The sequence below is a fragment of the Citrobacter amalonaticus Y19 genome (genome assembly GCF_000981805.1).
Taxonomy (GTDB): domain Bacteria; phylum Pseudomonadota; class Gammaproteobacteria; order Enterobacterales; family Enterobacteriaceae; genus Citrobacter_A; species Citrobacter_A amalonaticus_C.
Window position 1 is genome coordinate 3,107,072 of record NZ_CP011132.1, and the last position, 57,671, is coordinate 3,164,742.

Annotated in this window: 45 protein-coding genes, 1 other RNA gene and 1 pseudogene (1 of these 47 cut by a window edge); 32 read left to right on the plus strand and 15 right to left on the minus strand. The window is 52.7% G+C overall.

Features of this window, described 5'->3' with window-relative positions; genetic code table 11:
* Positions 1–596, plus strand: partial view of an HlyC/CorC family transporter gene (locus F384_RS14320; protein ID WP_155404005.1) — the 3' end only. The gene continues 691 nt to the left of window position 1, outside the view; only the last 596 of its 1,287 coding nucleotides appear in the window; its start codon lies beyond the left edge, outside the window; its stop codon occupies positions 594–596.
* A gap of 81 nt (positions 597–677) precedes the next feature.
* Here the strand turns inward: F384_RS14320 and grpE are convergent, their stop codons facing one another.
* The gene (gene grpE, locus F384_RS14325) at positions 678–1,271 is read right to left on the minus strand and encodes a nucleotide exchange factor GrpE (RefSeq protein WP_046485424.1); all 594 of its coding nucleotides are present in this window, start codon (positions 1,269–1,271) and stop codon (positions 678–680) included.
* Positions 1,272–1,392: 121 nt separating this feature from the next.
* Between grpE and nadK the strand changes: the two genes are divergently transcribed.
* The 3 genes from nadK to bamE all read left to right on the plus strand — a co-directional run bounded on the left by nadK (position 1,393) and on the right by bamE (position 4,512).
* The gene (nadK, locus tag F384_RS14330) at positions 1,393–2,271 is read left to right on the plus strand and encodes an NAD(+) kinase (RefSeq protein ID WP_042325929.1); all 879 of its coding nucleotides are present in this window, start codon (positions 1,393–1,395) and stop codon (positions 2,269–2,271) included.
* A gap of 85 nt (positions 2,272–2,356) precedes the next feature.
* Complete coding sequence (recN, locus tag F384_RS14335) at positions 2,357–4,018, plus strand: DNA repair protein RecN (protein ID WP_046485431.1); 1,662 nt, start codon at positions 2,357–2,359, stop codon at positions 4,016–4,018.
* Positions 4,019–4,167: 149 nt separating this feature from the next.
* On the plus strand, positions 4,168–4,512 hold the full coding sequence (gene bamE, locus F384_RS14340) for an outer membrane protein assembly factor BamE (RefSeq protein ID WP_046485434.1): 345 nt from the start codon (positions 4,168–4,170) through the stop codon (positions 4,510–4,512).
* A gap of 54 nt (positions 4,513–4,566) precedes the next feature.
* Here bamE and F384_RS14345 read toward each other — a convergent pair whose 3' ends face one another.
* A complete protein-coding gene (locus F384_RS14345; RefSeq protein ID WP_080949949.1) occupies positions 4,567–4,857 on the minus strand; it encodes an RnfH family protein in 291 nt (96 codons plus the stop codon).
* Positions 4,847–5,284, minus strand: a complete 438-nt coding sequence (locus tag F384_RS14350) for a type II toxin-antitoxin system RatA family toxin (RefSeq protein WP_046485438.1) — start codon at positions 5,282–5,284, stop codon at positions 4,847–4,849. The genes F384_RS14345 and F384_RS14350 overlap by 11 nt, the downstream gene beginning before the upstream one ends.
* 169 nt (positions 5,285–5,453) lie before the next feature.
* On the opposite strand from F384_RS14350, the gene smpB reads away from it, so the two are divergent.
* The 7 genes from smpB to F384_RS14380 all read left to right on the plus strand — a co-directional run bounded on the left by smpB (position 5,454) and on the right by F384_RS14380 (position 23,938).
* Positions 5,454–5,936, plus strand: a complete 483-nt coding sequence (smpB, locus tag F384_RS14355; RefSeq protein ID WP_046498167.1) for an SsrA-binding protein SmpB — start codon at positions 5,454–5,456, stop codon at positions 5,934–5,936.
* 619 nt (positions 5,937–6,555) lie between these two features.
* On the plus strand, positions 6,556–17,298 hold the full coding sequence (locus F384_RS14360) for a BapA/Bap/LapF family large adhesin (protein WP_046485441.1): 10,743 nt from the start codon (positions 6,556–6,558) through the stop codon (positions 17,296–17,298).
* A gap of 84 nt (positions 17,299–17,382) precedes the next feature.
* Entirely contained in the window at positions 17,383–18,789 is a 1,407-nt protein-coding gene (locus tag F384_RS14365; protein WP_046485444.1) for a TolC family outer membrane protein, read from the plus strand.
* On the plus strand, positions 18,786–20,972 hold the full coding sequence (locus F384_RS14370) for a type I secretion system permease/ATPase (RefSeq protein WP_046485445.1): 2,187 nt from the start codon (positions 18,786–18,788) through the stop codon (positions 20,970–20,972). The genes F384_RS14365 and F384_RS14370 overlap by 4 nt, the downstream gene beginning before the upstream one ends.
* On the plus strand, positions 20,953–22,143 hold the full coding sequence (locus F384_RS14375; RefSeq protein WP_046485447.1) for an HlyD family efflux transporter periplasmic adaptor subunit: 1,191 nt from the start codon (positions 20,953–20,955) through the stop codon (positions 22,141–22,143). Before F384_RS14370 ends, F384_RS14375 begins: the two co-directional genes overlap by 20 nt.
* A 61-nt stretch (positions 22,144–22,204) precedes the next feature.
* Positions 22,205–22,567: a transfer-messenger RNA gene (ssrA, locus tag F384_RS28260) on the plus strand.
* A gap of 183 nt (positions 22,568–22,750) precedes the next feature.
* Positions 22,751–23,938, plus strand: a complete 1,188-nt coding sequence (locus F384_RS14380) for an integrase domain-containing protein (protein WP_046485449.1) — start codon at positions 22,751–22,753, stop codon at positions 23,936–23,938.
* Positions 23,939–23,960: 22 nt separating this feature from the next.
* Here F384_RS14380 and F384_RS14385 read toward each other — a convergent pair whose 3' ends face one another.
* From F384_RS14385 to F384_RS14400, 4 genes and pseudogenes are all read right to left on the minus strand, one after another.
* Complete coding sequence (locus F384_RS14385; RefSeq protein ID WP_046485451.1) at positions 23,961–26,540, minus strand: DEAD/DEAH box helicase; 2,580 nt, start codon at positions 26,538–26,540, stop codon at positions 23,961–23,963.
* Positions 26,541–26,645: 105 nt separating this feature from the next.
* Positions 26,646–27,485, minus strand: a complete 840-nt coding sequence (locus F384_RS14390; RefSeq protein WP_226991594.1) for a DUF1837 domain-containing protein — start codon at positions 27,483–27,485, stop codon at positions 26,646–26,648.
* Positions 27,486–27,757: 272 nt separating this feature from the next.
* Positions 27,758–28,036: pseudogene (locus F384_RS14395) on the minus strand (phage polarity suppression protein); the annotation flags it as partial.
* Between the two features lie 314 nt (positions 28,037–28,350).
* Positions 28,351–28,617: a helix-turn-helix domain-containing protein gene (locus tag F384_RS14400; protein ID WP_071162392.1), complete on the minus strand. Its 267-nt coding sequence runs from the start codon at positions 28,615–28,617 to the stop codon at positions 28,351–28,353.
* Positions 28,618–29,115: 498 nt separating this feature from the next.
* On the opposite strand from F384_RS14400, the gene F384_RS14405 reads away from it, so the two are divergent.
* Together F384_RS14405 and nhaC are read left to right on the plus strand one after the other, a co-directional pair.
* Entirely contained in the window at positions 29,116–30,342 is a 1,227-nt protein-coding gene (locus F384_RS14405) for a trans-sulfuration enzyme family protein (protein ID WP_052746931.1), read from the plus strand.
* Positions 30,339–31,778, plus strand: coding sequence for a Na+/H+ antiporter NhaC (gene nhaC / locus F384_RS14410; RefSeq protein WP_046485455.1), 1,440 nt, complete (start codon positions 30,339–30,341; stop codon positions 31,776–31,778). Before F384_RS14405 ends, nhaC begins: the two co-directional genes overlap by 4 nt.
* A gap of 149 nt (positions 31,779–31,927) precedes the next feature.
* Here the strand turns inward: nhaC and F384_RS28990 are convergent, their stop codons facing one another.
* Both F384_RS28990 and F384_RS14420 read right to left on the minus strand, forming a co-directional pair.
* Positions 31,928–32,680: a helix-turn-helix transcriptional regulator gene (locus tag F384_RS28990; protein ID WP_162200244.1), complete on the minus strand. Its 753-nt coding sequence runs from the start codon at positions 32,678–32,680 to the stop codon at positions 31,928–31,930.
* A gap of 75 nt (positions 32,681–32,755) precedes the next feature.
* Complete coding sequence (locus tag F384_RS14420; protein WP_046498184.1) at positions 32,756–33,181, minus strand: winged helix-turn-helix domain-containing protein; 426 nt, start codon at positions 33,179–33,181, stop codon at positions 32,756–32,758.
* Positions 33,182–33,859: 678 nt separating this feature from the next.
* On the opposite strand from F384_RS14420, the gene F384_RS27990 reads away from it, so the two are divergent.
* The 6 genes from F384_RS27990 to F384_RS29935 all read left to right on the plus strand — a co-directional run bounded on the left by F384_RS27990 (position 33,860) and on the right by F384_RS29935 (position 40,522).
* A complete protein-coding gene (locus F384_RS27990; protein ID WP_052746932.1) occupies positions 33,860–34,657 on the plus strand; it encodes a winged helix-turn-helix domain-containing protein in 798 nt (265 codons plus the stop codon).
* Positions 34,654–35,127, plus strand: coding sequence for a hypothetical protein (locus tag F384_RS14430; protein WP_046485460.1), 474 nt, complete (start codon positions 34,654–34,656; stop codon positions 35,125–35,127). The genes F384_RS27990 and F384_RS14430 overlap by 4 nt, the downstream gene beginning before the upstream one ends.
* A gap of 573 nt (positions 35,128–35,700) precedes the next feature.
* Positions 35,701–36,267, plus strand: coding sequence for a fimbrial protein (locus F384_RS14435; protein WP_046485462.1), 567 nt, complete (start codon positions 35,701–35,703; stop codon positions 36,265–36,267).
* Positions 36,268–36,360: 93 nt separating this feature from the next.
* Complete coding sequence (locus tag F384_RS14440; RefSeq protein WP_052746933.1) at positions 36,361–38,946, plus strand: fimbria/pilus outer membrane usher protein; 2,586 nt, start codon at positions 36,361–36,363, stop codon at positions 38,944–38,946.
* A gap of 53 nt (positions 38,947–38,999) precedes the next feature.
* Positions 39,000–39,737, plus strand: coding sequence for a molecular chaperone (locus F384_RS14445; RefSeq protein WP_052746934.1), 738 nt, complete (start codon positions 39,000–39,002; stop codon positions 39,735–39,737).
* Positions 39,734–40,522: a hypothetical protein gene (locus F384_RS29935; protein ID WP_155404006.1), complete on the plus strand. Its 789-nt coding sequence runs from the start codon at positions 39,734–39,736 to the stop codon at positions 40,520–40,522. Before F384_RS14445 ends, F384_RS29935 begins: the two co-directional genes overlap by 4 nt.
* Here the strand turns inward: F384_RS29935 and F384_RS14450 are convergent.
* A protein-coding gene (locus F384_RS14450; RefSeq protein ID WP_096147877.1) for an IS3-like element ISSen4 family transposase occupies positions 40,515–41,635 on the minus strand; the annotation gives its coding sequence in 2 pieces (ribosomal slippage) (positions 40,515–41,377 and positions 41,377–41,635; 1,122 coding nt in all). The two genes, F384_RS29935 and F384_RS14450, sit on opposite strands and share 8 nt — an antisense overlap.
* A gap of 145 nt (positions 41,636–41,780) precedes the next feature.
* On the opposite strand from F384_RS14450, the gene F384_RS14460 reads away from it, so the two are divergent.
* Both F384_RS14460 and F384_RS14465 read left to right on the plus strand, forming a co-directional pair.
* Complete coding sequence (locus F384_RS14460; protein WP_162200245.1) at positions 41,781–42,281, plus strand: hypothetical protein; 501 nt, start codon at positions 41,781–41,783, stop codon at positions 42,279–42,281.
* Between the two features lie 328 nt (positions 42,282–42,609).
* The gene (locus F384_RS14465) at positions 42,610–42,801 is read left to right on the plus strand and encodes a hypothetical protein (protein WP_046485472.1); all 192 of its coding nucleotides are present in this window, start codon (positions 42,610–42,612) and stop codon (positions 42,799–42,801) included.
* Between the two features lie 10 nt (positions 42,802–42,811).
* Here the strand turns inward: F384_RS14465 and F384_RS14470 are convergent, their stop codons facing one another.
* The gene (locus F384_RS14470) at positions 42,812–44,335 is read right to left on the minus strand and encodes a cyclic diguanylate phosphodiesterase (RefSeq protein WP_046485476.1); all 1,524 of its coding nucleotides are present in this window, start codon (positions 44,333–44,335) and stop codon (positions 42,812–42,814) included.
* 271 nt (positions 44,336–44,606) lie between these two features.
* Between F384_RS14470 and F384_RS14475 the strand changes: the two genes are divergently transcribed.
* Positions 44,607–44,963: a hypothetical protein gene (locus F384_RS14475; protein ID WP_046485479.1), complete on the plus strand. Its 357-nt coding sequence runs from the start codon at positions 44,607–44,609 to the stop codon at positions 44,961–44,963.
* A 57-nt stretch (positions 44,964–45,020) separates the two neighbouring features.
* On the opposite strand, the gene F384_RS14480 is transcribed toward F384_RS14475, so the two are convergent.
* On the minus strand, positions 45,021–46,508 hold the full coding sequence (locus tag F384_RS14480) for an alpha/beta hydrolase (protein WP_226991667.1): 1,488 nt from the start codon (positions 46,506–46,508) through the stop codon (positions 45,021–45,023).
* A gap of 279 nt (positions 46,509–46,787) precedes the next feature.
* Here F384_RS14480 and glaH point away from each other — a divergent pair, with 279 nt between their 5' ends.
* From glaH to csiR, 6 genes are all read left to right on the plus strand, one after another.
* Entirely contained in the window at positions 46,788–47,765 is a 978-nt protein-coding gene (gene glaH, locus F384_RS14485) for a glutarate dioxygenase GlaH (RefSeq protein WP_046485486.1), read from the plus strand.
* 18 nt (positions 47,766–47,783) lie between these two features.
* Positions 47,784–49,052 (plus strand): L-2-hydroxyglutarate oxidase, encoded by a 1,269-nt coding sequence (gene lhgO, locus F384_RS14490; RefSeq protein WP_046485489.1) that lies wholly within the window; start codon positions 47,784–47,786, stop codon positions 49,050–49,052.
* A 23-nt stretch (positions 49,053–49,075) separates the two neighbouring features.
* A complete protein-coding gene (gene gabD / locus F384_RS14495) occupies positions 49,076–50,524 on the plus strand; it encodes an NADP-dependent succinate-semialdehyde dehydrogenase (RefSeq protein WP_046485492.1) in 1,449 nt (482 codons plus the stop codon).
* Positions 50,525–50,549: 25 nt separating this feature from the next.
* Positions 50,550–51,833 (plus strand): 4-aminobutyrate--2-oxoglutarate transaminase, encoded by a 1,284-nt coding sequence (gene gabT / locus F384_RS14500; protein WP_046485495.1) that lies wholly within the window; start codon positions 50,550–50,552, stop codon positions 51,831–51,833.
* Positions 51,834–52,062: 229 nt separating this feature from the next.
* A complete protein-coding gene (gene gabP / locus F384_RS14505) occupies positions 52,063–53,463 on the plus strand; it encodes a GABA permease (protein ID WP_046485498.1) in 1,401 nt (466 codons plus the stop codon).
* A gap of 45 nt (positions 53,464–53,508) precedes the next feature.
* Positions 53,509–54,201, plus strand: a complete 693-nt coding sequence (csiR, locus tag F384_RS14510) for a DNA-binding transcriptional regulator CsiR (protein WP_046485502.1) — start codon at positions 53,509–53,511, stop codon at positions 54,199–54,201.
* A gap of 3 nt (positions 54,202–54,204) precedes the next feature.
* Here csiR and F384_RS14515 read toward each other — a convergent pair whose 3' ends face one another.
* A complete protein-coding gene (locus F384_RS14515) occupies positions 54,205–54,375 on the minus strand; it encodes a YqaE/Pmp3 family membrane protein (RefSeq protein WP_042326004.1) in 171 nt (56 codons plus the stop codon).
* A gap of 181 nt (positions 54,376–54,556) precedes the next feature.
* On the opposite strand from F384_RS14515, the gene F384_RS14520 reads away from it, so the two are divergent.
* Both F384_RS14520 and F384_RS14525 read left to right on the plus strand, forming a co-directional pair.
* Positions 54,557–54,856 carry an ArsR/SmtB family transcription factor gene (locus F384_RS14520; protein ID WP_046485507.1) on the plus strand — a complete coding sequence of 100 codons (300 nt, stop codon included), beginning with the start codon at positions 54,557–54,559 and terminating at the stop codon, positions 54,854–54,856.
* A gap of 9 nt (positions 54,857–54,865) precedes the next feature.
* Positions 54,866–55,393 (plus strand): rhodanese family protein, encoded by a 528-nt coding sequence (locus tag F384_RS14525; protein ID WP_046485512.1) that lies wholly within the window; start codon positions 54,866–54,868, stop codon positions 55,391–55,393.
* A gap of 55 nt (positions 55,394–55,448) precedes the next feature.
* Here the strand turns inward: F384_RS14525 and stpA are convergent, their stop codons facing one another.
* Positions 55,449–55,850 carry a DNA-binding protein StpA gene (stpA, locus tag F384_RS14530; RefSeq protein ID WP_046485517.1) on the minus strand — a complete coding sequence of 134 codons (402 nt, stop codon included), beginning with the start codon at positions 55,848–55,850 and terminating at the stop codon, positions 55,449–55,451.
* Between the two features lie 490 nt (positions 55,851–56,340).
* On the opposite strand from stpA, the gene alaE reads away from it, so the two are divergent.
* On the plus strand, positions 56,341–56,790 hold the full coding sequence (gene alaE, locus F384_RS14535) for an L-alanine exporter AlaE (RefSeq protein ID WP_046485522.1): 450 nt from the start codon (positions 56,341–56,343) through the stop codon (positions 56,788–56,790).
* 34 nt (positions 56,791–56,824) lie between these two features.
* On the opposite strand, the gene F384_RS14540 is transcribed toward alaE, so the two are convergent.
* Entirely contained in the window at positions 56,825–57,169 is a 345-nt protein-coding gene (locus F384_RS14540; protein ID WP_046485527.1) for a DUF2002 family protein, read from the minus strand.
* A gap of 161 nt (positions 57,170–57,330) precedes the next feature.
* Between F384_RS14540 and F384_RS14545 the strand changes: the two genes are divergently transcribed.
* On the plus strand, positions 57,331–57,657 hold the full coding sequence (locus tag F384_RS14545) for a DUF883 domain-containing protein (RefSeq protein ID WP_046485532.1): 327 nt from the start codon (positions 57,331–57,333) through the stop codon (positions 57,655–57,657).
* Positions 57,658–57,671 lie beyond the last annotated feature (14 nt).

Below are 57,671 nucleotides of genomic sequence, written 5' to 3' on the forward strand. Positions count from 1 at the left end.
CGCACTCGCCGCACGGGCGCATTGTGTTGTACCGCGATTCGCTGGATGACGCCATCAGCATGCTGCGCGTTCGCGAAGCCTGGCGGTTGATGTCGGAAAAGAAAGAGTTCACCAAAGAGACCATGCTGCGCGCCGCCGATGAGATTTACTTCATCCCGGAGGGTACGCCGCTCAGCACGCAGCTCATCAAATTTCAGCGCAATAAAAAGAAAGTCGGTCTGGTGGTCAATGAATATGGCGATATTCAGGGGCTGGTCACGGTGGAAGATATTCTCGAAGAGATTGTCGGCGACTTCACCACCTCGATGTCACCTACGCTTGCTGAGGAAGTGACGCCGCAAAATGACGGGTCGGTGATCATCGACGGCAGCGCCAACGTGCGGGAAATTAATAAAGCGTTTAACTGGCATCTGCCGGAAGACGACGCGCGGACGGTAAATGGCGTGATTCTTGAGGCGCTGGAAGAGATCCCGATTGCGGGCACTCGCGTGCGCATCGGTCAATACGATATCGATATTCTCGACGTTCAGGAGAATATGATTAAGCAGGTCAAAGTGTTGCCCGTTAAACCGCTGCGGGAAAGCGTCGCAGAGTAACAGCAACGGCCCGCGGATATTCCAACGGGCCGTAGGCCGGATAAGCGTCAGCGCCATCCGGCAATACAAATAGCCGAAATATTACCCTTTCGCTTTCGCGACGGTGACCATCGCCGCGCGGATCGTACGGCCGTTCAGCGTATAGCCCTTCTGCATGATACCCAGCACATTGCCCGGCGCGATGTCTTCAGACTCGACCATCGCAATCGCCTGATGCACATTCGGATCCAGCGCGACATTCGTCTCAGCGATCACTTCAACGCCAAATTTGCGCACCACATCCAGCATCGATTTCAGGGTCAGTTCGACCCCTTCCATCATCGGCTTCAAATCCGGATTGGCTTTGTCCGCCACTTCCAGCGCACGATCCAGGCTATCAATCACCGGCAGCAGTTCATTGACGAATTTCTCCAGCGCGAACTTGTGTGCCTTCTCAATGTCCAGCTCGGTACGGCGACGCAGGTTTTCCATTTCCGCTTTTATGCGCAGCACCGCATCACGTTCACGATTTTGAGCTTCAGTAAGCTGCGCTTCCAGATTCGCAATTTTTTCATCGCGCGGATCCACCTGCTCAGCAGAAGCGTCTGATTCAACCGCCTCAACTTCTTCGTGCTGATCCATGATAATTTCTTCCGGGGCTTGCCCCTCAGGCGTTTTCTGTTCTTTACTACTCATGAATTTCTCCGCGTTTTTTTCGCATTCATCTCGCTAACTTCGCTTATTATGGGGATCAGATTCAGGGTTTCAAGGGAAGCACTCACATTGTCATCAATCTTCATCACAAGGACCTCGAAAAATGAATAATCATTTCAAGTGTATCGGCATTGTGGGACATCCTCGTCACCCCACGGCACTCACAACACATGAAATGCTCTACCGCTGGTTATGCACCAAAGGGTATGAGGTCATTGTCGAGCAGCAAATCGCTCACGAGCTGCAGTTGAAGAATGTGAAAATCGGCACCCTGGCGGAGATTGGTCAGCAGGCGGACCTCGCGGTTGTCGTCGGCGGCGACGGCAACATGCTCGGCGCAGCACGTACCCTGGCCCGATACGACATCAAGGTGATCGGCATCAACCGTGGCAATCTCGGCTTTCTGACGGACCTTGACCCCGATAACGCGCAGCAACAGCTCGCCGACGTGCTGGAAGGCCATTACGTCGCGGAAAAACGTTTTTTGCTGGAAGCACAGGTATGTCAGAAGGACTGCCAGAAACGCATCAGTACCGCCATTAACGAGGTCGTGCTGCACCCCGGCAAGGTCGCGCACATGATTGAGTTTGAAGTCTATATTGACGAAAGCTTTGCCTTCTCCCAGCGATCCGATGGTCTGATTATCTCAACGCCAACCGGTTCCACCGCCTATTCCCTGTCTGCCGGCGGCCCGATTCTGACCCCGTCGCTTGATGCCATCACGCTGGTGCCGATGTTTCCGCACACCCTGTCGGCGCGTCCGCTGGTCATCAACAGCAGCAGCACCATTCGGCTGCGCTTCTCGCATCGCCGTAACGATCTCGAAATCAGCTGCGACAGCCAGATAGCGCTGCCCATTCAGGAAGGTGAAGATGTGCTGATCCGTCGCTGTGATTACCATCTGAATCTCATCCACCCAAAAGATTACAGCTATTTCAATACATTAAGCACCAAGCTGGGCTGGTCAAAAAAATTATTTTAATTTAACGCCAACCTCTTTACTGTATAAAAAACCCGTTTATACTGTATGTAATTACAGTTATGGTTTTTCATACAGGAAAACAGCTATGTTGGCACAACTGACCATCAGCAATTTTGCTATCGTTCGTGAACTTGAGATCGATTTTCAGAACGGAATGACCGTCATCACCGGTGAAACCGGGGCGGGTAAATCCATTGCAATTGATGCGCTCGGCCTGTGCCTCGGCGGTCGTGCTGAAGCCGACATGGTTCGTGCTGGCGCCAGCCGTGCCGACCTGTGCGCCCGCTTTTCGCTGAAAGACACCCCCGCCGCCCTGCGCTGGCTGGAAGAAAACCAGCTTGAAGAAGGACGTGAGTGTTTACTTCGCCGCGTGATCAGTAGCGACGGGCGCTCCCGTGGCTTTATCAACGGAACGGCGGTCCCTCTCTCTCAGCTTCGCGAACTGGGGCAACGGCTCATTCAAATTCACGGCCAGCATGCGCATCAGCTGCTGACCAAAACCGAACATCAAAAATCCCTGCTCGATGGCTACGCGAATGAATCCATGCTGGTACAGGATATGGCTGCGCGTTACCAACTCTGGCACCAGAGCTGCCGTGATTTAGCACACCACCAGCAGCAGAGCCAGGAACGTGCCGCTCGTGCAGAACTGCTGCAGTATCAGCTTAAAGAGCTGAACGAATTTAGCCCGCAGGCGGGTGAATTTGAGCAGATTGATGAAGAGTACAAGCGCCTGGCCAACAGCGGTCAGCTTCTCTCCACCAGCCAGAATGCGCTATCGCTGATGGCAGACGGCGAGGACGTGAACCTGCAAAGTCAGCTGTATACCGCGAAGCAACTGGTCAGTGAACTGGTCGGCATGGACGGTAAGCTCTCAGGTATCCTCGATATGCTGGAAGAGGCAACTATTCAGCTAACGGAAGCCAGCGATGAACTGCGCCACTATTGCGATCGCCTGGATTTAGACCCTAATCGCCTGTTTGAGCTGGAACAGCGTATCTCGAAACAAATTTCACTGGCCCGTAAACATCACGTCAGTCCGGAAGCGCTGCCGCAGTATTATCAGTCGTTGCTGGAGGAACAGCAGCAACTCGACGATCAGGCCGACTCACTGGAAACCCTGACCCTGTCCGTGAATAAGCATCGCCAACAGGCGCTGGAGGCGGCAAAAGCGCTACATGAGCAACGTCAGCATTATGCACAAGAACTGAGTACCCTGATTACCGAGAGTATGCACTCACTCTCTATGCCGCACGGTCGTTTCACCATCGACATCACGTTTGATGAGCATCATCTGAGTCAGGACGGCGCGGACCGCGTCGAGTTTAAAGTGACCACCAACCCAGGCCAGCCGATGCAGCCGATTGCCAAAGTGGCCTCCGGGGGGGAACTGTCACGTATCGCCCTCGCGATTCAGGTGATTACCGCACGTAAAATGGAAACCCCGGCGCTGATTTTCGATGAAGTCGATGTCGGCATCAGCGGCCCAACTGCGGCGGTCGTTGGAAAATTGCTGCGTCAGCTCGGTGAATCGACCCAGGTGATGTGCGTCACCCACCTTCCGCAGGTTGCGGGATGCGGCCATCAGCACTTTTTTGTCAGCAAAGAGACGGATGGCGAAATGACCGAAACGCATATGCAACCGCTGGATAAACGCGCACGGTTGCAGGAGCTGGCGCGCCTGCTGGGCGGCAGCGAAGTGACGCGAAACACCCTCGCAAATGCGAAAGAACTGCTGGCGGCCTAAACTTTTTTGCACCTTAACGGTCAGAGTAGACAACAAAAACGCCGTCGGACCCGTAAGCAAAAGGTTTTAAAGTGGTGAAAGGTCTATTATCATCGGCATATTACATATGAGCCACATACTGCTCGGGCCCGAAAAGGAATCAAATCACTATGCGCTGTAAAACGCTGACTGCTGCCGCAGCAGTATTATTGATGTTGACCGCAGGCTGTTCCACTCTGGAGCGAGTGGTTTACCGCCCTGATATCAACCAGGGGAACTATCTGACCGCGAACGATGTATCCAAAATTCGTGTGGGCATGACGCAACAGCAGGTTGCCTATGCGCTGGGTACGCCGATGATGTCCGATCCGTTTGGCACCAACACCTGGTTCTATGTGTTCCGTCAACAGCCGGGCCATGAAGGCGTCACGCAGCAAACGCTGACGTTGACCTTCAACAGCAGCGGCGTATTGACCAATATCGATAACAAGCCTGCGTTGACCGACAACCAGTAAGCTTGTCTTCTGATAACAAAAAAGGTGCTCATGGAGCACCTTTTTTGTTATCTGCTACTTTTTAGCTGATTTCTCTGCTCGCTGTCTGCGCAACTCTTTCGGATCGGCAATCAGTGGACGGTAGATTTCAACCCGGTCGCCATCCTGTAACACATCCGCCAGCTTGACCGGACGACTGTAGATACCGACTTTGTTTTTTGTCAGATCGATATCGGTACGCAGTTCCAGTAACCCCGACGCACGGATAGCCTCTTCGACCGTCGCCCCCGGTTGCAACGTCACCCGTTGCAGGTACTGTTTCTCCGGCAGCGCGTAGGCCACCTCAACGACAATCTTAGGCGACACGGTAGACCTCTTTGGCACGAACCGTAAAGGCCTGCACCATATTGGATGCCAGTTCTTTGAAGATACGGCCAAACGCCAGCTCGATCAGCTTATTGGTAAACTCAAAATCGAGATGAAACTCAATGCGGCAGGCATCCGAACTCAACGGCGTAAATTTCCAGCCACCAATCAGTTTTTTGAACGGGCCGTCAACCAGTTGCATCAGGATACTCTGGTTACTGGTTAACTGATTTCGCGTGGTGAACGTCTTACTGATCCCCGCCTTAGAGACATCCACCGCAGCCGTCATCTGTCCTGGCGTGGACTCGAGAACGCGGCTGCCGGTGCAACCCGGTAAAAACTGGGGATAGGACTGAACATCATTCACTAACTGATACATCTGTTCCGCACTGTAAGGGACTAACGCGGTTCGACTAATCTGCGGCATAGCTATTTCCATCAACAAAAATCGAACAAATAATACCATTTATCGCAAGGTAAAAAAAACGCTATCCCACAACAGGGTACAACCTTGTTCATGCTAAGATATCCCCTTGCCCCCTGAAGGATGAAATGGGGTGTTTTTCGATTCCAGATTACCTATACTGAGCGGCACTATGACGAAGAAAAAAGCACACAAACCTGGCTCAGCCACCATCGCGCTAAACAAGCGCGCGCGACACGAATACTTTATCGAAGAAGAGTTCGAAGCGGGACTCGCCCTGCAAGGGTGGGAAGTGAAATCCCTGCGCGCCGGTAAGGCCAACATCGGCGACAGCTATGTGATCCTGAAAGACGGTGAAGCTTACCTGTTCGGCGCTAACTTTACGCCGATGGCGGTGGCCTCCACGCACGTGGTGTGCGATCCCACTCGCACCCGTAAACTGCTGCTGAATCAGCGCGAGCTTGACTCACTGTATGGGCGCGTGAATCGTGAAGGCTACACCGTTGTCGCCCTTTCTCTGTACTGGAAGAATGCCTGGTGCAAAGTCAAAATTGGCGTAGCGAAGGGTAAGAAACAGCATGACAAGCGTTCCGATCTGAAAGATCGTGAATGGCAACTGGATAAAGCGCGCATTATGAAGCATGCTGGTCGTTAAACACATTATTATGTGACCTGCCTCGCATTCGGGGTAGGTCATTATTATTTACCCCTTGAATCTCCAAAAATATATTCTCTCTTTCTTTATTTCTATTTCTGCTGAAACGTAAAAACTGTCAAGAATATATCCTCAGTCATTTTCATATTATGTCCATAGCCCAATTACCCGATACTTCAAATAATTTTTTTGCCATTTTAAAACTCCGGAATACCAATACAGTTTGTGTAAGAAATCAATTATCCACCTGGCTTACGAAAATCAAAAAACTCCTTTTAATACATCAAAATAAGTCACCCCCTCTTTTTATATCGTGCCACTCCACTTCGCCAGGCGGTGCAAAACCGTATATATTTCACTCCCGCTAAACCAATCACAAATATACGTTAATTTGCAGAATAGGTTCTTTCTGACTATATCATCTAATACGAAAGTACCAGCGAATCAAAAAAACAAAGGGTTATTCAGCGCAACAGAAACCATCATCGGCACGACCACAGCATAGAAATCACCGGCGAGAATTCATCGACATGATGGACGGGATCGCTCATCTGTACATTTTCCCTGTCCGGTGAATTTAACGAATTCATGCACAGAGCAAGCCATCAGGAGTAAACATATGCGTCTTCTCGCCGTTATATCCAAGTTGACGGGCGTTTCCACCAATGTCGAAGCCTCTGAAGTCACACTTAATGCCCCTTCCATTGTGAAATTATCCGCAGAGCGTAGCGACATCAGTCAACTGGCTCGCGTGAATCAGGATCTGGTGATCACCTTTACTTCAGGTGAAAAACTGACCGTTAAAAATTTCTATGTGGCGAATGACCAGGGAGCCAGCCAGTTGGTGCTGGAAGACAGTCACGGGGCGCTGTGGTGGGTGGAAAACCCGGAAAACGGCCTGCATTTTGAACAAATTTCAACCATTGACGATCTGCTTGTCACCGCCGGTGAATCTCACGAAGGCGGAGCTATCTGGCCGTGGGTGCTGGGTGGCGCGGTTGCTGCGGGTGGGATCGCGGCTATCGCATCCTCGGGTGGCGGCAGTAGCCATCATGATAACGACAACAGCAATCCTGGCGATGGTTCAGGCAACGGCGGCACACCGGGGGATGGCGGAGGAAATAACGGTGGCGGAGACAACGGCGGCGGCGATAACGGCACAAATCCTCCGGGAGGAGAGGATCCCACGCCGCCGACTGCTCCCACGATTATCGGCGCAGTGGATGCCGTTCCCGGCATCACCGGCACCATTCAGGTGAACCAGACCACCAACGACAGCCAGCCGATGATTTCTGGTACCGGTGAAGCAGGCTCCCTCATCACCCTCTATGACAACGGACAGGTAATGGGAACCGTCGTCGTCGACGGGCAGGGTAACTGGCACTATCAACCCGACGCGCCCCTTTCTGACGGTGAACATGTGCTGACCGCGACCGCCACAGACGAAAACGGTAGCACCAGCGCCGTCTCCGGCGATTTCACCTTTACCGTCGATACCGTTGCCCCGGATGAGGTCTCCGGGTTAACGGTTTCTGAGGATGGGCTCTGGGTATCAGGCCTTGCAGAAGCCGGTTGCGTCGTCACGATTTTCGACAATCAACATCATATTCTTGCCTCCATTCAGGTCGATGACACGGGTCGGTTTACCGTTCGTCTCAATTCGGCACAAACCGATTCCGAACAGCTCTATGCCGACATTTCTGACGCGGCGGGCAACGAAGGCGATGAAGCCTCCTTCCTCGGTTCCGACTCAGGTTTCCCTGATGCCCCGGCCATTACCGGCATCATTGATGATACGCAACCCACCGCCGTGACGTTAGGCAGCGGTCAGTTTACGAAGGATACCACCCCCACCCTCACAGGGACCGCACTGCCTGGCGCGGAGGTGACCATTTATGAAAATGGTATCGCTATCGGGACGGCGAGCGCCGACGACGGCACGTGGTCATTCGCGCTGAGCGGTGTGTCTGAAGGATTGCACAACTACACCGCGACGCAGACCACAGAGGACGGCGTCAGCGGCAACGCGGTAGAATTCGCGGTCACCGTGGATATCACCCCACCGGCAGCCCCCGACGATCTGCTCGTCACGCAAAACGGTACTGTGCTCACCGGCAGCGCCGAGGCCGGGAGCAAAATCACGATTACAGACGCCAGCGGCGCCACACTCGGCACCACGACCGCCGATAGTGAAGGAAAATTCAGCTTCCCGCTCAATCCGGCACGGGTAAACGGGGAGATTCTGACCGCGACCGCCACGGATAAGGCGGGAAATGACAGTTCGCCCGGCCAGGCGACAGCGCCGGATACCACACCGCCGCAGGCCGCAGGCAATCTGGAGGTGTCTGAAGATGGGACAACGGTGACCGGTACCGCCGAACCCGGCACGACGGTGACGATTTACGGCAGCGACAATACCCCGCTGGGGTCTGAGCGGGTTCAACCCGACGGCTCATTTACCGTCACGCTGGCCCCGCCGCAAACTAACGGTGAAATCTTAACCGCCATCGTCAAGGATCCGGCGAATCTGACCAGTCCCCCGGCGACCACCCTCGCCCCGGATACCACCCCTCCCCAGCCGGCTGGAAACCTGGATGTTTCGGATGATGGCACTACCGTGACGGGGACAGCGGAACCCGGCAGCACGGTAACGATTCGCGATCCGGACGGCAACCCAATCGGCAGCGGTCAAACCAACGATGAGGGGAATTTCACCGTCACACTGGATACGCCGCAAACTAACGGCGAAACGCTGACCGCCACGGTAACCGATCCGGCGAATCAGAACAGTACGCCAGCCAACGTCACCGCACCGGATACCACGGCACCGCCGCCCCCCACGGCGGTCATTTCGCAGGACGGCACCACCCTGACCACCACCGCCGAACCCGGCAGTACGATTACGGTTAAAGACAGTGACGGCAATACGCTGGCGCAATCCGGTCCGGTCCCGGAGAACGGCACGTTGGTTATCACGCTTGACCCACCGCAGGCCAACGGTGAAATGCTGAGCGTCACCGCCACGGACGCCGCGAGCAATACCAGCCTGCCGTACGAGGTCGTGGCGCCGGATATCACCGCACCGGATGCCCCCGTCGTCAGTTCAATTGTTGATGATATCGGCGCACAGAAAGGCAATCTGGGCGATGGACAACTCACCGATGACAATCAACTGACCTTCAGCGGAACCGGCGAACCCGGTGCCACCATCACCATTCTGGACGGAAATACCCCGCTGGCGGGAACGGCCACCGTAGACAGCAACGGCAACTGGACGCTCACCACACAGGTGCTGGGCGACGGCGACCATACTTTCACCGTCACCGCGACCGATGCCGCAAACCATACCAGCACGCCGTCTGCTCCCATCACCATTACGGTCGATACCACACCGCCTGTTATTCCGGTCGTCACCCTGACGGATAACACTGGCAGCAACGTGGGTGAACTGGCGGACAACGACGTAACCGACGCTACGCAGCCAGTATTAAGCGGCAGCGGCACCGCCGGAGACACCATTACGGTATATGACGGCACGGCGGTCATTGGCACAACGGAAGTCGATGAAAACGGTAGCTGGAACTTTACCCCGAGTCCCGCGCTGGGCGAAGGCGACCACACGCTGAGCGTCACCGCCAGCGATCCTCTGGGCAACACCAGCGATAAATCCACGCCCATTACCATTACGGTGGATACCACCGCGCCCGATGCCCCCACGCTGACGCTGATAGATAGCGCCAATGACCCACTGACCGACGGCCAGGCGACCCAGGAAACCCAGCCCGTGCTGAGCGGCACGGGAACAGATGGCGATGTCATCAGCATTTACGACAATGGCACGCTGGTCACCACCGTCACGGTGACTGACGGTGCCTGGCGCTACACGTCGGACGCCCTCGATGAAGGCAATCATGTCTTTACCCTTACCAGTACCGATCCGGCGGGCAATGTCAGTGAACCTTCCGCGCCAGTCGGTATTCTGGTGGATACCACCCCACCCGCCGAACCCAACCTGATCGTCACCGACAACGTCGGCAGCCAGACCGGCATACTCGATAACGGTCAGTACACCGATGATACGCGACCGATCCTGAGCGGAAGCGGTACGCCAGGCGACACCATCACCATTACCCTTGACGGCGTCGAACAGTCACCGTTGGTTATCGACAATTCCGGAAACTGGAGTTTTCAACCGACGGGCCCGTTGTCGCAGGGCGACCATACCATCCAGGTGACCGCGACCGATCCTGCCGGTAACAGCAGCACCTCGCCGGAACGTATCGTGCGCGTTGACACAGAAGCCCCTGGCACGCCGACGCTGACGGTTAACGATGACGGCGGGCCGTTGAGCGATGGCGGGCAGACCAACGACACCACCCCAACCCTGAGTGGGACGGGCGATACGGGCAGCATTGTCACCATTCTGAATAACGGCGTGCCGATTGGCACCGCCGAAGTCATTGATGGCATCTGGAGTTTCACCCCGGGTAGCGAACTGGTCGAAGGCAGCTATAACTTTACCGTGACGGCAAAAGATGCCGCAGGCAACACCAGTCAACCATCGGATGCGATTGGCATCACCATTGATACTCAGGCGCCCGACGCGCCGTTTATCACCTCGCTGGGCAGTCCGGCAGTGACCAACCAGCCCGAGTTGCCTATTAGCGGTACCGGCGAACCTGGCAGTACCATCACCCTGTCGAATGGCGTCACGGTTATCGGCACCGCCGAAGTCGATTCCGACGGAAACTGGACGATCGTCCCGGACTCACCGCTCACCGAAGGCAATTACACGCTGACGGCAACGGCCACCGATCCGGCGGGGAACGTCAGCGGCCCTTCCGCCTCCATTTCGCTAAACGTCGACCTGACGAAACCGGCGGCTCCGGAGGATGTGACGATCTCTGCCGATGGCGCAACGGTCAGCGGCACGGCGGAAACCGGTAGCACGGTGACGATCCGCGACACCGCCGGCAATGTCATTGGGTCGGGCGTGGCGACGGACGGCACGTTCCAGATTCAGGTCACGCCAGCGCAGACGGGCCTCAATACGCTGACCGCCACGGCGGAGGATGCCGCCGGTAACAACAGCGATCCAACGAACTTTACGGGTTCCGGCACCGGGTTACCGGTCATCAGCGCCATCGTCGATGATACGGGTAGCGTTCAGGGGGATCTGAAGAGTGGGCAAACCACCGACGATACGCAACCGGGCCTGCACGGTTTTTCCACACCGAACTCTACCGTCGATATTCTGGTCGATGGCACCCTTGTCGCATCGGACGTTCCGGTTGACGGGAACGGCAGCTGGAACTGGGACTGGACATCCCCCGATGCGCTGGGCGAAGGCCCACACACCTTCCAGGTGGTCGATAGCGCGGATGGCAGCAAAACGTCCGCTGTGGTTAACATCACCGTCGATCTCACCCCACCGGCACAACCGGTAATTGGTAGCGTGACGGATGATGTCGCCCCCGGAACGGGAACGCTGACCAGCGGACAGACAACCAACGATACTCGCCCCACTCTGGGTGGCAGTGGCACCAACGGTGAAACCATCACGATTTACGATGGCGATACGCCCATCGGCCAGGTGCAGGTGGTCAACGGCGCGTGGAGTTTTACGCCTCCCACAGGCCTGGGGGAAGGCAGCCACAATCTCACTATCACCGCCACCGACGCGGCGGGAAATACCAGTATCGCGTCGCAGCCGTTTGTGGTGGTGGTGGACACCACGCCACCAGTGGCGCCAACCATTGCCAGCGCCACGGATGACAGCGAACCGCAGACAGGCGTCATCGGTAACGGCGGCAGCACCAACGATACCACGCCCGACTTTAGCGGCAGCGGTGAAGAAGGCAGTACGATTACCGTCTACGACAATGGGGTAAAAATTGGCACCGCGCTGGTCACCAACGGTAGCTGGAGCTTCACCGCGCCGACGCTGGCGACCGGCTCACACGCGATAACCGTCACCGCCACCGATGCGATGGGTAACGTCAGCGCGCCTTCTGCCGCCTGGACGGTGAACGTCGATACCACCGCGCCACGGGTTCCCGTGATTCAAAGCGTCACCGATGACACCAGTCCGGCAACCGGCGCTCTGGCGAACGGGCAAAGCACCAATGATACTCAGCCCACCTTCCAGGGAACGGCGGAGCCGGGATCCACCGTTACGCTGTATGACGGCGGACTCGCCGTGGGCAGCGTGGTGGCGGGCACCGACGGAAGCTGGTCGCTCTCCCCGGATAACCCGTTAGGCAGCGGCCCGCACAATCTGACCGTCACGGCGACGGATGCAGCAGGCAACGAAGGCCCGTCAGCCGCGTTCTCCCTGACCGTGGACACGCAGGCGCCATCGGCTCCTGTCATCAGTTCCGTCACCGATGACGTCGCCCCCAATAGCGGTTCGCTGAGCAACGGACAAAGTACCAACGACACGCGGCCAACGCTTACCGGAACCGCCGAAGCCAACAGCACCGTCAGCATTTTTGACGGCACCACGCTGTTGGGCACCGTGCAGGCCGACGGTACAGGCGCGTGGACCTTTACACCCGCGACCGCGCTGGGCAACGGATCGCACACGTTCAACGTGACCGCTACGGACGCCGCCGGTAACGTCAGCCCTGGCGCCGCCTTTACCGTGGTGGTCGATACGGTTGCCCCTACGGCTCCCGCCATCGTCAGCGTCACCGATAACGTGACGCCAGGAACCGGCGATCTCACCAGCGGGCAAAGCACGAACGATACTCGACCAGTCATTACCGGCACCGGCGAACCCGGTAGCACCATTAACGTCTACGATGGCAACGTGCTACTGGGTACCGCCACCGTGACCGAAGGCGGGAGCTGGAGCTACCGACCAGACGGGCTTTCCCAGGGGGCCCACTCGCTTAGAGTCACCGCCACCGACAGCGCGGGCAATACCGGACCGGCGTCAGCGAATTTTGCGTTGACGGTCGATACCGTTTCGCCTGGCGCACCAGTAATCAGCAATGTGCAGGATGACGTTGGCCCGGTCACCGGCAGTCTGACCAGCGGTCAAACCACCAACGACGCGCGTCCCACCTTCACCGGTACCGGTGAGCCGGGAACCACAGTCAACATCGCGGACAACGGCGTTCCCCTCGCCACCGTGACGGTCGAGGCGAACGGAACCTGGACCTATACGCCCACCAGCGATCTGGGCCAGGGGAATCATCCACTGACTTTTACCGCGACGGATGCTGCCGGTAACGTCGGTCCTTCGGCCAGCTTCGCCGTCACGGTGGATACCGCCGCGCCGCTGGCACCGGTGATTACCTCCGTGGTCGATGACAGCGCGCCGCAGACCGGTAATCTGTCGCCCAACCAGAGCACTAACGACACCCGACCCACGCTTAACGGCACGGCAGAGCCAGGCACCACGCTGACCTTTACCGACAACGGCACGGTCATTGGCAGCCTCGTCGTCGGTACGGACGGCAACTGGACCTTCACGCCAACAACCGCTTTAACCAATGGCGCGCATACCCTTGCGGTGACGGCGACCGACGCGGCGGGCAACGTTGGTCCGGCTGCCAGCTTTGCCGTCACAGTGGATACGCTGGCGCCAAACGCGCCGGTGATCGCCACCATCCTTGATGATGTCAGCAATATCACCGGTCCCGTCGGCAGCGGACAAAGCACGAACGACACCCTGCCTGAGCTGCGGGGAACCAGTGAACCTGGGGCATTCATCAATATCTATGACGGCGCGACGTTACTCACGCCAACGCCCATTCAGGCCGATGCCAACGGCGCGTGGAGCTTTACCCCCACTAGCGCACTGGCGGAGGGTTCACATACCTTTACCGCCAAAGCCACCGACGCGGCGGGCAACGTCAGCGCCTCGTCGGCGGCATCGACCATCGTGGTGGATACCACTCCGCCCGGCACGCCGACCAACCTGGCAGTGATCACCAACGGCAGCCACGTCACCGGGACGGCAGAGGCTGGCAGCACCGTCACCATCACCAGCAGCAACGGTACGGTACTGGGAACCGGCGTTGCGGACGGGACTACCGGCAGCTTTAACATTCTGATTAATCCGGCGCAGGTCGGTGGGGAAACGTTGCAGGTGGTCGCCCAGGATAAAGCGGGTAACACCGGGACATCCGGCAGCGTTATTGCGCCATTCAGTGGCCTGCCGGGCGCACCGGTAATCGCCACGCTGACGGACGATGTGGGGTCGATAACCGGACTGGTGGCTAACGGTCAGGCCACCAATGACGCCAGACCGCTGTTAAACGGGACGGGCCAGCCGTTCTCCACCATCACGGTGTACAGCGACGGCGTCTCCATTGGTAGCGCCAGCGTAGATGCGCAGGGCAACTGGTCGCTGACCCCGCAGGCCAATATCACCGACGGGACGCACGTCCTCACCGCCACGGCCACCAATACCAATGGCACCAGTACGCTGTCATCAGGCTATACCGTCACGGTGGATACGGTCACGGTCGCGCCAACTGGCACCATCAGTGGTGACGGCGCCAGCATCAGCGGCACTGCCGAAGCGGGCAGCACAGTAACCATTACCCTCAGCACGGGGTTAACGGTCACCACCACCGCCAACAGCAGCGGCAATTACACCTATACCTTTGATCGCAAGCAGACCAGCGGCGAGAACATCAGCGTCAGCGCCACGGACGCCGTCGGCAACGCCTCGACTCCGACGCAGGTCACCGCGCCAACGCTACCCATCTCAGCCAGCGATAACGTGGAGAATCTGGAGTTAACCTCTAATGCCACCGTCACCACCGAGCAACTCAGCGACTATGGTCTGCTGCTGGTTGGCGCGCTGGGCAACGTGGCGAACGTGTTGGGTAATGATACGGCAGCCGTTGAATTCACTATTCAGAACGGCGGCAGTGCAAATCTGGTGATCGACGCCAGCACCACCGGCGTCGTACTCTCGTTGCTGAATACGCAGGAAGTGGCGATCCAGAAATATGACGCCGCAACCAATTCGTGGACCACCGTCATCGACACCGCGCAAGCGCAGTTTGCTAATCTGCTGACGCTCGGCAGTAGCGGCGTCACGGTGAACGTGTCCGGACTGGAGGGCGGCACTTATCGGGTGCTGACCTATAACACGGCGCTGCTGGCGACCGGCTCTTATACCGCACTGAACGTCAGCGTCGAAGAGACCAGCGCCGGTACTATCACCACGACCACGCCGCAGACCGGCAACGTACTGAATAACGACAGCGCCCCACTGGATACCGTCGTCACCACCGTCACCAACGCCAATGGACAAAGCTTTACGTTGGGTGCCGGCAGTAACGTCATTCAGGGCATCTACGGCACACTGACGATTAATCAGGACGGCACCTACAGTTACGCGCTGAACCCGAACAGTCCGGCGTCGGTCATTGGACGCACGGAGAGCTTCACCTACACCATCAACGGCGGCGGCAACAGCGCCTCGGCGAAGCTGGTGATTACTCTGGGCAATGACACGCCGGCCAGCAGCGTGACCGCCGTGGATAACGTCGCCACCCTGCCCTACGACACCCATGTGGAGGCCATCAACAACGGGACGTCCTCGCAGGGCGGCTTTACGGTGGTGAACGTCAGTCTGGGCAACGTGCTGGATCTGGGCGTACTGGACAAACTGAGCAACCCGATCATTTTCGACGTTGAGCAGGGTTCAACGCGCACCATGACGCTGCAATCCTCCATTGGCGGCGTGGCGGTGGCATCCAGCTTCGATCTGTACATCTATCGCTTCAACGACGTCACCCAGCAGTTTGAACAGTGGCGAGTGGAGAAAAACTGGCTGAACGCGCCGCTGCTGGGCGGTCAGTCCGGCAAGCTGACGCTGAACCTGCCGGGCGGCGAATACCTGTTCCTGCTGAATCCGGCGTTTGGCATTACGGCGCTCACCGGTTACACCCTTAACGTGCTTGAGGACCATGTTTACAGCGTTGACAGCCTGACCACCACCACCCAGGGCAATGTGCTGAGCGATGACATCGCGCCCGTCGGTACGCTGGTGACACAAGTGAACGGCGTGGCGATTGCCGCAACCGGCACAACGACCATTGTGGGGACTTACGGCACGTTGACCATCGATGCCAAAGGTAACTACACCTACACCCTGAAAAGCGGCGTGGGCGCGGACGGCACCAAAACGCCGGACAGCTTCATCTACACGGTAAAAGCACCAAACGGGGATACCGATACCGCCTCGCTCAACATCCAGCCGACCGCTCGTCCGCTGGATGCCGTGAACGATGTCAGCGATACCCTGCTGGCCGCAGCGGTACAAGACACCACGAGCTATCTCGATTCCACCGTCGGCAGCGCCAGTTGGGGGTTACTCGGCAGGACCGGGAGCGGCAGCGGCACTTTTGACGTCGCGGCAGGCACCATTCTGAAAGGCGCGTCCATCGTCTTTGATGTCTCGACGCTGGTCACGCTGGGCAACCTGACCATCAACTGGTCGATAGTGGAAAACGGCGTGATCATTCGCTCCGGCACGGTGCCGGTCGCCAACATCACGCTGGGCGGCGCCACCGTGACCGTCAATCTGAGCGGGCTGGAACTGGATGGCGGCACCTATACCCTGAACTTCACCGGCAATAACACGCTGGCAGGCGCGGCAACCATTACGCCGAAAATCACCGGCACGACGGTCGATCTGGATAACTTCGAAACCTCCGGCACGCATACCGTCACTGGCAATATTTTTGACGGCAGCGACTCCGCCGGGGCGATGGATCAGTTGAACACCGTCGATACGCGCCTGACCATCACCGGCTTTAACGGCAGTACCGCCACGCTGGATCCTTACTCCAGCGCCACCACCACCATTCAGGGTCACTACGGTTCGCTGCAAATCCGCGCTGACGGTTCGTATACCTACACGCTGAACAACGGCGTGGCGCTCTCTTCCATCACGGCGAAGGAGACCTTTACCTACACGCTCAATGACACCCACGGTCATACCGACACCGCCACGCTGACGGTGGATATCGCGCCGCAGGTGACCAGTACCTCGCAAAGCGACGTGCTGGTGGGATCGGTGTATGGCGACACGCTGATCTACACCCTGCTCAACGCCAGTGATGCCACGGGCGGTAACGGCGCGGACACCTGGAAAAACTTCTCGCTGGCGCAGGGCGACAAGATTGATATCGGCGATTTGCTGGTGGGCTGGAACGGACAAACCGCGACGCTTGGCAACTATCTCAGCGTCAGCACCAGCGGCAGCAACACCATCATCTCTATCGACCGTGACGGAACAGGCAGTACTTATCACGCCACACAACTGGTGACCCTGGAGAATGTACAAACCACGCTGACGGAGCTTATCGAACAAAACCACATTGTGACCTGATAAAGGCCGCCAGAACGACCACACAACGACCCCGGGCGCACGTTCGCCCGGGGCAAAAAAAACACGTTCAATTAGGGAAGAAAGATGGGAAAACGACCGCTTACATTCTGGTGGCTGGTGGGAAACCTGTGCGCTGTCCCCGCTATCGCGGCCGGGGAGACGCCCCGCATCGCCCCGCAACAGTGGGTTGAACAACAGGAACTACCCGCGCTTGATGGCCCGATGCCGCTGAGCGGCGACAGCGCCGCCCCCGGCGAACTGACCCTCTCTCAGGCGGTCAATCGCGCCGTCAGCTGGCATCCGTCGATCGCGGAAGTGGTCGGCAAACTGTACGCCCAAATCCAGCAGGTCGATGTCGCAAAAGCCAAATACTATCCGCAGGTTAACGCCGGGATGAACAACGGTTATACCAACAGCTATTCCGACAGCGGATTTAGCCCATCGCTGGTGCTGTCACTGTCGCAAATGCTCTATGACTTTGGCAAAGTCGCAAGCCAGGTGCGGGCAGAAAATGCCGGTGTGGCGCAGGAACAGGCCAACGTGCTGGTGAGCATTGATACGGTCAGTCATGAAACGGCGACCGCTATCGTGCAGGTGCAGACCTGGCAACAGATGGTGGCGGTGGCAAAAGAGCAACTGGATGCCCTGAGCGCCATTGGCAGGCTGGCGAATCAGCGCAACGACGAAGGCGCCAGCTCGCTATCGGACGTGGTGCAAACCGATGCGCGTATCGAAGGCGCGCGCTCCCAGCTCGTGCAATATCAGGCCAACCTTGAAAGCTCGCAGTCGACGCTCATGACCTGGCTGGGCTGGAAAAACCTCAACGCCATCAGTAACGAGTTCCCGCAAAAGCTGAGTCGCAGTTGCGAACTGGCAAAGCCAGACGACAAGCTGGTGCCTTCCGTGCTCGCCGCCTGGGCGCAGGCTAACATCGCCCAGGCCAACCTCGACTACGCCAACGCGCAAATGACGCCGACGGTTTCGCTGGAGCCGGAGGTGCGGCGCTATCTCAACGATAACTACGCCGGGCATGAGTCCGTTGATCGCACCCAGTATTCGGCGTGGGTGAAAGTAGAGATGCCCATTTATCAGGGCGGAGGCTTAACCGCCCGTCGCAACGCCGCCAGCCACGCGGTGGAATCCGCCCAGTCGGCAATCCAGCGTACCCGGCTGGACGTGCGCAAGAAGCTGCTTGCGGATCGCAGTGAAGCGATGAACCTGGCGACCTCGTTACAGATCCAGAAGCGTCAGGAGACGTTGAGCGAGCGGACGCGCGAACTGTATCAACAGCAGTATCTCGACCTCGGCTCCCGACCGCTTCTCGACGTGCTTAACGCCGAGCAGGAGGTCTATCAGGCGCGCTTCGCACAGCTACAGACGGAGAGTCAGTTGCATCAACTGCAGCTTAACTGTCTGTACAACACCGGTCAGATGCGCCAGGCCTTTGGTCTGGAAAACCGCACGATCCAGTCAGTGGAGATCCAGCCATGACCCACGCCGACATCCCTGGCGACGAACGCATCACCGCACCGGCGCTGGCTAACTGGGCGCGGGCGATGAGCCATATCGCCGCCCATTATCGTATTGCCTGTTCTCCCGGCGCGTTACAGGCAAGCGCCCCGTGGTTCAAAGATAAACCAATGCCGCAGGCGCTCAGTCAACTGGCCCGCCAGGCCGGACTCTCATTTGAGCCGCTGGCCCCCACGGAACAATCGCTCACCCGCTGGCGTCTGCCGGTGGTGATCCAGCTCCAGGACGGTGAACTGGTGCTGGTAGAACAGTTTGATGGCGAAGACCAGCTTGACGTCTGTTTTATCAACGGCGAACTGCAGCGCAACCGGGTTTCTCTGCGCGATCTGCTGCCGACGATCCGTTTCATCATCGCCTTCCGCCCCCTTTCCGCCGTGAAAGACCGCCGGGTGGACGCCTACATCTCACGTTTCAAACCCGACTGGCTGAAAAGTCTGGTGCTGAAAGATCTGCGCCCCTATGGCCCGGTGATGCTGGCGGCGCTGCTGATCAACATCCTGTCGCTTTCCGGGATCATCTTCTCGATGCAGGTGTATGACCGGGTGATCCCCGCGCAGTCGTGGCCGTCGCTGTACGTGCTCGCCGCTGGTGTATTGATAGCCATGCTGTTCGGTTTTCTGCTGCGACTCGCCCGCGGTCACGTTATGGATCTGTTGGGTAAACGTGCCGATATGCGGGTGTCGGATCGCGTATTCAGCCACGCGCTGCGCCTGCGCAACAGCGCGATCCCGCGTTCTACCGGCAGCTTTATTTCGCAACTACGCGAGCTGGAGCAGATTCGCGAGATGGTGACCTCCTCGACCATCTCCACCATTGTGGATCTGCCCTTCTTTTTCCTGTTCATCGTGGTGCTGGCGATCATCGCCCCGCCGCTGGCGTGGATCGCTCCGGTCGCCGCGCTGCTGATGATCCTTCCCGGTTTGCTGCTGCAAAAAAAGCTCGCGGAGCTGGCGAATCAGTCGGCGCACGAAGCCACGTTGCGTAACGCCGTGCTGGTCGAAAGCGTTCAGGGGCTGGAGGATATCAAGCTGATGCAGGCGGAGAACCGGTTTCTGCAGCAGTGGAACAGTTATATCCGCATCACCGCCGAGTCCGGGCTGCGCACCCGCGAGTTGTCGCAGGGATTGATCAACTGGGGTGTCACCGTCCAGGGACTGGTTTATGCCGCGATGGTGATGTTTGGCGCCCCGCTGGTGATTGAAGGCACCCTGACAACCGGTTCGGTGGTAGCGGCCTCGATGCTCGGTTCGAGAATGATCGCGCCAATGGGCAATCTGTGCGGCGTACTGGCGCGCTGGCAGCAGGTGAAAGCCGCCAAAAAGGGGCTGGACAGCATTATGGAACTCCCCACCGAGACCCAGCGCGACGAAACGCTGGTGCATCAGGAGATCTTTCACGGCCACTATCTGTTCGAGAACGCGCAGTTTCGCTATCACAGTGAAGACCAGCGAGTGCCGCTGCGCATTAACCGGCTGGAGATTGCCGCCGGTGAACGCATCGCGGTGCTCGGGCGCAACGGTGCGGGCAAATCAACGCTGTTACAAGCGCTGGCAGGCGGTGTGGAACTGGTCGAGGGCGACGCGCGTCTTGATAACCTCAGCCTGACGCACATCGATATGGCCGATTTACGCCGTAATGTCGGTCTTCTCAGCCAGAATGCGCGCCTGTTTTTCGGCACCTTGCGTGAAAACCTGACGCTGGGCGCCCCACATGCCAGCGACGACGAGATTTTTACCGTGCTGGAAATTTGCGGCGCAGCCAATTTCGTGAAACGGCTGCCGAAAGGTCTCGATCACCCGATTATGGAAGGCGGCAACGGGCTATCCGGCGGTCAGCGGCAGTCCATCATGCTCGCCCGCATGCTGCTGCGCGCACCCAATATCGTCCTGCTGGACGAGCCCACCGCCTCGCTGGATGAGCATTCCGAACGCGAGTTTATTCAACGGCTGGGACAGTGGCTTGGCAATCGCACTCTGGTGGTCGCCACCCACCGCGTACCGGTACTTGAGCTGGTCGAACGGGTGGTGGTGCTCAAAGAGGGGCAACTGGTGATGGACGCGCCGAAAGCGCAGGCGCTGGGGCAAAGTCGAATGGCCGCGCAGGCCAACACGCGGGAGTGGAAAAATGAAAACCAGTCAGCCTGAGGCCCCTCTGGACGCGCTCGACGACAGCCGCGAGCGCGAATTTTCGGGTGCCAGCCGCATCATCTGGCTCACCGGTATCTTGTGTCTGCTCCTCGCAGTGTGGGCGTGGTTCGGCATTCTTGATGAGGTTTCGACCGGCACCGGCAAGGTGATCCCCAGTTCACGCGAGCAGGTATTACAGTCGCTCGACGGAGGGATCCTCGCCGAACTGATGGTGCATGAGGGCGATCAGGTCCAGGCGGGACAGGTATTGGCGCGGATGGATCCCACGCGCTCGGAGTCTAACGTTGGCGAGAGCGCGGCCCGCTATCGTGCGTCGCTGGCCTCCAGTCAGCGCCTGACGGCGGAGGTGAGCGACAAGCCGCTGGTCTTTTCTGACGAGCTGAACGCCTGGCCGGATCTGCTCGCCTCGGAAACGCGACTCTATACCAGTCGCCGCGCGCAACTCGCCGATGCGCAATCTGAGCTCAAAGAGGCGCTGACGTTGGTGAATAAAGAGCTGGCGATCACCGAACGACTGGCAAAAAGCGGAGCCGCCAGCCACGTTGAGGTGCTGCGTTTACAGCGGCAAAAAAGCGACATCGGCCTGAAGCTTACGGATTTGCGTTCGCAATATTACGTCCAGGCGCGCGAGGCGCTGTCCAAAGCCAACGCCGAAGTGGCCATGCTCTCGGCCATCATTAAGGGACGCGAAGATTCAGTGACCCGCCTGACCATTCGCTCTCCAGTTCGCGGTATTGTGAAAAACATTCAGGTCACGACCATCGGCGGCGTGATCCCGCCAAACGGCGAGATGATGGAGATCGTGCCAGTTGACGATCATCTGCTGATTGAGACGCGCTTGTCGCCGCGCGATATCGCCTTTATCCACCCCGGTCAGCGCGCGCTGGTCAAAATCACCGCCTACGATTACGCCATCTACGGTGGTCTGGAAGGCGTGGTTGAAACCATCTCGCCGGATACCATTCAGGACAAGGTGAAGCCGGAAATCTTCTACTACCGCGTCTTCATCCGCACCCATCAGGACTATCTGCAAAACAAGCTGGGACGCCGTTTTTCCATCGTACCGGGCATGATTGCGACAGTGGATATAAAAACAGGTGAAAAAACCATCGTCGACTATTTAATCAAACCGTTCAATCGGGCGCGAGAAGCGCTGCGCGAGCGGTAAATCCTTGAGGATTGGGCTGGAAAGGGCTGTCACAAGTCTGTTATACTTGTCTTAACACATTGGGGCTGATTCTGGATTCGACGGGATTTGCGAAACCCAAGGTGCATGCCGAGGGGCGGTTGGCCTCGTAAAAAGCCGCAAAAAATAGTCGCAAACGACGAAAACTACGCTTTAGCAGCTTAATAACCTGCTCTGAGCCCTCTCTCCCTAGCTTCCGCTCTTAAGACGGGGATCAAAGAGAGGTCAAACCCAAAAGAGATCGCGTGGAGGCCCTGCCTGGGGTTGAAGCGTTAAAACTAATCAGGCTAGTCTGGTAGTGGCGTGTCTGTCCGCAGGTGCCAGGCGAATGTAAAGACTGACTAAGCATGTAGTACCGAGGATGTAGGAATTTCGGACGCGGGTTCAACTCCCGCCAGCTCCACCAAATCATGATCCGGATACGTCCGGTGAAGTACAGAAAGCCCGCATGGCACAAGCCCTGTGGGCTTTTTTGTGTCTGTCGTTGTCCGAGAACATCCGGCTAAATCCAGAGAAAATTGGTACACGTTTAGGTACACGCTATACTGTGGTCCATTAAACGTGTACCAATTATGAAAGGGATCCAAACATGGCGCGCATTACACGCCCCCTCACTAATAACGAGATCCTTAAAGCTAAGCCCCGAGAAAAAGACTTCACTCTCCATGATGGTGACGGCCTGTTCTTACTCGTCAAAACATCTGGAAAAAAACTCTGGCTCTTCCGATACCAGCGTCCTGTAAGTAATAGCCGCACCAATCTGAGTCTCGGTTCATACCCTGCCCTTACGCTCGCAGCAGCTCGCCAAATACGCGACCAACATTTAGCTACGCTCGCGCAGGGGAAGGATCCACAACAGCAGCAAGAACAAGCGTCAGAACAACGCCAGATTGAATTAGACAGCATTTTCTCAACTGTGGCCGCTAACTGGTTCCAGATGAAAAGCAGAAGTGTCACAGAAGATTATGCAAAAGACATCTGGCGTTCTTTGGATAAAGACGTGTTCCCTGCTATTGGTGAGATACCTGTTCAGGAGATAAAGGCCAGAACGATTGTTGAAGCACTTGATCCAATCAAAGCACGAGGGGCACTGGAGACAGTTCGCCGCCTGGTACAGCGCATTAATGAAATAATGATTTATGCGGTTAACACAGGTCTGATTGATGCTAACCCGGCATCAGGTGTTGGAATGGCATTTGAGAAACCCAAAAAGCAAAATATGCCCACGCTACGACCAGAAGAACTGCCGAAACTGATGCGTTCCTTGGTCATGTCGAATCTGTCTGTTCCGACTCGCTGTCTTATTGAATGGCAGCTCCTGACCCTAGTGCGCCCTTCTGAGGCTTCCGGTGCTCGATGGAAAGAGATTGATCTCGAGGAAAAGCTCTGGACGATTCCAGCCGAACGGATGAAGGCTAAGCGGGAACACATAGTTCCTTTATCACCTCAGGCTTTAGATATTTTGGAAGTTATGAAGCCTATCAGTGCTCATCGTGAACATGTTTTTCCCAGTAGAAATGATCCAAAAAAAGCAATGAATAGCCAAACAGCCAATGCCGCTTTGAAACGTATTGGATATGGTGGCAGATTAGTAGCTCATGGCCTGAGATCAATTGCTAGTACTGCTATGAATGAAGCTAATTTCAATCCTGATGTAATTGAAGCAGCTTTAGCTCATACTGATAAAAATGAAGTACGAAGAGCTTATAATCGCTCAACATATCTGGTGCAAAGAAGAGATCTAATACATTGGTGGGGTTTATTTGTAAAACAATAATGGAGGGTTACCCCTCCATTATTTATAATTCAATCCCATTAACGATTGAGTAAATTTCCATTTTTACTAATGCAGGTAAATCATCAAGTAGACTGCTATTTTCATTAATCCATTGCATACAAGATAGCTCATCTAAATTATCACTTGTAATATACTCAGATATCATAACGGCTGACGTTCGTGAGAAACCTAAGCTAATCAGAGATATTTGCGTCTTTATACTTACTCCAAGTTCTAAAAAAACCCCTACATCATCAATGTATTCGACAAGGTCTGCCCGACCTTCAGAAATATAAAAATACCTTAATAGATCATTATAGCAAGAAAGTAATTTCGGGGCTTGATACCTAGCAACTCGCTCTACATCCTCCATAACGTTTCTTATTACAGAAGGTTCTTTGTATTCTTTCTTTTTCTTTTTAAAATAATCTATTCTTTCAGATATCAATCTTGCTAGCGGATATCCCCTCATCCATTTAATGACCAGTAGGGCAAGAACAAATGCACCTTTAGAATTATATCCTAACTCGATGCTCATCGTGTCAGATATACGTGTAAATGCTGCGACATATGAGGATAAAGCATCATCGCTTGACGGGTCAGCTAAGAGTAGGTTTTCTAAATTATCTTTATCACAGTCACAAAACCTATTCCACAAACTTTGCATTAATATTGGGCTAATGCCTGGATTACGAGTTACCACCTCAAGAGGGAAACTCAATAAATCCAATACTTCAGTAATTTTAGCATCCAATTCGTCTAAGTTTTCTAAATTATACTTTTCAATGTAAGGATTAAAAACCAGCCCATCATGAAGATAATGTGAAATACATAAATAACTAAGTAACCCCTGCAATTTTGGGTTTGCTCGTGTCATTCCATAATGATGAGGTGAGTCAATGTATTCGTAAATAGAATTAACCTCGTCATGCAGTGAGTCTGTCGCACGAATTATTTTAATATTTTTCTTACTAATTGGAGGAGTACCATTCCATATTCTTTCATTATTAGTGTCAACACAAATCACATTTCCTTGAAATTCTTTCCCCCATCGTCCAGCCCTACCGGCCAAATTCCAAAAGTCATCCTCTTGCATAGGTTTTCCACTACCTTTTTTAGGCCCGCGAATAAAAATATTTTTACAGGCCAAATTTACACCTTCTACTAGAGTGGAAGTACAAATTAAATATTTTATTTTCCCTTTACTAAATAACCTCTCGACCTCAGTCTTTATTATTAATGGCATATTCCCATAATGAAATGCAACCCCTTTCCTCAAAGTAACATTAAGCGCAAATCGTTCATGAATAACTTTCTCGCTTAACTCAATCAAGTTTAAAACATCTTCATCCTCAGTATCATAATTCAAACCATCTGCAATTTGTTTAGCCGTTTTTTCAGCATCAGCAGCGCCGTTTACATAAACTACATTACCTGAAGCATGTCTTCCCAGCGTAAGTGCGACAAAGGACAATCTTTTACTGTCCGAAGACGGCGTATTTTCTAAATCAAAATCCCCTATAAATTGCCGTTCGCCTCTGAAAAAAAAGTACATCCGCCATTTTTTAGGCGTATTTGGGCGTTGTTCCACCCAAATTAAATTTTGGTTAACAGTAACATAGCTACTTTTTATAACGCTTGTTTTTCCTTTATATGGTGCATCTGATAACAATAGTTCAGGGTTGGAAGTAAAAGGGCTAGCGAAAATAACTTTAATATGTCTATTCCTTGCACATGTCATTTCCAATACATACTGCAAGAATATACCTCGGAGAGAATCACCAATTTTATGAGCTTCATCTATTATTAAAAGATCTACTATCGGCTTTTCATTCAGAGAGTTATAAAATATATTAAGCCTTTCTTGAGTGAATATGAAAACATTTGTCTTAGAGTTGTCATAAGCAGTTCTAAGAGGCAAGGTTTGTATATTAATCACTCCGGTTCTATATGGGTCAAGTTGTGTTACGATAGACTCAAACACCTCACTAATTAATGCTCTCGTAGGTACCAGATAAACAATTAAACTTTTATCTCTTTTGAAAATATAGTCCTCCACCCATGATTCTAAAATGAAGGATTTACCAACTGATGTTGGAGCAGAGACACTTATCCATTCGTTTTGTTGAGCACTATCCCAAAATTCAGATTGAAATTTGTTTGCATAAATAAACTTATCATTTCCAATCTCTATTGTATGTTCAATTTTTCGCTTCATGGCTTCAAGCTGACCAGCTATAGGTAGCCTTTTCTCAAACCCCTCGCTCAGAAATCCTTTTTCTACTGCTAGCTCTACTGTAGCATTATTTGCCAAAGTATCTAAAATCAATGCGGCACTATCTTTTCTCTGCACATTAACAGAGTTAATTAAACAATATTGAGAAATCCTCAAGGCCGAATCTTGGCAGAGTTCATCATTTGATTGTGATAAAATACTTCCGCAGGTCAATAGATAGCTGATATCCAAATCAGAAATATCATTTTCATGAGATGCCCTAACAGAAGGGAATTGTCCAACTACTGATGCGATAGTTAGTTTCTCTAATTTCTTGATAAAACCTTTATTACGAACTAACCAATTAGGTAGATCTTTCATACTCATGTCACTCTCCTACCAGAGAGGCAACCAATGCCTTTCTAAAACTATCTACTGATGGAAACGGAATTAAAAACACATGTAATGATATCCCATGAATATTTTCCTCAACTATTCTTTTTTTATGCTATCTCTCCAAGTATCAATCTTGCTGCTAAACGAATCAGCCAATCCATTAATATTCAACTTATTGGGTTCAGATGGATAATCATCAATATCAAAACCTACCAAACAAATCCCTCGATATTCTAATTTATTAAATTCAGGCTCATCAGGATCCAAGAATTTTTTTAAGGCAATTTCTAGTTTAGGATCATCAACATTCATAAAGTCGCTGAGTAGTTGAATATCTCTTTCCTCCGCACTGCCACTACCAAATGAACTAGTAATCAAAGGAGATATGCTCTTCATGCATTTATAAATCGCCTGAGTTAAATCAGAATATAACTTTGACTCCCCCCAATACAAACACAATTTCTGGCTCTGATTGTCAACGCCTATATGTACGCCGTCTGCACCGTGGTAATGCATTTCTGGATTTGTTTTAAGGTTCATTTTGCAAATTATTTGTGGGAGTTTTAGGAATTTCTCCGCAAATAAGAACAGTATTAACTCCCCACCCTCACCACTATTTGAAAGGCTGGTAAACAATCCCATAGCCTGCATAAATAATTTAGTAATTTTAAGGGTTGATCCTGTATCACGCTGATATTGCATCGCCTCATTTATCTTTTTACGAGGAATTGAGTAGTCGATCACTTTCCCAACTAGAAATTGAATAAGTGCATTGATTTTGGGGCGTCCATTTCCATCTAAATTGATACAATGAAAGTGGCAGGATGCAGAAGTTCCCTCAATCAAATAATCTGATTTAATTTCATGAAAGTAGCTATAAATCGTATCGCCATCATCCCTTAACAACTTCTCTAACGCAGTCTGTAAAGCATCCATAACACATCCTATGCTGTAGCCCCCCAATCGTGACTTAAAAGATAACTCTTATTGATTTTTAATGAAATAGATGGCGCGCAATGCTCTCCCCGCCACGCCTGCCCGCTTTATAGGGCAGTTTTTATGCAGGTGCATGAACAGGCTCAGGCCGCGCCGGTACTGGCGTGGCGGGGGAAATAAAATACGGGAATTTGCATGCAAAACCATGCACCTTATGGATGCATGGCTTTTTTCGGGAAAAATAGCGGAATTTTCGGGGATTTTTTTGCGTGCTACCGTGCGGCCAGTTCTGCACGTCGGCGGGTGTAAATCAGGTTCTGTGCCGGGGTGAATTTCTGGCGATTATCATCCCGCGAGGCCGCATCAGGCCTGAATCCGATGGCCGTTAAAATATCGCTGTCCTGTGCGGAATAATTAATTTCATTTCCTGCGGCCAGCCAGACGGAAAGGGGTTCACGGAGATATACCATCGAACGGTCAAGCGCGCGATTTTTTATCATCGCGGGCTGGTTTTTAATCCCCATCAGCTCCGGTGCCAATGTTGCCGCCAGCACCAAAATTCTCCATCGGTGATTACCAGAGTCATCCGATGAAGTCCTAAGAGCCCGCACGGCGCAAGCCCTGCGGGCTTTTTTGTGCCTTCATTTTGTCCCGCGAAGTCTGATGCTAACTAATTAAATCCGAACCTTTTAGGCCCATTGATAGGCCCAACGAAATGCTCTATTGTTTTCGTTGGGCCTAAACGCATGGAGACTCCCCATGGCAAGAAAAACCAAACCATTAACCGATACGGAAATCAACGCCGCCAAACATCAGAAAAGCGTCGCAAGGCAACCCCATCGACTCTAAGCAGCCCTGCAATCACCTACTCCACTGTACGGTGGAGCTTCCTGTACCGATGGTAGCGTAAAATCAACTCAGCCAGGTCATCCTCCACCGCATAAAAATAGGCCTCCGGCACATCGAGCACCGCCGCTATCTTGCGCACCAGCCGAAAATCGGGCGCATGGACTTCGTTCTCATATGAACTTATACGCGCACTAGCCGACTCTTCATCCAGCCCGGCGCGCACGCCGAGCTCCGCTTGTTTCAGGCCTGCATTTATTCTGGAAATTTTTAATCGCTTACCCATCACGGCTTTGGCCCAGCCTCTGTTCAGAAACCAGAATTATCGCTCTCCCTGTCAGGTCAATCTTCAAGTTTAACCATACTAATTCAATGGATACTTGAATTTACATGAACTAAATAACAGTTTTTAAGAACCAAACACCCCATCATGATGCGGTCAAACCGGCATCGTCACTCCGGCGCATCACGCCCCGCGCCGTGAGTGACAGAACGCATTACCGCGACACCTGACATGGAGAGTTGTTTATGCCTGTTGAATTACCTATGCCCGTCCTTTCGACGGCAGCAGGAGGACATCCGCTGAAAATCGGCCCTGCTGCCTGTCTTATCCCTTTCACGCTCACCGTAAAAACCGGGCCACCACGCCCCGCGCGCTAAAGCCAATAACGGTTTAAGCGTTTCACCGTTTCATAAGACCCAAAAATTAACAGGCTCAACGACGCCTGCGGCCCCGCCTTCGCATCGTCCAGCCTGCCATGCATCACACATAAGGGAATTAACGATGGAAATCAGTAACATGTTTCTCAAAAACGATGATGTTGCCACTGACGATAATCTGGCCTGTTCCGGGCTGGATGAACCCCATGAACGCTACTTTGGTGCAGTCAGCGCGCCAATTATCCAGACCAGCCTGTTTGTGCAGAAAAACTACCAGGCCTACTGCGATGACATGCAACATGAAGCCGAGCGCTATATTTATTCGCGCGGGTTAAATCCGACGGTACAGATGGTGGAAGATAAGCTGGCAAAGCTTGAACGCGGCGAGGCCTGCCGCTGCTTTGCTTCGGGAATGGGCGCCATCAGCGCGGTGTTGATGGCGAACCTCAACCACGGTGATCACATCATTCTGGTCAACAACGTCTATGGCCCGACTCAGGCATTAGTCCGCCAGATGGCGGAAAAATTCGGCGTGAAATACGATATTGTGCTTGATGGAACGCTGGAAAGTATCGCCCGCAAAATCACTCCCGCCACCCGGATGATTTACACCGAATCGCCCGGCACCATGACGATGAACATTGTCGACCTGGCAGCCATTGCCGCGCTTGCCAGGGCGCATAACATTACCACCGTTATCGATAACACCTGGGCCACGCCACTGTTCCAGAAGCCATTGACGCTCGGCTTCGATATCGTCATTCACTCCTGCACCAAATATCTCGGCGGTCATAGCGATTTAATTGCCGGGGCGGTGATTACCTCCCACGAGCGTATGGCCGCCATCCGTGACTTCTCCCACCAGTTGCTGGGCGCGGTACTGTCGCCGTTCGCCGCCTGGTTGCTGTTACGTGGGCTGCGTACGCTGCCGGTGCGGATGCCTCGCCATCAGGACAATACCCTACAGGTGATTGAGTACCTGAAAACCCGCCCGGAAGTGGAAAATATCCGCCATCCCAGCCTGGTAACCCCGGCGCAGCAGTCCATTATCCGCAGGCAGATGTACGGTTTCTCCGGTCTCTTCGCCTTTGAAATTCGCGGCGGAAATTTCGAAACGGTGAAACGGTTTATCGACGCCTGTCGGGTATTTAAGGTCGGCTGTAGCTGGGGTGGGTACGAAAGTCTGATTATCTCCCCCAACCGGGGCTACAACGAGCCTGCGCTCGCTGCCGACAACATCGCCTCCGGCCTGATACGCCTGTCCGTAGGCCAGGAAAGCCCGGCTCTGCTGATTGCCGACCTGGACGCCGCCTTCGCCGCCATCGCGGATATGTCTAAAGGAGATAAATGATGGATGCCAGGAAAGAACCGTCATTCGGTTCCGCTCTCTGCCTGCTGGCGGTGATATTCTTTATCTTTGCCATCGGTATTGGCCTGCTGAACTACCCGGTCGAGTTCACGCTGCTCTGCATCACTGCCGTCACCTGTTCCTACGCCCGTTACTACGGCGGAAGCTGGAGCGAAGTGATGACATCGCTGATCGGGAAAATCAAGGATGCGGTGCCTGCCATTTTGATCCTGTTGTCCATCGGAATGCTGATTGGTTGCTGGATGGTCTCCGGCACTATTCCACTGATGGTCAATTACGGGCTGGCCGCCATCAATCCGGCATACCTGTACCTGACAGCGTTTCTGGTCACCGTCTGCATCTCCACGTTTACCGGCACCTCATGGGGAACGGCGGGCACCATCGGCGTGGCGCTTATGGCTGTTGCCTCGGCGATGGACGTATCACTGCCGGTGACCGCGGGAGCGGTGATATCAGGGGCCTATTTCGGCGACAAACTCTCACCGCTCTCCGATACGACCAACATGGCCGCCATTGCTGCCGGAGCCGACCTGTACCAGAGCATCCGCAATATGCTCTATACCGCGCTGCCAGCTTTTGCGGTTGCCTGCTGCGGATTTTACGCCCTGGGCAGTCACCTTCACGGCGGCACCGGCGAACAGATGGCGGCCATTGCGGTAATGAAATCAGCGTTGTCGCAGTTGTTCTGGCTGAACCCGCTGCTGCTTTGTCCTGCGTTGCTGGTGTTTGTCGGGGCCATCAAAAAATGGGACTCGGTGATTGTGTTGGTTGCCTCGGCGCTGTCCGGCATCGTGCTAGCGGTACTGTTTCAGGAAATCACGCTCACCGATATCATCAGCGCGGCCATCAACGGTTTTAAATCAGACATGCTACCCGGCCTGCACGGGATGGCGCTGGATGAGGCGACGAGTCGAAACATCAACGTACTGCTCAACCGGGGCGGCATGTACTCGATGACCGGCCCGATAGTGGTGATGCTGTGCGCGTTTATGTTCGCCTCGGCACTGGACGTGTCGGGGGCGCTGGCGGTCATTCTCAGAAGCCTGGTGAAAAAGCTTAATACCATCACCCGAACCCTCCTCGCGACTATGCTGACCAGTTCGGTTCTGGTGGCCTGCACCGGCAATGCGGTAATCAGTTTCTTTATCGTCAAGAGCATGTATGACCCCTGCTATAAGGAGAAAAATCTCCATATGGTCAACATGTCACGCGCCATGGAGTCCGGCGCCACGCTGCTGGAAGGGTTGTTTCCGTGGACAATATCGGGGATGTTTATGGCGAAAACCCTCGGTGTGGCGACGATGGATTACGCGCCGTATGTGCTGTTTAATCTGTCATGCCTGCTGATAGCCATCATATTTGCCATCATTCCTCGCTGGACGAGCTTTGGCACCCGATATGTGGCGACACCGGTATAACTATCACACGGCCTGCACATCAGGCCGTTTCCCTCAACCTCTGACAAAACACAAAACCAGGCAACACTACAACACTACAGGGGGCGAATCCTGCCGTCTCACTCGCTCCGTTTTGGTTGACCGCGACAATCCTGTAAACAACACTCACGTTACGACAACACTGTTTGCAGATTATCCACCGTCGGAAACACTTCATCGGAACCGTATATACCGCCAGATTCAGGCAGAAACAGTTTATCAAACGCGTGAATATCAGGTGTATTCACCGGAGGTGAGAATGTAATATCCATTTCGGAATGCTTCAGATAATAAGCTAGCATGTGCATGGCTTCAGGGTATTCATCCCGTATGAATTTGATTAAAAAATGCTGATAATGTGCAAATTCGAAAACCCTGCTAACATTCAATTTATTTATGGTGTAATAGTAATGCACGTAGACCGTTTTCGTTTTCATACCTAATATGCCAGCTATTAGTTTATAATTCAGTCCGAGGCAGACCAGATACATAATGCTGGCTTGCCTGTCCGTTAACTTTGGATCAGAAAACGCGTAGTGCACTGCATCTGTCTGCACATTCTTTAAAATCGCGCTCAAATAATTGATAACATATCCTGCTGAGTAGGTTATATTGCAGGATGGATACCTGGATATGCAGCTTAAGGTACTATGATTACCTTTTAATACGATCACGGGTATTTCCGGGTGTTGATGGCTCAGCAGGTACAATGTGTTTATATTAGCTTTAGCCGACGCTGGTGTGCTGAAATCCAACAGCGCAGCCGTTGGACATTCTTCCTTAAAGAGGTCGCTTAAATCGGTAGTATCAGGGGATACTATCGACCTTTTGCAATTACCCAGCGAACGTAAAGCAAAGTGTAAATAAACATTCTCAGTAAACAAGAAATAACACATTACAACCTCGCGATATAATATAGTCAGTCGTCCTGATATCGTTATCAAGCAGACAATAAATGATTAATAAATAACTTGATCAGCATCACTGTGATTCCCAGCGAAGCTACTTTTTTTGTTCGTGTATAAAATATTAACTAGATTTTCTCTGACATAATAACCTTTAGACTCTACCCGCATAATGAAGTCCTCAGTCACGCCTACCGAGTTTAACTTAATTTTTAATGCGTTCATTACCTGCCATAGGCGTTGGTTGGATGAACTTAATCCGTAGTTATCCCAGACATTTAACAAAATGTCAGAATTACTAATGATATTCCCTTTCGCATTTTCCAGTAAATAGACTAACAGATGAAACATTGTTTCCCTGAGAGTAACAGGGGAATAGCTGTGGGAACGAATGTTTTTATCCACATTGACCAGCATTCTTTTATTAATGTCAAAATAGACATCAGGTTCGATGTAATATCCAAAAATAGTTTTATCCATGGCATCTATCTCTATAAAGTACTGATTAACGCATTGCGATGTACTGACAAGCATATGCCCTTACTTTTTATGCGCATTCTCATTAAAAACAATTAGATTGGCAAACAAATAAGACATCTACCAAACCATAAAGCTAAAACGCTGCCGGAGAACTCAATAGCAGATCTTTATGCTATAGCAGGTCAATAGCATTCTGTTCAGATCGGTTAATGATCCCAAAGAGACTCACCATAAGGCATTGACCATTAAAAAAAACACTCAACCATAATTGATCTATTTGCCGGTATTTTTAGCATGATCAACTATCCAGACTCGCTTCTTTCAATTTAACCCTATAACGACTAAGACTTTTCAGTCTGAAGATACGTTCTCACCGCGGGCTACCAATCTATTGGCGTGAGTTATATTAGCGGTCAATTGCCAGGCAAAAAAATGAATTAGATAAAATCAGAGTTAAAGTAGAGTGTAAGAGAGGTGTGCATTCTGCCTGCGGACAAAGGTGATTTTTATTATCTCTTTATATTTCATATGGTTAATGTCATAAGGCGCCTGTAGAGAGACTTTTACCACATTGATAGCTTCATCTTATTCAAGGAAGGCTATACTATTGATAACAAAATCTAAATTACATTTTTATTTTTTATAAAGTTATAATTTTCATATACATAGAGTCTCTCCATGCCAAACCGGTACATTCTTGACGATCTGATTGAGTTCCTGCCTGACAAGTATCAGTTAGTATCCCGCCATAGTTCGAACCTCGCCATTACCCTCAATGTTCCGGCAAGTCGTTGCCTCCAGCTTTTACTTGAACGCCGCCACGACCTGGTTCCTCAAAATGATTTTTACCCTTATGTCTGGGGAGATGAGGGCGCATCCGTTCCTGTGAGCACGCTTTATCAGAACATTTCTTTATTACGAAAGGCGCTTAAGACCTTTTCTGAGGATGGGGATAAGATAATCCAGACGGTTCCCAAAAAAGGGTTCTTACTTGCGAAAGACGTCAACGTTCAGGAGATAGACTTAACCGACGATGTTGACGAGGTAGAATCTGCATTGCCGGAAATTCCCCACTCTACGGCTCAACAAAGCAGCACTACCGCAGAAAAAAGCGTCTTTAAGAATCAATATCCCCTTAAGCTTTTCTTTCTGATAAGCGTACTGGTGTTATCCATTGCCGCTGGGCTTCAGCTATTTTTATGGGGATTACCCACCGCGTTAAACGACATTTACACGCAGAAAATGAACATATCGGGTTGTTCTGTTCATACCAATTATAAATTTACGACAACGGAAGTCAGCAAACAGATCAACGATAACAACATTGATTGTAAACAAACACCCTATGTGTATTTATACACGGCCAGCCTGCAATTCAATATTCATTCATCATTGCTGTTGTGCAAACATCCGCTGGAAAGTGACTTACCGTTTGACTGTACGACTTACAATATTCTGGGAGATGCGGCACGATGAATCAGAAAGTACTTAATGTCGCCATGAGTCTTATCATTGGCCTTCTGGTGATCGTCAATATCTACCTTTATCATCAACACCGGCTTCTGGCACATTTCGAATGTCAGGGATACACCACCGTTAAAAATGAAAACTATATCTTTAGCATGAGAGCATTTCACTCTATTGATGGTAAATCAGGTCAAACCGTTATCGAAGGAGAACTGAAGAAAAGAAACGGTGAGAGTTTGGGCTATGTACAGAAGGTGGCCTCTTATGACGCCGAACAGCGAGGTTCCAGGGTCTATATCAAGAACAACTCAAATGCTGAGATTGGAAATCGCTCAGAACTAGACCCGATACTCAAAGATTTACTGCCAAGTTATTTCTTTTACCATAACTCAAAAAACACCATTACCGTTTATCCGGCAGGTGATGGTGGGTATCTGATTGGAAATAATCAGTATATCTATTTGTACTGTGCTAAATAGTCGCACGCTGGTATTGTGCTAACGGCTAAAGGCATCCGGCACATGATCTATCGGTCGTGCTGTTTATTTATTGTGAAATATCCGTTAAAGATAATCGTTATATTTTCATCCTAAATTCATAATTAAAAAAATACAAAATGCTGAGTTATCCAGAGACATGATATCTCATGCAACAAAATGGCCCTTTCAGACGAACATGTCAACAACAGTGCTTCCCTCCCAACAAAACCTGCACCAATCTCTGTAAAAAATGAAAACGCAATATTTCATGCTGAGGATAGTGAATTTCAGCTACTCATTTGTATAAAAAAATCAATTTCGCTAGCATTCTGGTATTGGAAATCTCAACTTTTCTCTTAATCAATATTTATTGAGGGAAAGTTCAATCCATTGAGGATTAAGGTTATACCAATATCGTTTTAAGAATGACATGGACACTTGTTTATAGCGTTTACGCTTGATGGTCATCATTTGATGAGTGCCCACGCACGCATCGGACGATAATCAAATATAACGTTCTCTATTACAAGGCAAACATGGAATGTATGAAATATAAATCAACATGGAGTTACTATGAATAAATATCTTCTGGCATCCGTTATTGCATTAAGTGTAAGCAGCGGGATTGCCCAGGCTGCTGACGGCACAATTACGTTCAACGGTCTTGTCACCAGTTCGGCATGTACCGCGATTGCGTCTGTTACTGCCGATACTACGGGGACTCCAGGCACCGCCGTTCTGACACTGCCAAACGTCTCAACCGCTACCCTGAACGCCGCCGCCGGGACTTACGCCGGTCAGACGCCATTCTCCATCCAGCTTACCGGATGCGAGGCAACGGTGGCACTGAGTAACGTGCGCGCACTGTTCACAACAACCGGTGCAACCGGAGGCGCTATCACGAACACCGCAACAGCCCCTGTAGCAGCGAACGTGGCTATCGCCATTATGCAACAGAACGGCACGACGCAAATCGACGTGAACGGCGGTTCGGCAAGTGATCCAGGCGTGGCATTACCAGCAAGCGGCTCGCCAGGGCCTGTAACGCTGAATTATAAAGCAGCCTACAAATCCCTGAGCACTGGGGTGACGTCAGGTAACGTCACCGGCGTTGCCGACTTTGTCATCTCCTACTTCTGATAGGTCAGATAAGGTCTGATGTAGATTATCTAAACCACCACGGCAAAATTTGCCGTGGTGGTTATTACTCCTAAGTAACAAAAGAAAACGACTATGCCAGCTTACTATTTCTCTATCCCCGCTTATCGTGTTTTATCTATGCTGGCAGCTTCGATTTTGTTGTCGTTTTCCTCATGTATCAATGCAGAGGAAAACGACAGTGAATTTGAGAGTGAATTTTTACGCCAGGATAAAAATGGCGCGACCCCCGATATATTTCTTTATAAAAATACGCTGGCACCGGGGAAAAAAAAGGTTGAGGTGGTCGTGAACGATCGCGTAGCGGATATTTACGAGATCAACTTTATCCCTCAGGCAAAAGACAAGCTGGTTGTTCCCTGCCTGAGTCGTCATCTGTTAAACGAACTAGGCGTGAAAACAGAGCTTTATGATGACTGGCAAACGCCAGAAAAAGAGCCGCCATCGGACGGGAGCTGTGAAGATTTAGCGCAGCGCATTCCTGCGGCTGCTGTGTTTTACGATGATGCGCACCAGCAGCTCAGACTGACTCTGCCGCAGGAAGCCGTAAACAGTTCGCGCTTTCAAATGATCTCTCCAACAGAGTGGGATGATGGCACCCCGGCATTACGAACCGCTTACAATGGCTATTTTTATAATACCCGCCCAAAAAGCACCAATAACGAAGGGAATAACAGCAGTTCTAATAATAACGCCTTTGTCAGTCTGAGTAGTATTGCCAGTGCGGGTGTGTGGCGACTTTATAGCTTTGATACGTTTAATAAGAATAGCCGCGAGGGCTGGAAAACTAACCACGACAGACTGTATGCCGAACGCAATATTATCGCATTGCAATCAAAAATCTCTGCCGGGGATATCTATACCTATACGCCCAGCAGCATTATGGGCGTTATTCCGCTGCGCGGTTTCACCCTCGGTACCAATGAAAGAATGCTGCTGGAATCGCAGTTCAGCTATGCGCCGGTCATCAGAGGCGTCGCCCGCACCAACGCGCGTCTCGTGGTGCGCCAGCGTGGCAATATTATTTACAGTAAAACCCTGACGCCCGGTGCTTTTGCCATTGACGACCTGTATACCGGACAGATCGGTGCCGATCTGGACGTCACGGTTGAAGAAACTGACGGTACAGAGCAGAAATTCACCGTACCGTATACCGCACTGCCAAATATGATCCGCCCCGGCGCCTTTCGTTACAGCCTGTCGATGGGGGAATATCGCGACAGCCAGTCTGATAAGCCATTAATGGCAGCGCTGAGCATTGAGCGTGGATTTGAAGCGCTTACGCTGAATGTCTCCAGCCTCGGGTCAGAGCAGTATCAGTCTCTGGCGATGGGGGCGGCGTGGAATATCGGTAATATCGGTGCGTTTTCGTTAGATCTCGCCCAGGCGCGTTATCGCTATGATTACGCCACCAGCACCCATGACACCAGCACCAAAAACGGTAGCGCGGTTCGTTTGTTATATGCAAAACAGTTTGATCAGACCGATACTGGCCTGCGTATTTTAGGCTATCAATATCGTTCAGAACATTTTCTGTCTTTCTCAGAGTTTACTAGCCGAAATAATCACTCGGGGTATGACTATGACAGCGATTATGAAACAGGGGATAGCCTGTGGAATAAGCGTCGTCGCAGCCGGCTTGAGGTCAACATCAACCAGGGCCTGCAAGACTATGGCAGCCTTTATCTTTCGCTGAGTCAGGATCGCTATTACGGCACGTCTGAAAAGAGCACGTCAGCGTCCGCCGGTTATGGTTTTATGGTGGGTTCAACCAGCGTCAACCTCGCCTATACCTACAGTAAAAATGGCAGCGGCGACAATGACAACTCGCTCAATCTCGGCGTCAGCATCCCTTTACGCTGGGGCGAACGCGAGAGGAACTATAACTCGGTGAGTTATAACCTGACGCGCAATAAAGATAACCGCTACAGCCAGTCAGTCGGAATTTCCGGCGGGCAACAGGACAGCCCGCTGTCTTATGGCATTAATGTGCAACGGGATACCAATAATAAACTCAGCGAATCGGCGTCATTATCCCATAACGCCAGTTTTGCCACCCTGAACTCATCGGTCAGCCACAGTAATTATGCTGACCAGTTCTCAGCCGGTATTTCCGGCGGTGTCGTGTTGTACAAAGGCGGTCTGCTGCTCGCCCAAAGAATGGGTGACACCATCGGCATTGTGGAAACGGATGATGCACCTGATATCAGCGTCTCTGGTAATAACAATGTCAGAACCGACCGCTGGGGGCGTGCCGTCGTGACGTATCTCAGCCCTTATCGCTATAACACCGTCAGTTTAGACACCCAAAATGCGCCGAATGTGGAACTTAAGGAGTCGACGAAGAAAGTGGTACCGACCGAAGGCGCGGTGGTGCTGCTCCGTTTTGCTACACGCAGCGGGCGTCGTGCAATGGTGGTCATTAAGAGTCCACACACGATTCCGGTCGGCGCAGTGGTCACCGTTGAAGGTCAACGTGAAGAAGCCAGCATTGTGGGTAATAACGGACTGGCGTATCTGACGGGGCTGGATGCACGCAAAGATGAGCATCTGATAGTGACCTGGGGGCGTGATAAGCAGTGTCAGTTTACGTTACCAAAATTAAATACCGATAAACCTGAATCGCAGTGGCACCAAAAAATCACGGTGAATTGCCAGTAATAAACAGGGCGTTACCCGCGCCTGTTCAATGAATTATTCAAGAGAGTAGAATTATGTTGTTAAAGACCATTAAACATTCACTGTTAATCAGCGCTGCACTGAGCTTTTTAATTCCGGTACACAGCTGGAGTGCCGTTCGTCCACAACTGACGCGTATTGTGGCTTATGCCGACGATAAAGAAACGCCAATTGAGATCGTTAATGAAAGCCAGGAACCGTATCTGGTTCAGTCGTGGCTGGAAGATTTAAAAGGCAATGAAAATAACCTGCCTTTAGTGTTAACCCCGCCCGTGATGAAACTCACCGGAAAACAGGAAGGGAAATTACGTCTGGTTGTTTTACCGGGTGAAATTCCACAAAACCGGGAGTCGGTATACTGGTTGTCGATCCAGGAAATTCCGCCGAAAGCCAAAGACAACGAGAATAACAAGCTGGTCCTGGCGATTCGCAGTCGATTAAAAATATTCGTCCGCCCGAAAGGACTGGACAGCGGTAAGGCTGCGGAGGCGGTGAAATCGCTGACCTGGAGCGTTGAACGCGAAGGCGGTGCGGCCTGGCTGAAAGCAACCAACCCTACCCCTTACTACATCAGCTTCGGTCAACTGTCCCTGAAAGCGGGCGGCGTAAACGAAACCCGACTGGAAGACAAAATTGAAATGCCCGCGCCAATGAGCAGCCAGCGTTATAGCGTGCCGAAGGGGTTAATCGGTAAGTCTGCCACCCTCACCTACAGCGCAATTAATGATTTCGGCGGAGAGACCGGCGTGCTGACGACTGAGGTACGGTTATGACTAAACGAATCTGCAAATATATAATGCCAATATTGGTTCTTAGCGGAATAAGTCGACTGGCAAGCGCTGATATCGTTCCTTCTCAACCTTTTTACTGGAACAATAATACAACGTTGCAAAGAGCGAATTGCAGCGTTTCATTTACCGGACAACAGCCATTTTCTCAATCCAGAACCCTGATAGTAGACGATAATCTTGCCAATGGTGCAACGCTGTACAGTTGGGATTACGGCGATTTTGTTCCTAATGTTACTTTTCGCTGCAATAGTGGCTCGGGTGGTTCATATTACTATGACTCCAACTCATATCAAATAACAAGCACCGCAGCTGCCAATAATATTACTGGGGGATTGGGCATACGATATAATACATTCAATAGCGCAACACAAACATTCTCAACAACCAATCCAGGCATTGGCCTGAAGCTTTATGTAAAACTTGTAAGTTCTGGATCCACTCAAACAGGGTATACACCAGCATTTGCATATTGGGGTTCGTTGTCTGTATACAACTTTGGCTGGTCGCCAGGCATAGAGTATCCCGTCAGTTCACTTACAAATAGCAATGTTATATCTAGCACATTTCAACCAATATACAATACTGGAAGCAAGCAGTTTACATTTAATGGCAGCGATCATTATGCAATTTATGCTGTACGAGGAGAACTCGTAAAAATAAATAACATACAGGCATCGTCTAATTTATCACTTAGCTCAGGTTTTGATTTTGTTTCGTATTTTAGTGGATGTGACCTGCCCCCACGATTAGATACAACACTCAGTTAGTAACGTCGGAATCTTCATTCTCAGAATGACCCTTTCTCCAGCCCGCTGCAAATTCAGACGGTGTCTGATAATTCAGCGTGGAGTGCGGGCGGCATTCGTTATAATCCTGCCGCCAGTCATTAATAATTTTCCTGGCATGAACGATATCGCTGAACCAGTGCTCATTCAAACATTCATCGCGAAATCGTCCGTTAAAGCTCTCAATAAATCCGTTCTGCGTTGGCTTGCCCGGCTGGATTAAGCGCAACTCAACACCATGCTCAAAGGCCCATTGATCCAGTGCACGGCAAGTGAACTCCGGCCCCTGGTCAGTTCTTATCGTCGCCGGATAGCCTCGAAACAGTGCAATGCTGTCCAGAATACGCGTGACCTGAACGCCTGAAATCCCAAAGGCAACAGTGACCGTCAGGCATTCCTTTGTGAAATCATCGACGCAGGTAAGACACTTGATCCTGCGACCGGTGGAAAGTGCGTCCATGACGAAATCCATCGACCAGGTCAGATTGGGCGCCGCCGGACGGAGCAGCGGCAGACGTTCTGTTGCCAGCCCTTTACGACGTCTTCTGCGTTTTACGCCCAGGCCACTGAGGTGATAAAGCCGGTACACGCGCTTATGATTAACATGAAGCCCTTCACGGCGCAGCAACTGCCAAATACGACGGTAGCCAAAACGCCTGCGCTCCAGTGCCAGCTCAGTGATGCGCCCTGATAAATGCGCATCAGCAGCCGGACGGTGAGCCTCATAGCGGCAGGTCGACAGGGATAAACCTGTAAGCCTGCAGGCACGACGTTGCGACAGACCGGTCGCATCACACATCAACATCACGGCTTCCCGCTTCTGGTCTGTCGTCAGTACTTTCGCCCAAGAGCCACCTGAAGCGCCTCTTTATCCAGCATGGCTTCGGCAAGCAGCTTCTTGAGTCTGGCGTTCTCTTCCTCAAGCGACTTCAGGCGCTTAACTTCAGGCACCTCCATACCGCCATACTTCTTACGCCAGATGTAAAACGTGGCATCGGAAATGGCATGCTTGCGGCAGAGTTCACGGGCGGGTACCCCAGCTTCGGCTTCGCGGAGAATACTGATGATCTGTTCGTCGGAAAAACGCTTCTTCATGGGGATGTCCTCATGTGGCTTATGAAGACATTACTAACATCGGGGTGTACTAATCAACGGGGAGCAGGTCAGATGGGGTACTAGTGCTTCCAGCGGTACAAGCTCTGGAGCACCGACCTCCATCATGGGTTCCGGCGGGATAACAGTGATAAAACCTACCTGCCGATTACGAGGAGCAACTCAATATCAGGTAAACCTGGGAACCTGGACCGATGTGGCAGGCAGAAATACAGGGGTTTTACCCGCTTATGGCACCGTAAAACCGATTAATCTTAATATTGAATGTTCTGGAAAACTTAATAATGTGAAATTTAGCTTTCAGGATGCCAGTTCAGGCGGGTTAATTAACCGAAATATCTCCGTGTATGACAGCGGCGGTCAGTATATTGACGGGTTAGAAATCGAGATGTCTTATAACGGTAGCCGAATTGATGTCAATACTACCATCGCACCTTATCCCAGTTTTCCCATCAGTACGGGTAGCAAAGGACAGGTTAAAGCAAATACGCAGGATCTCAGTTATAGCAGTCAGGACACCGCTCAGTTTGGTGCGCGATTTGTCCAGCGCGGCGCCATTAAACGTAATGGTGTCAGTTATACCGGACCGGTGACGGGACAAGTTAATATGACAGTCACCTATGAGTAATTTCGCCAGTTTACCGCTGTATCAACGCGACGGGCTTTCCACGCCCGATTTCGCTTTCGCCCATGCGGGCGATCGACGCAATCTCACTCCCTGATCGTATCCCTATGACATAAATCAGGTTCGCTATTTATTTACGTCATTAATAAAGGATAAATTGTCCGAAAACGGACTTTCAGCAGTTTTTGACTTGTATTCAGTGATGCCAGTCGTATTATTAGAAGGATTAAATGCATTCTATTTTTACCTTTTATTATCAATAAAAGTACAACAACGCTTTATTTACAAATCAACCCCAAATAGCAGCCCGTCGTTATTTTAAGGATAAAATATGTACGTTCTGGCATTGGTTTTCGCACTTTCTGGCAACAATACAAAAAGTGAAGTTATTGGCGCCTTTACGGACTACTCACAATGCGAAGCGGCTTCGCAGGCCCATTCATCAAAAACCAAATGTTATTTTCTTGATCCGCAAAAAGGGATGCAGGAGGTGAACGTTTCAGACACGCCTCATTCAAATTGAAAGAATCCCCCTACTCTACGATGACCTTCACGTTAGGCTTCGACAGAAGAATTTTTATCAGTTCGGTGAAGTTGACCGGTTTAAAGAAATAGTAACCCTGCTGAAAGGTAATATCGTTGCGGTTCAGGTAGTCAACCTGTGCTTTCGTTTCCACCCCCTCGGCAACAATACTTAACGACAGCTTTCGCGCCAGATCCAGCACACAATCCAGGATCCGGGTTGAATCCTCTTCTGCGTTAACCCGCGCCACAAAGCTTTGATCGATCTTGATATAATCAATGTGCAAATCATGAAGGTATGAAAGCCCCGAATACCCGGTACCAAAATCATCCAGTGCGATAACAAACCCATTTTCATGAAGCACATTAAGGGTTTGTACAAGGTGTTCATCAACATGCAAAGGCTCGCGCTCCGTCACCTCAATGACCAGGTTCAGATCTTTTCGCCTGAAACTCTCCTTGTATTTCAGGCATTCTGCAACAAATGTCGGGGACGAAATATGGGAAGCGCTAAAGTTTATTCCGACATGAAAGCCTTCCGGCAGTTTGCTGGCAATCGCGTTCATATTCGCGGCAACCTGGCTCATCAACCCCTGGGTGAGCGGAATAATCAGCCCCGATTTTTCTGCCACCGGGATAAAAGATGCCGGGGAAATATATCCCGCAGTAGGATGTTTCCATCTTGCCAGGACTTCTACCCCTCGCAGCGTGCCTTCTCTGCCATTCACCACCGGCTGATAAAAAGGCACAATTTCGCCTTTATTAATGGCCCTGCGCAGCGTTTCTTCCGGTGTGGTGCTTCTGTTTAAATACCGCTCGAGCGCATATCCCGCAAGACACGATATCAACATAATAAAAACGATAATGCCCATTCCCTGACTGATGAGTCGGTGCAAACTAAATAGCGAAGGTTGGGTGTATCTTACCGCGAAGGGATAATGGTCAGACTTTACGTAGCCAACATTCCGGTCTGACTCACTCACCTTAATCACATCCCCTGACAATCTCAGAACCGTGCTCCCGACCCTAAGCGCGTAGCTCACCCCTTTCAGCGGCGTACGCAAGGTGTCGCGAATATGTTGATCGCTGATGGTGACCACTATTCGCTTTTCTGCAAGCGGCGTCTGGTACAAAAGCACGGGTCGCTTGTTGACGGTACTTTTTGCCGACGCGAGCAACAGTTTGCTGTCGGGAAACTCCGGAAGATGGGTAAGCAACATACGATTGCCCGGTAACGACGAACACCATATCTCTCCCTGGCGAAAGATAAAGATAGTCCTGAGATGAGGCTGTAACGCCGCCTCCATGCCAAGCAGATACTGGCTTTCCTGGTCACAGCCTTTCAGGGCGATATTGCTGGCCGTATGGGTGGCGCGGCTCGCTTCATCAAGAATGACATCGACATCACTCACCACATACCGCGCGCCCGCAAGGCTGTTCGCTCTGGCTGAATACCAGAGCTGCGCGTTAAGAATGAAAACGCCAAAAACAAAGAGCAACAGGGCAACGATAATGGGGAGAAGAGTGTTACGCATTGTCAGCCCCGGGCGTTAGATGAGTGATTACAATGCCATTTACCCGCTTCATGTCGCGAGTCTAAAAAGCATGGTAGAAAGAACGCTAAATAACCATAGTCGCGGCGATATTTATTTCTCATCACCAGGTTAATTCTGCATGGGGTAATCCCGGCGTAACGCATGGATAAAAATTGATATTTTCTGCTTACAGTTTTTTCCTAAAGCCAGCCTCTCGTTCCGCTGTCATGCTTAATCACGCTAATAACGAATAATGTTAAGCGAGGATATTATGAAAAAGACCATGATCGCATTATCTGCACTTCTGCTGGCTTCACCGGTTTTTGCTGCAACCACACACGCAACGGATAATGACGTGGCTGCCGCGCATGAAAATGCGAATACCGCAAAAGAGAAACTGCACCAGGCGCAGAATCAGGGCGACGAGCAACGACTGAAAGCAAAACATACCGCCGAAGGTAAAAGCGACAGTCTGAGCAGTAAAGTCAGTGAAGGTTCGCAAAAAACCTGGAATAAAACCAAAGAAGGCACCGAGAAAGGCTGGAATGCCACGAAAGAAGGGACGGAAAAAGGCTGGAATAAGACCAAAGAAGGCGCCGCCGCCGTTGAGAAAAAAATCAGCGAGTAATCCCTTGCCGCCGACGCGGCGCTAATCCGGCCTGTGTTGGCGGGGCGATAAAACGCGTTAGCGTTGCCCCCCGACAACCGCCTCAATCCGTTCTTGCAGATAGGGAAAGAACGGATTCGAGGTGACACGCATTAACGTATCCAGCCCCACCAGCAGCGTGGCGGTCTCTCCGCGCAGCGCAATCGTGCCAATGCTCAACCCATAGCGATTCAACTCATCCGGCTTTAATCCATAAAGAGAATCGGTCAGTGGAAACGGCACCGCCACATGCGACAGCGAGTACATCTCCTGCGGCCAGGCGTCTCGTAATGGCTGAACCTGCACGTCACGCGCCCCGGCGAGCGTGTCACGCGCCACCACGGCCAGAGTTTCCGCCGTGGCGTTGGTCACCACCGTCGTACGGTAAGCACGCGGAACAGGCGGCAACAGCGTCGCTGCGGCGGTATAAGAAGTACTACGCAACAGTGGCCGCAGGTTAGCAGCCTGATTGATATCAAACAGCACCAGTTCGCTGCCATTTGGCCCCAGATAGCGATACAACGAGTCCACCACCGCCTGGGTGTTGACAGTAGAATCCATCACCGACTGAAAGGTCAGCACCGGCGGCAGATCGTGAAGTCGCGTATTCTGCGCATCCTGTACGATTTGCTGCTGTAGCGCTTTGGTCAGCAGATAAGACTGCCGCGCCGCATTCACCGGGAACGAATTGTATTTGAAGGGGTTATATTCTGGCGTGACGTTAAGCCACGCGGCTTTGGCAAAGGCGGGGAACAACGCCGGCAATCCCGCCAGTCCGGCAAAACGGGCGAAGGATGTGACGCCAATCATCGGCGACAACAGCACTACCTGACGTGGGCGTCGCAGCGCGGCGTCGTCCAGACTGTCCAGCGTGTATTTCAGCGCCAGCGCACCGCCGTTAGAGTAACCCACCAGATGCAGCGGCACTTCAGTACCCGCCAGTCGCGTTGCCTCACGGACCGCCAGACGCGTCGCGGCCAGCCACGCTTCCCAGTCGACCGCCGTTAGCGCTCCCGGCGCAGTACCGTGTCCGGGCAGGCGCGGCACCACGGCGATGAATCCCTGCTGCTGGTAGATCTGCGCTACATATTTCAGGCTGTAGGGCGAATCGGTCAGACCGTGCAGCATCACGGCAACACCGCGCGGTTTGCCTTGCGGCATCAGCACGAATGAGCAGTTTCCGTTGGGAGTAAATTGCGCCGGATACACCCGGCTGCCCGACCAGAAACGGTTGATCGGCGTCTGCTCATCCGCGCTCAGTTTATCGCCCACCTGTTTTTGCAGATCGGCAAACAGCGCCTCTTCCCGCGCCTGATACTGCGCAAACGTGGCGTTGTCCAGCGCCGCCGCGCTCATCTCATTCCCGTGCCAGGTATGCCAGGGATGAAGGTCCGGCCCGCTCTCTGTCTGATACACCCGCACGCCGAGGAAAACAATCAATACCACCAGCAGCGTCAGCACCACGTGTTTGACCAGCGCCAACAGGCCGGAACTGATCCACTTCACCCGACGAAAGAGGTTTTTAATCAACATGTTTATTTCGAGCCTCGCTCATCAGACGCACCACAACCGGCGTTAGTGTAGGCTAAGCGGCGGTTTCCTCAACTTTTTCTTCCCTTTTCTCCTGGTCATCCTCCCCTTATCCCTGCACTTAATAATGTTAATTTTTTGTTGTTTTTGATCACAAAAAAGAAACAAAAAGTTCATTTTGTGCGCGTTTATTAAAAATGTAGATATTTTTAATTTATGGCTACGAAATGAGCTTCGCCATGTTTCCCTGACCATCTACTGAGAGGATCGATTCTGATGAATGCACTGACTGCCGTTAAACCGAACGCTGAAGATCCAGACCAACACTACAACGGATTTACGCTGAAACCGTCAGCTCAGTCTCCGCGTCTGCTGGAGCTGACCTTTTCCGCCCGGACGACGGAACACTTTCTCCAGCAGGTCGCGCAGTGGCCGGTGCAGGCTCTGGAATATAAATCGTTCCTGCGCTTCAAAGTGGGCCAGATCCTCGACAGTCTGTGCGACAACCAGTTGCAACCGCTGCTGCTTAAAACGCTGCTCGATCGCGCAGAGGGAGCGTTGCTGATCAACGCGGAAGGCATTGATGACGTAGCGCAGGCTGACGAGATGGTCAAACTGGCAACCGCGGTGGCGCATCTGGTTGGACGCTCCAACTTTGATGCCATGAGCGGTCAGTACTATGCGCGCTTTGTGGTGAAAAATGTCGATAACTCAGACAGCTATCTGCGTCAGCCGCACCGCGTCATGGAGTTGCACAACGACGGAACCTATGTCGAAGAGATCACCGATTACGTGCTGATGATGAAGATCGACGAGCAGAACATGACCGGCGGCAACTCGCTGCTGCTGCATCTCGACGACTGGGAGCATCTCGACGAGTACTTCAGCCATCCACTGGCACGTCGTCCGATGCGCTTCGCCGCGCCGCCCAGCAAGAACGTCAGCCATGATGTGTTCCACCCGGTGTTTGACGTCGACCAACAGGGCCGCCCGGTCATGCGCTACATCGACCAGTTCGTGCAGCCGAAAGATTTTGAGGAAGGCGTCTGGCTGAGCGACCTGTCCGACGCACTCGAAACCAGCAAAAGCATCCTGTCCGTTCCGGTATCGGTGGGTAAATTCCTGTTGATTAACAACCTGTTCTGGCTGCACGGTCGCGATCGCTTTACCTCGCACCCGGACCTGCGCCGCGAACTGATGCGCCAGCGCGGCTACTTCGCTTATTCCACCCACCACTACCAGACTCACCAGTAAGCGTGAAGGAACAAGCGGATGTATGATTTTGTGATTATTGGCGGCGGCATTATCGGCATGTCGACCGCCATGCAGTTAATTGAGGTGTATCCGGACGCCCGGGTCGCGCTGCTGGAAAAAGAGTCCGGCCCGGCCTGTCATCAGACGGGCCACAACAGCGGCGTGATCCATGCCGGGGTCTATTACACCCCCGGCAGCCTGAAAGCGCAGTTTTGTCTCGCCGGCAACCGCGCGACCAAAGCCTTTTGCGATCAAAACGGCATCCGCTATGACACCTGCGGCAAGATGCTGGTCGCCACCTCGGAACAGGAAATGGAACGGATGCGCGCCCTGTGGGATCGCACCGCCGCCAACGGCCTGGAGCGCGAGTGGCTGAATGCGCAGGAACTGCGCGAGCGCGAACCGAACATTACCGGACTCGGTGGCATTTTTGTGCCGTCCAGCGGGATTGTCAGCTACCGTGACGTGACGGAAGCGATGGCGAAAATCTTCCAGGCCAGAGGCGGCGAGATCCTCTACAACGCCGACGTCAGCGCCCTGAAAGAACACGCCACGGGCGTGGTGGTGCGTACCCGCCAGGGGCAGGAATTTACCGGTGCGACGCTGATTACCTGTTCCGGACTGATGGCTGACCGGCTGGTGAAAATGCTTGGCGTCGAACCCGGTTTTATCATCTGCCCGTTCCGTGGCGAATACTTCCGTCTGGCGGCGGAGCACAACCAGATAGTCAACCATCTGATCTACCCAATCCCCGATCCGGCAATGCCGTTTCTCGGCGTCCATCTTACCCGCATGATTGACGGCAGCGTCACGGTCGGGCCGAACGCCGTGCTGGCGTTTAAGCGCGAAGGCTATCGCAAGCGCGACTTTTCGCTCAATGACACGCTGGAGATCCTCGGTTCTACCGGCATTCGTCGGGTCCTGCAAAACAACCTGCGCGCAGGACTTAGCGAGATGAAAAACTCGCTGTGCAAAAGTGGCTATCTGCGGCTGGTGCAAAAGTACTGCCCGAGCCTGACGCTAAACGATCTGCAACCGTGGCCTGCAGGCGTTCGCGCGCAGGCGGTCTCGCCGGACGGCAAGCTGATCGACGATTTTCTGTTTGTCACCACCCCACGCTCGATCCACACCTGCAACGCCCCTTCTCCGGCGGCGACGTCTGCGCTCCCCATCGGCGCGCATATTGTCAGCCAGGTACAGACGCTGTTGGCAAGCCAGAGCAATCCCGGACGCACGCTGCGTGCGGCACGTAGCGTGAACACCTTACACGCTGCCTTTACCCGTTAACCTTTTTAAGACAGGAAGCCATCATGCAACTTAACGATCCGACGTTGTTCCGTCAGCAGGCCTTGATCGACGGCCAGTGGCGCGATGCCGATAGCGGCGACGCCATTACGGTAACCAACCCGGCCAACGGCCAGACGCTGGGCTGCGTACCGAAAATGGGCAGCGCGGAAACCCGCGAAGCCATTGAGGCCGCTCATCGTGCACTGCCCGCCTGGCGCAGCCTCACCGCCAAAGAACGGGCAAACATTCTGCGTCGCTGGTTCAATCTGATGCTGGAACATCAGGACGATCTCGCCCGTCTGATGACTCTGGAACAGGGCAAGCCGCTGGCGGAAGCCAAAGGAGAAATCAGCTATGCCGCCTCCTTTATTGAGTGGTTTGCCGAAGAAGGTAAACGTATTTATGGCGACACCATTCCCGGACACCAGGCCGACAAACGCCTGATCGTCATTAAACAGCCCATTGGCGTCACTGCCGCTATTACGCCGTGGAATTTCCCTTCGGCGATGATCACCCGCAAAGCGGGTCCGGCACTGGCGGCAGGCTGTACGATGGTGCTTAAACCCGCCAGCCAGACGCCGTTCTCCGCGCTGGCGCTGGCGGAACTGGCAAACCGCGCCGGGATACCGGCGGGCGTATTCAGCGTCGTCACCGGTTCGGCGAGCGCGGTCGGCAACGAACTGACCGGCAACCCATTGGTGCGCAAGCTGTCATTTACCGGCTCGACGGAAATTGGCCGCCAGTTGATGGAACAGTGCGCCAAAGACATCAAAAAAGTCTCCCTGGAGTTGGGGGGTAACGCGCCGTTTATCGTCTTTGACGATGCCGACCTGGATAAAGCAGTAGAAGGCGCGCTGGCGTCAAAGTTTCGCAATGCCGGGCAGACCTGTGTTTGCGCCAACCGTCTGTATGTGCAGGACGGCGTGTACGAGCGCTTTGCGGAGAAACTGCAACAGGCGGTAAACAAACTGCATCTCGGCGACGGTCTGTCCCCCAATGTCACCACCGGCCCGCTGATTGATGAGAAAGCGGTCGCCAAAGTGCAGGAGCACATCGCCGACGCGCTGGAAAAAGGTGCCCGGGTGATTAGCGGTGGAAAACCGCACGCGCTGGGCGGCAATTTCTTCCAGCCGACCATTCTGGTCGACGTACCGGACAACGCGAAGGTCGCCAAAGAAGAGACCTTCGGCCCGCTGGCCCCACTGTTCCGCTTTAGTGATGAAGCCGACGTCATCAGACAGGCCAACGACACCGAATTTGGTCTGGCGGCCTATTTCTATGCCCGTGATTTAAGCCGCGTCTTTCGCGTGGGCGAGGCGCTGGAATACGGCATCGTCGGCATTAACACCGGCATTATCTCAAACGAAGTCGCGCCGTTTGGCGGGATAAAAGCCTCCGGTCTTGGCCGTGAAGGTTCCAAATACGGCATCGAAGATTACTTAGAAATCAAATATCTGTGCATCGGCCTTTAATAATATAACGACTGGAGAACACCTGATGAGCACCAATAACGAATTAATGCAGCGTCGCAGCAACGCCGTCCCGCGTGGCGTAGGGCAGATCCACCCGATCTTTGCCGAGCGTGCGGAAAACTGTCGGGTCTGGGACGTAGAAGGCCGCGAGTATCTGGATTTTGCTGGCGGCATCGCGGTGCTGAACACCGGACACCTGCACCCGCAGATCGTCTCAGCGGTCGAAGAACAGCTGAAAAAGCTGTCTCATACCTGCTTCCAGGTGCTGGCCTATGAGCCGTATCTGCAACTGTGCGAAATCATGAACCAGAAAGTGCCGGGCGACTTCGCCAAGAAAACCCTGCTGGTCACCACCGGTTCTGAGGCGGTGGAAAACGCGGTGAAGATAGCCCGCGCCGCCACCAAACGGTCGGGAACCATCGCCTTTAGCGGCGCGTACCACGGTCGCACCCACTACACCCTATCGCTGACCGGGAAAGTGAACCCGTACTCAGCCGGAATGGGGCTGATGCCCGGTCACGTCTACCGCGCACTTTACCCCTGCGCCCTGCACGGTATTAGCGAAGACGACGCCATCGCCAGCATTCATCGCATCTTCAAAAATGATGCCGCACCGGAAGATATCGCCGCCATTGTGATTGAGCCGGTACAGGGCGAAGGCGGTTTTTACGCTGCCTCGCCAGCCTTTATGCAACGCCTGCGCGCGATTTGCGATGAACACGGGATCATGCTGATTGCCGATGAAGTGCAAAGCGGCGCAGGCCGGACCGGTACGCTGTTCGCAATGGAGCAGATGGGCGTGGCGCCGGACATTACCACCTTCGCCAAGTCTATCGCCGGGGGCTTCCCGCTGGCGGGCGTAACCGGACGCGCAGCGGTGATGGACGCGGTCCCGCCGGGTGGACTGGGCGGCACCTATGCCGGCAACCCGATTGCCTGTGCCGCTGCTCTGGCAGTGTTAAACATTTTCGAGCAGGAAAATCTGCTGCAAAAAGCCAATGAGCTCGGCGAAACCCTGCGCAATGGCCTGCTGGCGATTGCCGAAACGCATCGTGAAATCGGCGATGTCCGTGGTCTGGGGGCGATGATCGCCATCGAGCTGTTTGAAGACGGCGATCACAACAAGCCGGATGCAAAACTGACAGCTGAGATCGTCGCTCGTGCCCGCGACAAAGGGCTGATCCTGCTCTCCTGCGGACCGTACTACAACGTGCTGCGTATCCTCGTTCCTCTGACCATCGAAGAGGCACAGATTCGCCAGGGTCTGGATATTATCGCCCAGTGCTTTGACGAGGCTAAGCAACGTTAACCCTGGCAGCCAATTGCCGGATGGCGCTTCGCTTATCCGGCCTACAGAGTCGGCGCGGTTTGTAGGCCGGATAAGGCGCAGCCGCCATCCGGCCCACAGAATCGGCGTGGTTTGTAGGCCGGATAAGGCGCAGTCGCCATCCGGCCCACAGAGTCGGCGTGGTTTGTAGGCCGGATAAGGCGCAGCCGCCATCCGGCAAACGACTCAATAACAATAAAGAGGGCATAAGATGGGGCAACTGTCGCAATCACATGATTTAGGGGGCGGGCTGAAATCACGCCACGTCACCATGCTGTCTATTGCCGGCGTTATCGGCGCAAGTCTGTTTGTGGGTTCCAGCGTGGCGATAGCCCAGGCCGGGCCCGCCGTCCTGCTAGCCTATCTGTTCGCCGGGTTACTGGTGGTGATGATCATGCGGATGCTGGCCGAAATGGCCGTCGCCACGCCGGACACCGGTTCCTTTTCCACCTACGCCGATAAAGCTATCGGCCGTTGGGCGGGTTACACCATCGGCTGGTTGTACTGGTGGTTCTGGGTGCTGGTGATCCCGCTTGAAGCGAATATCGCCGCCATCATCCTCAACTCCTGGGTTCCCGGCGTCCCGATCTGGCTGTTCTCGCTGGTTATTACGCTGGCGTTAACCGGCAGTAATTTGCTGAGCGTCAAAAACTACGGTGAGTTTGAGTTCTGGCTGGCGCTGTGCAAAGTGATTGCCATCCTCGCCTTTATCGTCCTCGGCGCGACGGCGATCGGCGGCTTTTACCCTCACGCTGAAGTCAGCGGTATCTCGCGCTTGTGGGATCACGGCGGCTTTATGCCGAACGGCTTTGGCGCGGTGCTGAGCGCGATGCTGATCACCATGTTCTCATTTATGGGCGCTGAGATTGTCACCATTGCCGCCGCTGAGTCCGACACGCCGGATAAACATATCGTCCGCGCCACCAACTCGGTCATCTGGCGTATTTCAATCTTCTATCTGTGCTCGATCTTTGTCGTCGTCGCCCTGATCCCGTGGAACATGCCGGGACTGAAAGAGGTTGGCTCCTATCAGTCGGTATTGGAGCTGCTACATATTCCGCATGCCAAACTGATCATGGACTGCGTGATCCTGCTGTCGGTGACCAGTTGCCTGAACTCGGCGCTGTATACTGCGTCGCGGATGCTCTACTCCCTGAGCCGCCGTGGCGACGCGCCAGCCATGATGGGCAAAATCAATCGCAGCAAAACGCCTTACGTGGCGGTGTTGCTCTCAACCGGCGCGGCATTTTTAACCGTGGTCGTGAACTATTACGCTCCGGCAAAAGTGTTTAAGTTCCTGATCGACAGCTCCGGCGCCATCGCCCTGCTGGTGTATCTGGTCATCGCCGTTTCCCAGTTGCGGATGCGCAAAATCCTGCTGGCGGAAGGCGGCGAGCTCAAACTGAAAATGTGGCTCTATCCGTGGCTGACCTGGCTGGTGATTGGCTTTATCAGTTTTGTGCTGATTGTGATGCTCTTTCGCCCGGCGCAACAGCTGGAAGTTATTTCTACCGGGCTGCTGGGACTGGGAATTATTTGTACCGTACCGATTATGTCGCGCTGGAAAAAACTGGTATTGTGGCAAAAGACACCGCTGCAAAATACCCGTTAAATGATTTCCCGGCGCAGGCCGGGAACAGGATTCAGGAGTAAGACCATGACCGCCATTTCCCATCCGACGGCCATAGATGGATACCGCTGGCTGAAGAACGATATTATCCGCGGTATTTATCAGCCTGATGAAAAACTGCGCATGAGTTTATTAACCTCACGCTATTCTCTTGGCGTTGGGCCGCTCAGAGAGGCGCTTTCTCATCTGGTGGCGGAACGGCTGGTCACGGTAGTGAATCAGAAAGGGTATCGGGTGGCGTCCATGTCAGAGCAGGAACTGCTCGATATTTTCGACGCCCGCGCCAATATGGAAGCGATGCTGGTGAGTCTGGCGATTAAACGCGGCGGTGACGAATGGGAAGCCGAGATCCTCGCTCGCGCCCATATGCTCAGCAAGCTTGAGGCAAGCGACGCCAGCGAACATCTGCTGGATGAGTGGGATTTACGCCATCAGGCCTTCCACACCGCCATCGTCGCCGGATGCGGTTCGCAGTACCTGCTGCAAATGCGCGAACGGCTGTTCGATCTCGCGGCGCGCTATCGGTTTATCTGGCTACGAAAAACGGTCTTGTCGGTTGAAATGCTGGAGGATAAACACGTTCAGCATCAGACGCTAACAGAGGCAATTCTGGCGCGCGATGCGGCACGCGCCAGTGAACTTATGCGCCAACATTTGCTGACGCCGATTCCTATTATCCAGCAGGCCATGACCGGTAAACTGCGGGTAGAAAAATCCTGAAGGTTAAGAAAGCGTTGAAGGACGCGTTTGCACCCAGAACGCGTGAATCAGACCCGGGATATAGCCCAGCAGGGTCAAAATGATATTAAGAATGAATGCCCAGCCAAATCCTTTCCCCAGCAGGACGCCCAGCGGGGGCAGAACGATCGTAAAAACAATTCTCCAGAAACCCATACACACTCCAAAAAGAAAAATGACTTATTGTTAAAAAAGAGATTTTATCTCTAAGCCTGGTGAGCTTAGCGGAGATTGCCAGTCCCCTCTCGCGCTTTTACCCTCTTTTACGCGCTTTACGCTGGCATGCGTTTCGCTTTTACTTTAGAATTTACTTAATTTAGCAAAACCTAAAATACATATGAGCGAACTTGAACAACTCCAGGCCAGCGCTGAACAGGCGGCGGCGCTGCTGAAAGCAATGAGCAACCCTAAGCGACTGCTGATCCTGTGTATGCTTTGCGGCTCACCGGGAACCAGCGCGGGCGATCTGGCTCGCGCCACCGGGCTGAGCCCGTCAGCCACCTCACAGCATCTGGCAAGAATGCGCGAAGAAGGTCTGATTGACAGCCAGCGCGATGCCCAGCGCATCCTCTACTTTATTAAAAATGCAGCGGTGAACTCACTCATTGCCACATTGAAAAACGTCTATTGTCCATAAGGAGTGAACATGACCATCGGGACGATTTCCCCGCGCGACGCAAAAGCCCGTATTGAGCAAGGCGCCAGACTGATTGATATTCGCGATGCCGACGAATACCTGCGTGAGCATATTCCGCAGGCTCATCTCGCACCGCTGTCTGCTCTGGAACAAGGGGACTTTCCTGCCAGGCTGCGGGGTGAGCTCGTTATCTTCCATTGTCAGTCCGGGAAACGGACGCAAAATAATGCGGCTAAATTACAGGCGATTGCCGCGCCAGCAGAAGCTTTGCTGCTGGAAGGGGGCATTGACGGCTGGAAAGCGGCGGGTTTGCCCACGGCGGAAGATAAATCACAGCCGCTTCCACTGATGCGTCAGGTACAAATTGCGGCAGGCGGACTGGCGTTACTGGGCGTCGTACTGGGGTACAGCGTGAGCAATGGTTTCTTTCTGCTCAGTGGGTTCGTGGGTGCGGGACTCCTGTTTGCCGGACTGACAGGCTTTTGTGGAATGGCGCGACTGCTCGACAAAATGCCGTGGAACCGTCGTCCTCAATAATAGCGGGGAACACCGTGGGAAATAAGCGGTGAGGGTCACCTCACCGCCCAGATAATTAGATCAGAAAGTCGTCCAGAGATTTACCTGCCGCCAGTGCCTGAGCCATCGCTTTAGGTGTACGCCCCTGACCGGTCCAGGTTTTGCTTTCCCCATTAAGATCGGTATAGCGATATTTCGCCGGACGCGGCTGACGTTTTTTACCCGTCCGTGCGGTCGCGACTTCACCACCGAATAACTCTTCCGGACTAATTCCGTCGGCCTTCATCATCGCCAGCAAAGAATTAATTTTTTCCTGCTGTTCAGCGCGCTGACGCTGTAACCGTTTTTCTTCTTCACGTCTTTCTTTAGTGACGACCCTGAATTTCTCCAGCATTTCTTCAAGAACGTCAATGGAGAATTCGCGAGCCATTGCGCGTAGTGTACGAATATTATTTAAGTTCTGTAACATCAAGCTCATAATAATTAAAACCCTTTAACGCTAGAACAAAAGTATTACACTGCGTAGTCTATTATATTATCAGAACGTTTTCCAGCCCCTGAGATATAACAGAGAAAATACCGATCTCCCGCTATTATAATATAGTTTGCTGAATCCTGAATAATATCCAGACTCATTTTTACATTCTCTGACGAATAACCTTCCTGTCGGCTCCTCGGACATTGAGTAACGGTTTTTACCTCACCTGAAAGCACTCCAGCCGACGAGATTACATAACATGTTGATTTTTAATTAGTTAAATCACATCAACAACAAAAACTCTATGCGGCACAAAAATCAGGCGCTTACAGAGTATTTTGTCGACAAAAAGCGTAAAAATAAAAACATTTAGCTAGTTGATAGTTACAATGCAGCAATATAACCTATCATCAAGCGAAAACGCCACGCTAAATCACTAAGAAAAATTCACTTAACGACGATTTTATCCCTTTTTACAAGGAGCATTAGCATGTTCTCACCACAGTCACGCTTGCGTCATGCTGTAGCAGACACGTTCGCGATGGTTGTTTATTGTTCTGTCGTGAACATGCTGATCGAGATATTCCTCTCCGGAATGACCTTTGAGCAATCGCTTTCTTCCAGACTGGTCGCCATTCCGGTCAACATTCTGATCGCCTGGCCCTACGGAATGTATCGCGATCTCTTTATGAAGGTGTCGCGTAAAGTGGGTTCTGCGGGATGGCTGAAAAATCTGGCGGACGTGCTGGCTTATGTCACTTTCCAGTCCCCGGTTTATGTCGCTATTCTGCTAACGGTAGGCGCTGACTGGCATCAAATTACCGCCGCAGTCAGTTCTAATATTGTGATATCCATGTTGATGGGAGCGGTCTATGGCTATTTCCTGGATTACTGCCGCCGCCTGTTCAAAGTCAGTCGCTACCAGCAGGTCAAAGCCTGAAATCACTCAGCGACTGGCGATGCCAGTCGCTTAATTAGTTCGCCTCGCCAAACAATCCATTCAAATAGCGCTCAAGCGCAATACGCGAACTAAAGCCGTGGGGAATACCATAGTGCTCGTGCGTGTCCCCGGCTAAATAAAGCGGAAAATGCTGATAATGCGCGCAGGTTTTAATATCAGACGCCGGTTCAGCCAGCGATGAACTGCGCTCTTTTAATGTCGGATGGATAATCAACGCGGTGCGTCCCATACGCGCTTCGCGATTTACATAGACATAATTCTCGCCACGTCGATAACCGTACGTTTTCTGTGTCACCACATCGACGGTAAACCCCACTTTTTCAAGTACGCGCGCCACCTCGTCAGGTCGTAAATACATATTTTTTCCTCGTTATCTTTTACTGCGGGCTTACCTTACCTGATTCAGCATTAGCAACGCTTTCAGAAAAGTCCATAAACGCGCAATAACGTCGTGAACTGCCTCTGAAGTTAAAAATATCGACTAAACTGAAAGTCACATCGAAATCACTGGAGGATCATATGTTTAACAGACCGAACCGAAACGACGTAGATGATGGCGTGCAGGATATTCACAATGACGTCAATCAATTGGCCGATAGTCTGGAAGCCGTACTGAAGTCCTGGGGCAGCGATGCGAAGGAGGAAGCGGATACCGCGCGGCGTAAAGCACAGGCGCTGCTGAAAGAGACACGGGCGAAAATGCATGGCCGCACGCGGGTGCAACAAGCGGCCCGGGATGCCGTCGGCTGCGCCGATACGTTTGTCCGCGATAAGCCATGGTGTAGCATCGGTACGGCGACGGCGGTGGGGATCTTCGTCGGCGCGTTGCTGAGCCTGCGTCGCTGATGACGAGGCGCGTG

What these genes read in the sequence shown, in the direction of transcription:
- grpE (WP_046485424.1), bottom strand. Translation starts at nt 1,271, where the DNA reads ATGAGTAGTAAAGAACAGAAAACGCCTGAGGGGCAAGCCCCGGAAGAA.
- nadK (WP_042325929.1), top strand. Translation starts at nt 1,393, where the DNA reads ATGAATAATCATTTCAAGTGTATCGGCATTGTGGGACATCCTCGTCAC.
- recN (WP_046485431.1), top strand. Translation starts at nt 2,357, where the DNA reads ATGTTGGCACAACTGACCATCAGCAATTTTGCTATCGTTCGTGAACTT.
- bamE (WP_046485434.1), top strand. Translation starts at nt 4,168, where the DNA reads ATGCGCTGTAAAACGCTGACTGCTGCCGCAGCAGTATTATTGATGTTG.
- F384_RS14350 (WP_046485438.1), bottom strand. Translation starts at nt 5,284, where the DNA reads ATGCCGCAGATTAGTCGAACCGCGTTAGTCCCTTACAGTGCGGAACAG.
- smpB (WP_046498167.1), top strand. Translation starts at nt 5,454, where the DNA reads ATGACGAAGAAAAAAGCACACAAACCTGGCTCAGCCACCATCGCGCTA.
- F384_RS14360 (WP_046485441.1), top strand. Translation starts at nt 6,556, where the DNA reads ATGCGTCTTCTCGCCGTTATATCCAAGTTGACGGGCGTTTCCACCAAT.
- F384_RS14365 (WP_046485444.1), top strand. Translation starts at nt 17,383, where the DNA reads ATGGGAAAACGACCGCTTACATTCTGGTGGCTGGTGGGAAACCTGTGC.
- F384_RS14370 (WP_046485445.1), top strand. Translation starts at nt 18,786, where the DNA reads ATGACCCACGCCGACATCCCTGGCGACGAACGCATCACCGCACCGGCG.
- F384_RS14375 (WP_046485447.1), top strand. Translation starts at nt 20,953, where the DNA reads ATGAAAACCAGTCAGCCTGAGGCCCCTCTGGACGCGCTCGACGACAGC.
- F384_RS14380 (WP_046485449.1), top strand. Translation starts at nt 22,751, where the DNA reads ATGGCGCGCATTACACGCCCCCTCACTAATAACGAGATCCTTAAAGCT.
- F384_RS14385 (WP_046485451.1), bottom strand. Translation starts at nt 26,540, where the DNA reads ATGAGTATGAAAGATCTACCTAATTGGTTAGTTCGTAATAAAGGTTTT.
- F384_RS14390 (WP_226991594.1), bottom strand. Translation starts at nt 27,485, where the DNA reads ATGGATGCTTTACAGACTGCGTTAGAGAAGTTGTTAAGGGATGATGGC.
- F384_RS14400 (WP_071162392.1), bottom strand. Translation starts at nt 28,617, where the DNA reads ATGGGTAAGCGATTAAAAATTTCCAGAATAAATGCAGGCCTGAAACAA.
- F384_RS14405 (WP_052746931.1), top strand. Translation starts at nt 29,116, where the DNA reads ATGGAAATCAGTAACATGTTTCTCAAAAACGATGATGTTGCCACTGAC.
- nhaC (WP_046485455.1), top strand. Translation starts at nt 30,339, where the DNA reads ATGATGGATGCCAGGAAAGAACCGTCATTCGGTTCCGCTCTCTGCCTG.
- F384_RS14420 (WP_046498184.1), bottom strand. Translation starts at nt 33,181, where the DNA reads ATGGATAAAACTATTTTTGGATATTACATCGAACCTGATGTCTATTTT.
- F384_RS27990 (WP_052746932.1), top strand. Translation starts at nt 33,860, where the DNA reads ATGCCAAACCGGTACATTCTTGACGATCTGATTGAGTTCCTGCCTGAC.
- F384_RS14430 (WP_046485460.1), top strand. Translation starts at nt 34,654, where the DNA reads ATGAATCAGAAAGTACTTAATGTCGCCATGAGTCTTATCATTGGCCTT.
- F384_RS14435 (WP_046485462.1), top strand. Translation starts at nt 35,701, where the DNA reads ATGAATAAATATCTTCTGGCATCCGTTATTGCATTAAGTGTAAGCAGC.
- F384_RS14440 (WP_052746933.1), top strand. Translation starts at nt 36,361, where the DNA reads ATGCCAGCTTACTATTTCTCTATCCCCGCTTATCGTGTTTTATCTATG.
- F384_RS14445 (WP_052746934.1), top strand. Translation starts at nt 39,000, where the DNA reads ATGTTGTTAAAGACCATTAAACATTCACTGTTAATCAGCGCTGCACTG.
- F384_RS29935 (WP_155404006.1), top strand. Translation starts at nt 39,734, where the DNA reads ATGACTAAACGAATCTGCAAATATATAATGCCAATATTGGTTCTTAGC.
- F384_RS14465 (WP_046485472.1), top strand. Translation starts at nt 42,610, where the DNA reads ATGTACGTTCTGGCATTGGTTTTCGCACTTTCTGGCAACAATACAAAA.
- F384_RS14470 (WP_046485476.1), bottom strand. Translation starts at nt 44,335, where the DNA reads ATGCGTAACACTCTTCTCCCCATTATCGTTGCCCTGTTGCTCTTTGTT.
- F384_RS14475 (WP_046485479.1), top strand. Translation starts at nt 44,607, where the DNA reads ATGAAAAAGACCATGATCGCATTATCTGCACTTCTGCTGGCTTCACCG.
- glaH (WP_046485486.1), top strand. Translation starts at nt 46,788, where the DNA reads ATGAATGCACTGACTGCCGTTAAACCGAACGCTGAAGATCCAGACCAA.
- lhgO (WP_046485489.1), top strand. Translation starts at nt 47,784, where the DNA reads ATGTATGATTTTGTGATTATTGGCGGCGGCATTATCGGCATGTCGACC.
- gabD (WP_046485492.1), top strand. Translation starts at nt 49,076, where the DNA reads ATGCAACTTAACGATCCGACGTTGTTCCGTCAGCAGGCCTTGATCGAC.
- gabT (WP_046485495.1), top strand. Translation starts at nt 50,550, where the DNA reads ATGAGCACCAATAACGAATTAATGCAGCGTCGCAGCAACGCCGTCCCG.
- gabP (WP_046485498.1), top strand. Translation starts at nt 52,063, where the DNA reads ATGGGGCAACTGTCGCAATCACATGATTTAGGGGGCGGGCTGAAATCA.
- csiR (WP_046485502.1), top strand. Translation starts at nt 53,509, where the DNA reads ATGACCGCCATTTCCCATCCGACGGCCATAGATGGATACCGCTGGCTG.
- F384_RS14515 (WP_042326004.1), bottom strand. Translation starts at nt 54,375, where the DNA reads ATGGGTTTCTGGAGAATTGTTTTTACGATCGTTCTGCCCCCGCTGGGC.
- F384_RS14520 (WP_046485507.1), top strand. Translation starts at nt 54,557, where the DNA reads ATGAGCGAACTTGAACAACTCCAGGCCAGCGCTGAACAGGCGGCGGCG.
- F384_RS14525 (WP_046485512.1), top strand. Translation starts at nt 54,866, where the DNA reads ATGACCATCGGGACGATTTCCCCGCGCGACGCAAAAGCCCGTATTGAG.
- stpA (WP_046485517.1), bottom strand. Translation starts at nt 55,850, where the DNA reads ATGAGCTTGATGTTACAGAACTTAAATAATATTCGTACACTACGCGCA.
- alaE (WP_046485522.1), top strand. Translation starts at nt 56,341, where the DNA reads ATGTTCTCACCACAGTCACGCTTGCGTCATGCTGTAGCAGACACGTTC.
- F384_RS14540 (WP_046485527.1), bottom strand. Translation starts at nt 57,169, where the DNA reads ATGTATTTACGACCTGACGAGGTGGCGCGCGTACTTGAAAAAGTGGGG.
- F384_RS14545 (WP_046485532.1), top strand. Translation starts at nt 57,331, where the DNA reads ATGTTTAACAGACCGAACCGAAACGACGTAGATGATGGCGTGCAGGAT.